Below are 46,701 nucleotides of genomic sequence, written 5' to 3'. Positions count from 1 at the left end.
AAGGCATCCATTGTCGCATCCAACTTTGCGGCTTGCGACTGGGACACCTTGAGCTTGCAGGAGACGGTCAGGACTTGGGTCATGGTTCTATCATACATAACTTCCGCATTCCTCCCGACACTGACCCTACGGGTACAGTGCGGGGCTCCTGCGATTTCTAGCTGAAGATATCCCTTCAATTCTAGTCAGTTGGGGATGGGATCCCGTTGAGCTGCCAAGAGAAGGGCATTGACAATGGCAGCAGCAACTGGGGATCCGCCTTTGCGGCCCTCCACGCGAATCTGGGGAACATCCGTTTGCGCCAACGCCTGCTTGGCCTCTTCCACCGCCACAAATCCCACCGGCACTCCGATCACCAAGGCCGGCTTGACCCGCTGCGCCCGAATCTCCTCCACCAAAGCCAGCAGTGCAGTGGGGGCATTGCCGATGACAAACAGGGCTTCCGGATGGCGGCGTGCTAAGTTCACCATCCCATTAGCGGCACGGGTTTGGCCGGGCCAACGAGGCTCCTCCACCCAGTCCAAAGCGCAATGGAGCGGGATCCCTTGGGCTTTCAGACCTGACTGGATCCCAGCTGCCACCATCCTGACATCGACAATGACAGGCTGCTTTTGCCGTAGGGCTGCCAGGGCGTGTTCAACGGCGTTGGGGCCGAAGAAAAAGCGATCCCGCAGCTCAAAGTCGGCAGTGGCATGAATGGCACGGCGCACCACCTCATAAGGGATCCCTTGCCAGGGGTGGGGGCCGATCTCCTGATCGATCTGGCGAAAGCTGGCAGCGGTAATCGGGTCTATCCCGAAGGCTTCATCCATTGGGTCTGGGGTTATGGACACAGTCATGCTGGCATGTCCTGGAAGATATAGAAGAACCGGTGGCAAAGTACGTCCTATTAAATGATGAGCCGAGGAAACCACTAAGATTGGTCTAGCCTAAATTGGAGATGAGCCTATTGTTGTCACCCACTCCTCCCTTGCACAGACTCAACTCCCATCCTTCCCCTTCTGCTCGGGTCAGCGCCAATTCCGTCGGCAATCCCGGTTTCTCCTCTGTTGATGCGCCCTCCCCTTCCCCAACGGGCAGCGACAGGGATCCCTTGTCGGCTTTGCCTCGCTACGGCTACTCCCAAACCTGGCATTGGCGGGGCTGGCCCATCCATTTCACCTACACCCCTAGTCGCGCCCAAACCCTTGCCGGTGTCGTCAACTTGACGGCAGCTCCGGCCCTTTTAATCCATGGATTTGGAGCGTCAGTGGGTCATTGGCGCCACAACATTCTCCCTCTGGGATCCCAGCGCTCCGTCTATGCCCTCGACCTGCTGGGATTTGGCAAGAGTGCCAAGCCGGAGATCGCCTACAGCGTTGATCTGTGGGTGGAGCAGGTGTACGAGTTTTGGCAAACTCACATTCAGCAGCCCAGCATCCTGGTAGGCCATTCCATCGGGGGCTTGGTGGGGGTAATTGCCGCCGCCCGCTATCCCCAGATGGTGAAGGGCCTGTGCTTGATTAGCTGCGCCGATGGGCCCCATCCGGAAGAATTGCCCTCTCCCTGGGATGCTCTGGTGCGAGCCCTATGCGAAGGGATTCTGTCGTTGCTGGGGTGCCCCCTCACTTATCCCCACCTCTTCAACTGGCTGCGACAAACCGAGGTGCTACGAGCTTGGATCAAGAATGTCTACAAGCGGGATGAGCAGGTGGATGACGAGCTGGTGCAGATCTTCCAGAGGCCGGCCTTTGAGCCAGGGGCAGCCCACGTGTTTTTGGACGGTCTGAGGGCCATTCTCTGCCGCCGCTTCGACAGCCCCAAACGCCTGCTGCCCACCCTAAAAATGCCTATCTTGCTACTTTGGGGCCGAGAAGATCCGGCAGTGCCCAGTTTTTTGGCAGACCAATTTAAGCGCTGGCAACCTGCCCTCGCCTTGGTGAAGCTGCCGGGAGTAGGCCACTGTGCCCACGACGAGTTGCCCCACTGGGTCAACACCCTCATCGGGGAATGGGCGGCCAGTCTGGAGACCTGCCCTGACTTGCCCACCCACCTTCGGCGGGATCCCCGAGTCGGCTAGCTCAGCAAGTGATCTGAGCTATTCCCGGCAAGGTGCCACAAGTGAGGGCTATCGGCACAGGGCCCCCCCAGCTTGGAACACCCCCAAGCCAAATCCCAGCCTGCTGCCGGGAAAAGGGATCCCGCTCAGAGATCAGGGGGCAGCTTGAGGATCTGATGCTGGCGCATCCCCTGCCAGCGGCGAATGAGATCGCCATCAATACCGAACTGATCCAACGCCTTCACCACCACAAAATCCACCAAATCTAGGATGGTACGCGGCTGGTGGTACCAAGCTGGAATGGCCGGAACAATGCGCGCCCCCGCTTCTGCCAGAGTGGTCAAGTTGCGCAGGTGGATCAGGCTAAAGGGGGTTTCCCGCGGCACCACCACCAAGCGTCGTCCCTCCTTGAGCTGCACATCGGCAGCCCGCTCCAGCAGATCCGAACTCAAGCCGGCAGCCAACTTGGCAACTGTACCCATGCTGCATGGGATCACCAACATCCCCTGCGTGCGATAGGAGCCACTGGCAATGGTTGCCCCCACATCCTGCCAGCGATGACAAACCAGGGATCCACCGCTGCTCTCGGCTTGTTGTCGCCAAAAGTGGGCCTGCTTGCGGGGGTCTGTCGGCAGCAGCACCCCGTGTTCTCCCTGCCACACCTGATAGGCCGCTTTGGAGACCACCACTTCGACACAGTAGTCCAGGCTGAGCAGAACATGCAGAGCACGCACAGCATAGAGCATCCCTGAAGCGCCAGATACGCCAAGGATGATAGGCAGAGAGGATGTCAAGGGCCGCCGGGGAACGTCTTCTGCTCAAGTCTAGCGAGGGGAGCTGTCCCTCGCCTGCTCAGGGGATCCCTAACCCACTGCTCCCAAAGACTTGCACAACGCGGGATAAAAATGCTCCTGGCACAGGTTGAAGGCAGCGCTCAAGTCGCAGTCTGGCTCTTTGCTGTTAGGTTTGCAGATTTTGTCGCCCGTTGCGGATCACCCGCAAGGATTCCAACAACCGCAACTCCAGGTCTTGCAAAACCTGATCCACGTAACGGTGGGCCTCCCGCTGCAGGCGCTCCGATTCCTGAAGCGTCTGTCGCCGCACTTCCTCACTCTGTTGATAGGTTTGTTGCAACAACTGCTCCGCTTGAGCTTGGGCCTGTCGCAGAATGGTCGATTCGTTGAGGAGCTGCTCGGCCCTGCGCTGGGCCGTGGCCACAATTTCTTGGGCGTAGCGATTGGCCTCCGCCAAGATCCGATCCCGCTGGCGCAGCAATTCTTCCGCTTCCTCCAGGGCTGTCGGCAGGTTCAGGCGGATAAAGTCTAACTGCTCCAGAATCTTTTCTTCTTCAATGAGGGTGCGAGACCAGAACAGACGAGGGCTGCTGAGAATGGCTGCCTCCAGTTGATCTAGGGCCTCCTGGACGCGCATCAGCGCCAGGGTCTGATCCCCAAACGGTACGCCGGCACGATTGGAAGCATCAGAGGGCAATTCTCGCATCAGTCCAGAAGAAAGTGGCCGCGCCAAGCAAACGGGCAAAGCAGGCAAGATAACGCCTACCATATCAGGTTCTCGGTTTCCTGAATCTGCGCAGTCTCCCCTTCGCTCCAACCCCTCTTTGGTCAAGGAGATGTTCTTTCTGATACTCAAATATGGCAGATTTTCCCCCTTGCAGAGGCTATGAGCCAAGCGGCAGAGGCCGGCGCCGGTCAGTTGGTGCCACAGCCGTTGTTTTATCCATTGGAGCTGAAGTTGCCCGGCTGCAAAAAGAGCGCCAACGGAAGTTCGTTTTTTGAGTTGCTGCCAATTCCCTGAAGATGGCCAAGCTCCGGGTGGTTGACAGCAACCTGTGGCACACTGAGGAGAAAGGAGTTAGAGCCCGAGCTGCTCATGCCACAACCGCAGCCCCCCCGCAGACTGGAAGACCAATTTGTGGAGAATGTCTCCCGTTACCCCACCTACTTTATTACCGTTTTGCTGGGGGGGATCTGGGCCGGCCTCCAGCCTTTTGTTAGCCTGTATCGCAAAAGTCCAACAGCGGCGGCCATGGTGACGCTGGGATCCCTGCTGTTGCTGCTGTTTGTTTATTTCACCCTGCGAGCCATGACAGGGAATACCTTTTTGCCAGAATGGCTGCTGGGTTAGCCGTACAGTGGACGCCGGAAGCAGAGGCACGCCTCAAGGAGATTCCTTTTTTCGCCCCGCCGCCCGCAAGAAAAGCGAAAAGCTCGCCCGGAAATTGGGGATCCAGCAGATACGGTGGACACCTCTGAGCAGGCCACGCAACAATTGGGCTCTTGAGGGATCCCGGCTGCAAGTCGTAGCGAGGGGATTGGATTTGCCGCTAGCTTGGTAGAGGTGTTCTCCTCTGTTCCCTCGTTTATTTTTGCAACTCATGGCAGATTGGATCCTGTTGGCGCTGGTGGGTTCTGCAACCTACCTGCTGCTGCAAAAAAGTGTGGCCCGCCTCTCAAAGGTGCCGTGGCGGATCCTGTGGCTGGTGATGATGCTGCCCCCTTTGGTTTGGGTGCTGGGGCGTCAGGTGTTCCAGTACGAGGTGCCCCCCTTGCTGATGCTGCTGCTGTTTCTCACCTCTTACTTTACCAGCATGACCTTGGTGAGACGAGGGGGCATTCGACCCCCAACCGTAGACCCTCGGCCCGAAGTGGAAAACGCATCCCCAGAAGCGGATCCCTCGCCGGCTGCAGAACCTGAGCCGGAGGAAGAGGAAGAAGACAGCGCCGCAGATCCGGTCTCGGTGGCTCTTGCCCACACCCCCATCTCCGAAGTGCCGCGGGAAAAGCTGAGCCACTGCTTCCCCTGGAGCGTCTTTTATTTGCAAAACGTGGAGTACCGTCCCCAGGCGATCATCTGCCGGGGCAACTTGCGGGCGGATCCCAGTGAAGCCTATGAGCGGGTGCAGCAGAATGTGGAAACCACCTTCGGCAAACGCTTTTTGGTGGTGCTGCAGGAGGGGTTTGCCGGCAAGCCCTTTTTTGCCCTGGTGCCCAACCCGGCGGCGCGGCGCTCCCCGGCGGACAGTCGAGAGTTCCCGCTGCTGGCTCTGGGGTTATTGCTGTTCACCTTCTGGACCACCCTCAGTGCTGGGGCCCAAGCGGCTGGGGTCAGCCCTGACCGGCTACTGCATTTGCCCTCTCTGATGCAAGGGTTGCCTTATGCTCTAGGGATCCTTGCCATTTTGGGATCCCATGAGTGGACTCGCTACTGGGTGGCCCGCCGCCACCACATCAAAACCTCGCTGCCCTATTTCATTCCGGTGCCTTTTGTTCTGGGAACCTTTGGGGCGTTTATCCAGTTGAAAGAGCCGGTGCCCAACCGCAAGGTGTTGTTTGATATCGCCGTCGCCGGGCCGCTGGCAGGGAGCCTTGTTGCTTTGGGCATGTTGTTGCTGGGGCTGGTGTTTTCGGCGCCTGTAGATCCTCCCGCGGTGCCGGAGGGGCAGCCGACCCCGATTAGTTTTCATCGCCTTGACCCGCGCCTATCGGTGCTGCTGGCAATTCTGGCCCGCATGGTGCTGGGGGATCAGTTGCAGCCGGGGCAGGTGATCGATCTGCACCCGCTGGCCTTTGCCGGCTGGCTGGGGCTGGTGGTGATCGCGTTTAACCTGATGCCGGTGGGCCAACTGGATGGGGGGCACATTGTCCACGCGGTGTATGGACAGCAGATGGGAGCGAATGTGGGCCGGGTAGCCCGCTGGTTGGTGCTGCTGCTGGCTTTGACGGTGCAGCCTTGGCTGTTGCTCTGGGCGCTGCTGCTGTTTGTGATTTCCAGTGCCGACGAGCCGGCCCTCAACGATGTGACGGAACTGGACGAGGCCCGGGATCTGCTGGGGCTGGGGATGCTCACGCTGCTGGTGCTGATCCTGCTGCCGGTGCCGCCGTTTTTGCAAAATGGGCTGGGCTTGGCCTAGATCCGGGGTAGGATCCAAACCGCCCCTGACCTCGTTCTTCTCTCATGGAACGCAGCTTAATCGTTCAAAAGTACGGCGGTACCTCTGTCGGCTCTGTCGAGCGTATCCAAGCCGTGGCCCAACGGGTGGCCCACACGGTGGAGCGGGGACATCGGGTGGTGGTGGTGGTCTCGGCGATGGGGGATGAAACCGATCGCCTTGTGGATCTGGGGGAACAGATATTGCAGGGATCCCCGACCACGCCGGCTCAGTTGCGGGAATGGGATATGCTCCTTTCCACCGGTGAGCAGGTGAGCATTGCCCTGGTGGCTTTGGCGCTGCAACGCCTGGGGTGTCCTGCCCTTTCCATGACGGCAGCCCAGGTGGGCATTGTCACCACTCGGGATCACAGCCGGGCCCGCATTTTGCACATCCACACCGACCGCCTGTGGCAGCACCTGGAGCGGGAAGAGGTGGTGGTGGTGGCCGGGTTTCAGGGCATCACCAGCCTGGCGGAGCTGGAGATCACCACCCTGGGTCGGGGGGGATCCGACACCACGGCGGTGGCCTTGGCAGTGGCTTTGGGAGCAGAGCTGTGTGAGATCTACACCGATGTGCCGGGGATCTTCACCACGGATCCGCGTAAGGTGCCTGAGGCCAGGCTGTTGCCGGAGATCACCAGTGATGAAATGTTGGAGCTGGCCAGCTTGGGGGCCCAGGTGCTGCATCCCCGCTCGGTGGAAATTGCCCGCAACTACGGTGTGAAGCTGCGGGTGCGCTCCAGCTTGGAGCCGTTGCAGGCGGGATGCGAGGGCACTCTCATTCTTTCTCCTCCCCCCCGTCCTCGTGCTGCCGACAGCAGTATCGAGCTGGGCCTGGCGGTGGATACGGTGGAGCTGGATCGGGATCAGGCCAAGTTGGTGTTGGTGGGGGTGCCGGATCGCCCTGGCATTGCCGCCCAGCTCTTTCAGGGGATCGCGGCGGCAGGGGTGAATGTGGATTTGATTTTGCAGTCGCTCCAGTTCACAGCCGCTCACGCCAGCGGGACGGACTCCTTGCCGCAGGGATCCGTGCCCCAGCCCACCAATGACATTGCCTTTACGGTCAGTCGGTCGCAGGTGACCGAGGCTGCAGCCGTTGCCCGGCGAATTGGCCAAGAGCTGCAGTGTGCAGCGGTGATTGTGGATGAGGCGGTGGCCAAAGTCAGCATTGCCGGGGTGGGGATGATGGGCCGACCTGGGATCGCGGCGCAAATGTTCCAGGTGCTGGCCGAGGCCGGGATCAATTTGCAGATGATCTCCATGTCCGAGATCAAGGTGAGCTGTGTGGTGGCTGCGGAGCGGGCCGGGGATGCCGCCTTGGCTCTGGGAGAATCGTTCCAGGTGATCCCCCACTTGCATCGGGCAAAGATGCCGGCTGCCCCTCAAGACAGCCACCCGGTACGCGGTGTTGCCTTGGATTTGAAGCAATCGCGGCTGGGCCTTCGCAAAGTGCCGGATCGTCCGGGAACTGCCGCCCATTTGTTTGGGCGCTTGGCGGCTGCCGGGATCATCGTGGACACCATCATCCAGAGCCAGCGGGGCTACCACAACGGGATCCCCAGCACCGACATTGCCTTCACCGTGCCTCAGGATCAAGCGATGGCTGCTGAGGCGGTCTGTCGGCAGGTGGCCGAAGAACTCCAGGCGGCAGGCGTTGACGCAGATCACGACATTGCCAAGGTCAGCATTGTCGGCGCTGAGATGGAAACCTATCCCGGCGTCGCTGCCCGTCTGTTTGCAGCTCTGGCCGAGGCGGGAATCAACATCGAGATGATCGCCACCTCGGAGATCAAGGTGAGCTGTGTAGTGCGCCGGGATCGAGGGATCCCGGCCTTGCAAGCTATTCACCGCGCTTTCCGGCTGGACTGCCCCTAGCCTGCCTCAGGGTCTGGCCGCCAGCAGCAGGGGGAAATGGTGGGCGTTGGGGGCGTGCATCACCTGGATCCCCAGATTGGCGCGGTTGAGGAGATCGGCGTAGGTGGGAATGAACCGGCCCTGGCTGTCCAGGATGGACTGGTTGAAGTTCAAGCCGTTCAAGTTAAAGGCCATTATGCCGATACCTATTGCCGCCGCCCAAATCCCCACTGTGGGCAGGGCCGCCATCCAGAAGTGGACGGAACGGCTGTTTCTCAGGCCCAGGCTGGGGAACCCCAGCCGCCCCAAGAACGCGTAGTGCCCGGCCAGGAAGTTGTAGGTGACTTCCTCCTGCCCGAAGCGGTAGCCGGCATTTTGTGACTCTTCTTCCGAGGTCTCGCGGATTAGGCTGGAGATCACCAGGGAGCCGTGCAGGGAGGCCAGCAGAGCGCCGCCAAAGACGCCGGCCACCCCCAGCCAGCTAGCAGGGTGCATGAGGATGTTGTGCTCCGCCTGGAAAGCCAGCATGAAGTAGAAGGTGCCGGCGATCCCCAGGGGCAAGCCCTCCGAGAAACTGCCCTGGCCGATGGGGTAGACCAAGAGCACCGCCGTAGCCGCCGCCGCCGGAGCGGAAAACGCCACCGCAATCCAGGGACGCATGCCCAAGCGATAGCTCAGCTCCCATTGCCGGCCCAGATAGCACCACACCCCAATCAAAAAATGGAGCACGATCAGTTGGTAGGGGCCGCCGTTGTAGAGCCATTCATCCAAAGAAGCGGCTTCCCAAATGGGATAAAAGTGCAGGCCAATGGCCGCTGAGGTGGGCACCACCGCCGCCGAGATGAGATTGTTCCCCCCTATCAAAGAGCCGATCACCGGCTCGCGGATCCCATCCACATCCACCGGCGGAGCAGCAACAAAAGCGATTACAAAACAAAAGGCAGCCGCCAACAGCGTCGGGATCATCAACACGCCAAACCAGCCGATGTACAGCCGGTTTTCGGTGCTGGTTATCCATTGACAAAAGCCATTCCAACTCCAGAGCTGCCGTACAGCCGAGGAGCGGCGAATTACCGTACTCATAGGCCAACTCCTAAAGAGACAAAACCATTCTTTGCTTTGTCGGCTTCCTTGAACGGGGCAAAACTCTTCCCGCGCCGACCGCCAAAAGCGTCTCCTTCTTTCAGGCTAGACAGTTTTAGGGACGCCGACAGGGATCCCTAACTTTCGCAACGGGACTGTGAAAAAAATGGATTTGTCGATACAAATCAGCACCGATATGTTGCAATTTGGAGGTCTTTGAGAGCTTCCCGGCGAAGGTCGGTCACTGGCAGTTGATGGCAGCCAAGCTTGAGCAGACGTTTCTTAAGGATAGGTTTAGGAAAGAGGTGCCGTCCGGGACCTGCTTTTTTTCCTCCAGAATCCTAGACAGAGAAAAAATCCTGCAAGCACTTCACCTGCAGGGATCCCGACTGCAAAGCACGGATGGCAGCCGCGGTGGCTTTGGCCCCTGCCAAGGTGGTCACCAGAGGGATCTTGTAAGCCAGGGCAGTGCGGCGGATCTTTTGGCCATCTTGCTGCGCCTCGACACCGGAAGGAGTGTTGATAATGAGCTGAATCTGATGGTTTTTGATGGCGTCGATGACGTGGGGCCGCCCCTCGTGCAGCTTGAGGACTTTATCCACCGGGATCCCGTGCTCGGCCAAAACCTTTTGGGTTCCTTCGGTGGCCAATAGGCGAAAGCCCAGCTCCACAAACTCGCGGGCTACCGGGATGACCGCCTGTTTATCCCGGTCGCTGACGCTGATGAACACCGTCCCCTGAAGAGGCAGATTCTGCCCCGCCGCCAGTTGCGCTTTGGCGTAAGCGCGGCCAAAGTCCGTGTCAATGCCCATCACCTCGCCGGTGGAGCGCATCTCCGGCCCCAGCAGCGTGTCGGTGCCGGGAAACTTGTGGAAGGGCAAAACCGCTTCCTTGACGGCAATGTGAGAGGGGATCACCTCCTGGGTAAAGCCCAGCTCGGCTAGGGTTTTGCCGCTCATCACTTGAGCGGCGTAGTCTGCCAGCGGATGGCCGATGGCCTTGCTAACAAAGGGGACGGTGCGAGAGGCGCGCGGGTTGGCCTCCAGGATATAGACCTGGCCTTTTTGGACAGCGTATTGCACGTTGATCAGCCCCACCACCTTCAGGGCTTGGGCCAACTTCACCGTCCATTGGCGAATCACCTGCAGCACCTCGGGGCTGAGGGTGCGGCTGGGCAATACACAGGCCGAATCGCCCGAGTGGATCCCGGCCTGCTCGATGTGCTCCAGAATGCCGCCGATGGTTACGGCGCCGGTGCGGTCGGCAATGGCATCCACATCCACCTCCACCGCCTCTTCCAGAAACTGATCCACCAGCACCGGACGATCCGGATCCACCGCCACCGCCAGTTGCATGTAGCGCTGCAAGTCTTGGTCGGAATAGACGATCTCCATAGCCCGTCCCCCCAAGACGTAGCTGGGCCGCACCACCACCGGATAGCCGATGCGGCGGGCAATTTCCAAGCTTTCTTCCACGCTGCGGGCAATGCCGTTGGCCGGTTGGCGAATATCCAACTCCCGCAAGATGCGCTCGAAGCGCCCCCGATCCTCAGCAATGTCGATGGAGTCGGGGGAAGTTCCCCAGATGGGAGCCTGGGCTGCCGCCAGCCCCTGCGCCAGCTTGAGCGGGGTTTGGCCGCCAAATTGCACGATCAGGCCGACCGGCTGTTCCGCATCCACCAAGTTCATCACCTCTTCATGGGTGAGAGGCTCGAAATAGAGGCGATCGGCGGTGTCGTAGTCGGTGGAAACGGTTTCCGGGTTGGAGTTGACCATGATCGCTTCGTAACCCAGGCGGCTGAGGGCAAAGGCAGCATGACAACAGCAGTAGTCGAATTCGATCCCCTGGCCGATGCGGTTGGGGCCACCTCCCAAGATCATCACCTTCTCTTTGCGGGCCGGGAAAATCTCCGACTCGCTCTCGTAGGTAGAGTACTGGTAGGGGGTAGCAGCCTCAAATTCGGCGGCGCAGGTATCTACAGTTTTGTAGGTGGGGATCACCCCCAGGCTTTTGCGGCAGGCCCGCACCTGATGTTCCGTGGATCCAGTGAGGTGGGCAATTTGTCGGTCGCTGAAGCCCATTTGCTTGAGATGCCGCAGATCCTCAGCACTCAGGGATCCCAGCTCCCGCCCCTTGAGGGCCTGCTCCACCTCCACCAACTCCTGCAGCTTGTCGATAAACCAGGGATCGATGTGGGTGAGCTGGGCAATTTCCTGGGCAGAAAAGCCCATGAGCAGAGCGGTGCGGATGGTGAGCAAGCGGAAGGGGTTGGGGGTGCGCAGGTTGGCCCGCACTTCCTCTGGCTTGGGGAAAACCTCCGGCCTATCGCTGCCAAAGCCGGGACGGTCGATTTCCAGGGAACGCAATGCCTTCTGGATGGATTCTTGAAAAGTGCGGCCAATGGCCATCGCCTCCCCCACCGATTTCATCTGGGTGGTGAGAACCGGCTCTGCGCCGGGAAACTTTTCAAAGGCAAAGCGGGGGATCTTGGTGACCACATAGTCGATGGTGGGCTCGAAGCTGGCCGGGGTTTTGCGGGTGATGTCGTTGGGGATCTCCGGCAGCGTGTAGCCCACTGCCAGTTTGGCGGCAATTTTGGCGATGGGAAAGCCGGTGGCCTTGCTGGCCAAAGCAGAAGAGCGGGAGACCCGCGGGTTCATCTCGATCACCCGCACCTCACCGTTGGCAGGGTTGACGGCAAATTGCACGTTGGATCCCCCCGTTTCCACCCCAATTTCCCGCATGATGGCGATGGCGTAGTCCCGCAGCCGCTGGTATTCTTTGTCGGTGAGGGTTTGGGCTGGGGCCACGGTGATGGAGTCGCCAGTGTGCACCCCCATTGGGTCGATGTTTTCTATGGAGCAGATGATCACCACGTTATCCGCCAGATCCCGCATCACCTCCAGCTCAAACTCCTTCCAGCCGATGACCGATTCTTCCACCAAGATTTGGGAAACGGGGCTGGCCTCCAAGCCGGCAGCGCAGATCTCTTCAAACTCCTCCTGGTTGTAAGCCACCCCACCACCGGTGCCCCCCAGGGTATAGGCCGGGCGGATGATGAGGGGATAGCCGATCTCCTGGGCAATCTGCTTGGCTTCTTCCAGGGTGTGGGCCAGGCCAGAGCGGGGCACGGCCAAGCCAATCCGCTGCATGGCTTGCTTGAAGAGATCCCGGTCTTCGGCTTTTTCAATGGCCTCCCGCTTGGCCCCAATCAACTCCACCCCGTACTGCTCCAGGATCCCTTGCTGGGCCAGTTGCACCGCCACGTTGAGGGCCGTCTGGCCGCCCATGGTGGGCAGCAAAGCATCAGGGCGTTCCCGCTCGATAATTTTGGCCACAAAGTCCGCCGTCACCGGCTCGATGTAGGTGCGCTCCGCCATACTGGGATCCGTCATGATGGTGGCGGGGTTAGAGTTGACCAAGACGACCTCATAGCCTTCTTCCCGCAGGGCTTTGCAGGCTTGGGTGCCCGAGTAGTCGAACTCACAGGCTTGGCCAATGACGATCGGCCCCGCTCCAATGAGCAAGATTTTGTGGATATCGGTGCGGCGCGGCATAGGGATCCCAGAGGTGGCAGGGTCAGCCTTCTATTGTAGAGGTCACCTGCAGGTCAAGTTGCTCATCGGGATCCCTCTTTTTTGAGTGTTGCGCTTTCAAAGGCTATGCACAGCAGGCAGAGCTTGGATCCCTGGCAGGCAGGAGTTCTCTGGGGCAACCCGCAAAAGGGCAGCTTCTTCATCAGTATCAATAGACGGGAAAACTTGAACTTTAGATGATATCAATGCTATCGTCGCAGCAAAGCCGCCCAGGGATCTGCCGATCGAGGAAACGCTCTATGGCCACGTTAATTGTTCGCAATGTTGACGAAGCCATTGTCAAAGCTCTCAAACAAAGGGCTAGTCGTCACGGCGTTAGTGCAGAGGCCGAACACCGCAAAATCCTAGAGCAAGTCTTACTCCAGCCTGCGAAACAGTCCTTTGCCGAAGTGCTCAGATCGATACCTAACGTTGGCAACGATTCAGACTTTGAGCGGGTGCAAGATAACACTGCCCATGACGTATTTGCTTGACACTAACGTCATCAGTGAGCTGCGCAAACACAGTCAAGCCAACTCCGGGGTTCAAGAATTTCTTCAAACTGCCATTGAGCAAGAGGCCCGCATCTACATCAGCGTGATCACGCTGGGCGAACTCCGCCGAGGCGTTGAACTCATGCGCCATCGCGGCGATCATCTGCAAGCCAACCTTCTGGAGAGGTGGCTGCAAACGGTTGTCGATGACTATGCCGATCACATTCTTGATTTCACAATTACCGAAGCCCAGGTATGGGGAAGCCTGTGCATACCTCACTCTCAAAATGCGATTGACAAACAACTGGCTGCTACAGCCTTGGTTTACGGACTTACCCTGGTTACTCGCAATGTCCGTGATTTTGCCGGGACAGGGGTACCTCTCAGTGACATCCTCCCGACGCTGACCCTACGGGTACAGTGCGGGCTTCCTAACCTCGCGGTTAGGCATTCCTGCCCCACGCCACTTATCTAGGTCATAGACCCCCGACAGACCGACTTGGCAGGCGGTTTCCGTTCCCCAGAGTCCCTGGGTACTATACTGCATTGTTGCACAGGCCATGGCTGATGGTAAATACTTGTCTTATCCCATCGAGAGAATCGACAAGTGCGGGGAGTCCATGTATCCCGACGCTGATGCTTTGCATACAGCGCGGGACTTATAGCTCCCCGCGCCCCTCCTTTGTTAACCCATTTAGACCCTCATAACAAGCCGCGGTAGCGAATAAAGATCAAAACTGCCGCCCAGGATCCCAGCGCCACCTTGATGGCTACCAAAATGTTAAGAATCGGGATCCAGCCGCCGCTAAACAGATCCCCCAACTCCCCTCTAGGCAATTCCCAGCCGGCCAGAGCCATCACAGCCACCCCGATAAACGCCACCACCGACAGCTTCTCCCACATCGCAGCCCGCCACCGTTTGTAGATGGCCTCCATCCAGGCGGAAGAGGCGGTGATCGCCACCAAGCCAATGGCTGTCCCCCCCGCCACCCCGGCAGCAAAGCCCCCGCCCGGCGTCAGGTGCCCTCGAATGGCAAGCTCCACCGCGATCAAAGCCGAAATGGTGGCCCCCACTCGCGCCAACACAATCGAGGGAATATCGGTAAATTGAGCTACATTGGCCGTCGGCTGCTCATCCGCCAGCAGATATTGGGCGCCCAAAATTGCCGTGGAAAACACCACCACTTCAAAGACCGTATCGTAGAGGCGGTTGCGCAGAATGAGACCCGTCACCGTGTTGGGCACACCGCTTTCGCTGGCCAGAATCTCCACTGCCTCGACTAAAGCTACGCCCGCTGCGCGATTGGGGGAAACGGATCCCGCCTCGCCCACAATGAGCTGTAGGGCTGCCAGCAGCACCGCTATCCCGTACACCCACTTCATGTCGCCATCACCTCAGCGGCCAGAGCTTGCTGCGCCAAAATGGCCTGCAGGCGGGGTACGCGTGTAACCAGGCGATACTCTGCTGCTTCTCCACCGGGCTCAAGGGCAATGGTGTGTACCTCTCGGCTGCGAAGAGCAGCCACCAACGCCTCCGAACTCCCATAGGCGGCCAACTCCAAGCGCATGTGATACCGCTGTAGCCCTTGGCGCATCTGCTGTAACAACTGCCGTGCTGCTGAGGTACTGGCCTCCAGCACAGGGCTGCCTTCGAGAACGCCCAGGCGCATGCTCAGCGAAGAGCGCACCGCAATGGCGTAGAGGGTAATGGAAAGCATAGTGCCCACCAGCGCCTCGGTCAGGGCCACATCCGCCGCCCCAAACAGCGCATAGATCAGGGCGGCAATCGTCCCCAGGATCCCTCGCATTACCAAGGCGTGGTAGGGATTGGTCTGAGTCACCACCAAGCTTGCCGTCAGGGGCAGGAGTAACGCCATCACCAGCAACAGGGTCTCTTCCATCCTGCCCTCCTATAGGGACTTGCGCTGCGAGCAAAACGCCAGCACATAGCCCAGAATGGTGTTCCAAATAGCCAGGGAGATCAGTGCCAACACCAACAGGGGCCATTCCCGTGGGATCCGCAACAGCAGCCCCAGCATGATGCTCATCGAGCCCAGGGTGTCCGACACCGAAAGGCCGTGCAGCTTAAATAAAATCGAGCGATCCCCAAGGAGCGGCGCCGTTCCCCACAACCAAAACAGCACACCAATCCCAAACAACAGATAGCTCAGACCTTCCACCCAGACTTCCATACCTACCCCCAGGGCCTTTCTAAAGCATTTCCAGCCGTTTCAGTACATGAGCCAAGAGCATTAAGGCCGCATTGCCCACCGACAAAATCAAAACCCCCACAATCCCGATCATCCAATCATCCCGCACCACCGACACCACCAAAATCAGGATGGCCGTCTTTGTGGCCAAGCTGGCAAAGGCGAGCATCGTCTGCCAAATATCTTCCTTCAGCCAAGCGGCATACAGGGGCAAGCACAGCGTTAGGGTCAGGAGAAACAGCAGTAGGTTCACACGTCCTCCCGCGGCTTGAGCACATGGACTTCATAAGTGCCTTGGGCATTGCAATTGAGCACGATGGTTTTGGGCGTGAAGGTAATTAAAAAGATATCCAGAAACACCAGCCCTGCTGAACGGTTGGGCAGGGTTTGTTTGTATACAACTTCCTCAACAGTGTGGGGTTTGAGGATCATCTCGAAGGCTTCCCAGTAGGCTCTTGGGATGGCGAGAAGAATTTCCTGGAGCACCCGCCCCCAATCCCGCCATTGCACCGGTGCAGAAGCCTGGCGCGGCAGCAGCAGTGTTGCCGCTACCCCAATGGCCACATTGTCCCAGCTCAGATTGCCCGTCAGCAAAAACCAAATCAAGAGCCGCAGGCCGATTTCCAATAGACCCAGCTTAGGGTAGCGCTCCATGACTGACCTCACCAAACAGAACCCAAACCAGCACCAACACCACGCTCAGGCCACCCACCACGGCCTCCAGCCCCTCGTTCACCGACCCTTTCTTCAAAGGGATCCGCTCCCAAAACCAGCCCAGCGGGATCCCAACGCCTAGGCTCAGCAGGGCTTTGAGAAGATTGTCAGCGCCAAAGGCCGCCGGCAGCCAGCCCCAGAGCAAGCCCCCACCCCAGAGCACCAGTGCCACTTTATCTTGCCAAGGAGTTGCAGAGGTGGTTGCCCCCTTCATTGGAGAAACAGGTGCCCGCAGCACTCGCACGCCTAAACACGTGGTGCCGACGGTAACCCCCACCAGCAGCCACTCGTGCCAGGGATCCAGAGCAGACAAGCTGAGGGCCTTGGCCGCATACCCCAAACTGCCGGGTACCCCTGCCAGGGAAGCCGTCCCCAAGAGCAGCATCGGCCAACGCCAGGGATGGGTCACGCTTGTTCCAACAAACAGCAAGGGCTTTGCCAACCCATGGGCAAGACCGTACAAACCTGCCCACTGAGGGGCAGCAATCACAAATCCCATCTGCGATACCGAGCTCCAGGCGAGAAGGTGCTGGGGCGTGCTCGCCATCAGGGCCAGTAGGATCCCGAAAACGGCTGAACCAGCGCTCAAGTAGGGCAACCCCTGGGCCAAGACCGGCGAAGCCTCGCTGCAGCGCACCAAAGCCATGGCTCCTGCTTTGGTCGTAAAACCGCTGAGCACCGCCGCAACAACGGGATCCGCGGTAACGTAGGTGAGGGGCAGCCACAGGCCGGCAACGAAGATCGCCCCCTTGGCCAAAAGACCCACAGCAATCAGCGCCAAGGCCGTGGGGTCGGCCATAGCCAAACTGCTCATCGCCAGGGATCCCGTGCGCACATAGACCAGGATTGCGCCCATCAGGTAGAAGAGCATGGCCACATTGCTCATGAAAAGGTAGCGCAGCCCCACCCAGAGCTGGCGATCGCGGTGCGGAGCATTTTCTTCCACTGTGGGTTGGCCCTCAGCCCGCCGCCCATAGGTCAGCAGCAAAAACACGCCGATGCTGAGCACCTCCAGGGAAACGTAGACGCTGATCAGGTCGGCACTGATGACGACAGCATTGGCGCTACCGTGGACGATCAGCAACTGCATGGCCAGAAAGCGGCTGCCCGCAAAGCGTCTATCCAAATACAGGGCCACTCCTAGCGTGACCAGGCCGTGGGCCAAGAGCATCGCTGCTCCATTGGCATCGATCCGCAGCGTCACCCCGAAGTGATCCAAAAGCTGCAGCTCCAAGGGCGCAGCGGTTGTGCCGGGCAAGCCCCCCTGCTGCACCGCATAGGCCACCGTCAGCGCGGCCATCCCCACCAAGCTGGGACGGGTCAGGGCCGGCATCAAGTAGGTTGTGAAGGCCAGCAGAAAGGGCAATGCCACCCACACCAGCGTCAGCTCAGTCATCGGTAGAAGTGCTCTGCGCCCCTGACGCGACTGCCTGTTCGATGCTCTCGACTTCGAGGGTGGGATGATTGCGGGACAGCTTCATCACCCCCACCAACATCAAGGCTTGTACCGATAGGCCAATGACGATGGCCGTGAGGATGATCCCCTGAGGCACCGGGTCGGCATAGTCCAGCTCGCGCCAGGGTTTGTAGATGGGGGTGAACACACCGCTCCGGGCTGCCCAGATCACGAAGAAGGCGATGACCCCGGTGCTCATGACATCCATAGATAGGATCTTCATAATGAGGTTGCGCTTGACCACGACTCCCCAGAAGCCAAGGAAGATCGTGAGGATGACGGCGGCACTTAACATGGACACCTCGCTTGCTGCGCTCGAGCTATCTGGTCGCTCAGTCGTTCTAAGGCTACGCCCGCTACGCGACCAGTATCCAGCTTCCGCAGTCACAGCAGCCAGATAGCCTATGGCCGGTTGCAACGCTGCCGGGATCCCCATCTCCCCAACAAGGCCGGGATCCCGAAGTAGAAAGAGTTGCAGACTCCGAATGGGCAACTTGCTGCGACTTCTTGCCAGCTCTGGGGCTTGGTGGGATCCTGGTCATACACTTCTCATGCCAAGGTCGGAATTGATGGCCGCTGTTCGCAGTTTAAGTTGTTTTTAATAGCCTTGGCGGAACCGACTTCTGGATGCTGAAGATAAGGTGTTGGAGAAGGGGGTTGTAAAAGCCGTGATGCTGCCGGTGGCCGAAGCAGAAGCCCTGATTTTGCAGGCGGTTCAGCCGCTGGGCACAGAGTGGGTGGAGCTGGGATCCGCCCAAGGCCGCGTTCTCAGCCAAACTTTGTATAGCCCCCAAGATTTTCCGGCCCGGCCCACCTCCAGCATGGATGGCTATGCCGTGCGCCATGAAGATGTGCAAGCGGGGATCCCTTGTGAGCTACAGGTGATCGAGACTCTCCCCGCCGGGAAGGCACCCACCCGAGATCTCCAGCCCGGACAAGCGGTGCGTCTCTACACCGGCTCTATCTTGCCCGGCGGTGCGGACACCGTGGTGATGCAGGAAGACACGCAGCAACCTTCGCCGGGAACCGTCCGCCTCTTGCAGCGTCCGCAACGGGGCCAATTTGTCCGGCCCCAAGGAGACTTTGCCCGGCAGGGGGATCCCGTTCTGTTGACAGGGCAGGCTTTGGGTGGAGCGGAGCTGGCCGTTTTGGCTGCCATCCGACAGGCGATGGTGCCGGTGTTTCGTCAGCCTCGGGTGGCCCTGTTCTCGACAGGGGATGAGTTGGTGCCCATCCAGCAGGTGCCGGAGCCGGGGCAGGTTGTGGATTCCAACCAGTACGGCTTAGCGGCTCTGGTCAAGGCAGCGGGTGGGATCCCGATCCAGTTAGGCATCGTGCCGGATCGGCCCCAGGTGTTGCGGCAGGTCGTCCAGCAGGCCCTGGCCTCTGCCGATGGGGTGATCTCTTCTGGAGGGGTATCGGTGGGGGATTTTGACCTGGTGGAAAAGGTGCTGGAGGAGTTGGGAGGCGAGATTTTCATCCGCAGTGTGGCCATCAAGCCGGGCAAACCCCTGACGGTGGCTCGTTTTCCCAATCCCCACGGCCCCCCCAAGCTCTACTTTGGCCTGCCGGGCAACCCTGCCTCTGCCCTGGTGACCTTCTGGCGCTTTTTGCACCCGGCTCTGCGAAAAATGGGCGGATCCCTGCCCCCCTACTGGCAGATCCTCTCCGCCTTCAGCCCGGTGGATCTGCATGCCGACGGTCAGCGGGAACACTACCTCTGGGGACGGCTGCAGGTCAAGCCCGAAGGGATCCAATTTCAGCCCGCCGCCAACCTCAATTCCGGCAATCTCATCAGTCTGGCCAGCTGCAATGCCTTGGCTGTGCTGCCAGTAGGGACAACCCAGATCCCTGCTGGTTCGCCCGTTCAGGTGCTGCAACTGCCCTGAAGATCCCTAGCCCTTCTTTCGCTGCTGCCGGAATAACCGTCATAGTCGTTTCAGTTTAGGATGAGATACCCGAGTTACTGGTCGCGCCAGCGGGACGGAGTCCTTGAAAAGCCTTCTGGCCCAGTGCATTCAATGTTTTAGGGTTTTAGGCATAGGTGCAGTATCCTGGCTTGGATCGAAATGACCATAATTTGCGTTAGAACTGTACTACGGTGGGCTATCATAGAGCCGAGACTGTCCTTTGAGGTTGAGTTCCCTCAGGACTCTGTTCCACCAACGCGAACAGCGATCTTCAACCATGCCCACTCCCGCTAACTCTCCTCCTCTTCAAAGCGACGAGGTTCTCAACCCTGAGGACTCCGTTCCGGCGGCGGCCCGTGAGCCTTTTTTGGGGCTGTTGCGAGACCTGGCGCGGGCCTACCAAGCCTTTGAAAATTATGCCGGGGTTCATATTCGGCAAATGGGGCTGACCGCCCCCCAATTTGATGTGTTGGTGACCCTCGGCAATACCCCTGGGATGACCATGAATGTCCTGGCCCAAAAAACGCTGGTGACCAAAGGGACACTGACCGGCATTGTGGATCGCCTGGAACAAAAAGGGCTGGTGCGCCGGGAAGTGCCCCCGGAAAACCGACGCTGCTTTAAGGTCGTGCTGACAGAGGCGGGGGAAAAACTGTTTGAGGAAATTTTCCCGGCCCACATCGCCTACTTGAAAGAGCGTTTCCAAAAGCTGGATCCCTCGGAAATGGCGCAGATCCAGGCTTGCCTTAAAAAACTGCAGGCTATTTTCTAGCGCTTTCAGATTCCCCTCTCCGATCCGGCTGATCAGCGACCCCCAAGCCGCAGTGCCGGAAGCAACCTCTAGCCCGGTTCAAACGGCTGCCCCAGAGCTGCCGGCGGAGTGGCCTTCACCGCCTGCTGGATCCAGCGCCGCAGCCGAGGTGGGATCCCGCGCAAGCCGTACTCCCACCATTCCCCAGAAGTGAGCACCAACACCAAAATCATCAACACAAAGGGAGCCACCGTAAAAACTTGGGTGGGCACGGCGCGGATGGTAGTCTGGGCAACTCCGGCAAAGGACTGCAAAATGCCGAACAGGTAGGCCCCCAGGGCTACCCGCAAGGGGTTCCAGCCGCCGAAGATGACGATGGCCAAAGCAATCCAGCCATACCCTGCTGTATGTCGGTGGCTCCAGCCGGCCTTGAAATCCAGAGAAAAAGCAGCTCCCGCCAAGCCCAATAGGGATCCCCCCACAAGGGTATAGACATAGCGCCAGAAAATGACATCGGTGCCCCGGGCAAAGGCTGCTGCCGGCTGTTCTCCCATGGCCCGCAACATCAGGCCAGGCCGAGTGCGATAAAAAAAGAACCAAGTTCCCCCGATGAGCGCGTAGCTGGCGTACAGCAACAGATCCCCTCGGAACAGGAGCGGCCCCAGCAGTGGCACCTCTCTCAAGAAGGGGATCGGCAGGCTGGGCACCGTTGGCCCTGGGATCCGCACGAACGGATTGCCCAAAAAGGAAGACAAATCCGCCCCCAACAGGGCCAAGACAAAACCAATGGCAATTTGGGATCCCTTCAGGGTCAGCGAGCCGAAGGCCACAATCCCAGCAAACAGCACTCCCACCGCGGCGGCAGCCAAAAAGCCCAACGCCAGACTTCCCGTCAGCTTGGCCACGGCGAACCCAACCATGGCGGCCAGCATGATCGTCCCCTCTGCGGAGAGATTGATCACCCCCGCCCGCTCGGTAATGGTTTCCCCTATGCAGGCAAAGACCAACGGTGTGGCGGTGGCAATGGCAGTAGAGAGAATGGCGACCAGTTGAGCAGCGTTCATGATGGGCCTGTCGAGAACTCGGGTTGGGTTGATGCATTTGCAGTTGCTGCGCGAATGCGCCTGTTGATCTGGGCATCGCCTCAGCCCAACACCCAGAGCATGAAAGCCACCCCCAAGGTGACGGCGCCGAACAGAGCATAGCTGATCTGGCGCAGCGGCCTCAGTTGCATAGCATGGAGAGCTTTGAGCCAGTCTAACCCCAAGGATTCCACGAAGCGATCCAACACCGCTTGCATCGGATAGGCATAAACCGATCCCTGCTCTTTAAAGTTCACCAGCACGACCAGCAGCGTGGCGTAGCCCCAGAGGCCGCCCCAGAGCACAGCGCTCAACCCGATTAAAATTGGCTCGAGCATTGACCTTCCCTATGAGTGTGCCCACCGTTCGCGATGGCAGGACGGAGTTCTTCGAGCTTGGGGAGCTTCAGATCTCATTATTCCGGTTCTTTTCCCGTTGAGGCTGCCCTCCCTCAGGCAGTAGCCTAGAAGGGGTCCAAGCTCGCTTTTAGAGGTAAAGGGATTGGTTTTGCCGGTTCTCTTCTGCCCGTCCAGGCCAGGAGATGACAGACTTAGACTTGGAGTACCCGCTCGGAGTTATCTCGTCAAATCCCCATGAGTTCTCGCTACCTGCTGCCCCCCGCTGAACCCAAGTCTGTCGGTACTGCCTATATCCTCTGGGCGTTGGGCATATTCGGGATCTGTGGCGTCCATCGCCTCTACCTGGGCAAGACCGGCACAGGCGTTCTCTGGCTGTTCACCTTTGGCCTGTTGGGCATTGGGCAGTTGATCGACCTGTTTTTGATCCCAGGCATGGTGGAAAATCACAACCTCAAACTGGCAGTTCTACAGGGATCCCGACCCTCCCCATCCCCAGCTTCCTCAAAAACCACCTCAGCGCCTCCTCAGCCCCTCAAAGGTCAAGCTCTGATGCGGGAGATCCTGCGGCTAGCCCAACAGCGGCAAGGGATCCTCACCCTTGCGGAGATAGCTATCGACTTACCTGCCGACTTTGACGAAATTGAAAAGGCGCTGCAAGAGCTGAGCCGGCGGAGCATGGCTTTCCCCGAAAACAACCCGGTCACTGGAGCGGTAGAATACCACTTCCCTCACCTGCTGCACCGCTCCCCCGACCAACGTTCGCTCTAGATGCCCTCCTGCAGACCTCTACTGGGATCCCAGGATCCCTCGGCGCTTGGCTGCCCGAACCGCCCGGCGAAAGGTCAGCAGACCCAGGCCGAAGTAGAAAATGCCGCTGGTCAGAGCCATGATCAGCCGCACGGGATCCAGCCCTACCTCCCGCACCATTACGTCGCGTAACAGCCCCGCCCCCGCTGTCATGGGTAGCATCTGCTCCAGCCCCTTCAGGGATCCCGGCCATTCTTCCGTGGGAGCAGCCAACAGGAAAAGCAGGCCGAATTGGCTGATGATCAAAAGCTGCTGAATTCGCTTCCAAATTAGAGCAGCGGATCCCAGCAAAAACGAAAAACCGTAGGCCCCCAGCACCACGCTCACCAAAGGCAACACCAGAGCAGGGGGAAACCGCAACCGGCTGCCCGTCAGCAATAAGATGACGCCCAGAATGACGACGACAATGGAAAAGCGCAACACCAAGCTGGCACAAGCCCGTGCCAAGAAGAGAGTGGCTGCCGAAAATGGCGAGAGCAACACCTGCTCCAAGGTGCCTGTCTGGGCTTCCACCTGCAGGTTGAGGGCGATGTCGTTCACCACAAAAATGACCAGCGTCCAGAGCACATAGCCGATCACCACCGCATCCAACCGTTCGCCAAATTGGGAGGCAGGCCCTGCCACATATTGGGCGCCGGCAAAGAGGGCATAGAAGAAGAACGTGGTGATCAGGATCCCGCCCAGGGCCTCCGCCGGATAGCGAATGTACTGGATCCAGGCCCGCTTCAGTTCAGCCCAAAACAGGTGTATCACCGGCATCATCCTTGCCCCTCTCCCCTTTTCAACAACTCGAGGAAAATATGGGTGAGATCGGCTTCCTCTCGTTTGAGGCTGAGCAAGGGCAAAGGCTTCAAGATCTCCAGCACCTGATAGAGCATCTCTGGCGGGCCGCTGAACCGCACCCGATGGGATCCGAGAATCTCCACCCCTTGGCGGGCCAGTTGTTCAAACCTCCAGGGATCCAGCCCCTGTTCCAGCTCGATCCGGTAAGTACCGACGGCGCCGGCAAAGTGCCGGATCAACTCTCCCGTGGGGGCTTGGGCGATGATCACCCCTTGTCGAATAACGGCTACCTGATCCGAGAGCGCTTCCGCAATATCCAGTTGATGGGTGGTGAGCAAGATGGCTCGACCCGAAGCGGCAATTTGGCGGATCAGGGATTTCACCGCTTGCGCCGATTCCACATCCAACCCCAGGGTGGGCTCATCCAGCAGCAACAGGGCCGGTTGATGCAGGAGGGCGACGGCAATGGCCACCTTCTGCTGCATGCCCCGCGAAAGGGTTTGCACGGCCACATCTTGTTTCTCCTGCAGGCCAAAGGTCTCCAGGAGCTCTAGCCCCCGTTGCCGGGCGGTTCTGGGGGGTAGCCCCCGCAGCACGCCAAAGTACTCCAAGTTCTGGAGGGGGGTCAGCCGCCAGTAGAGGTTGCGGTTGCCTTCCAGCACTGCCCCCACCTGGGCCAGGGCCCCCGGATCGGTATGGGGATCCCGTCCGAGAACGCACACTGTGCCCGCGTCGGGTTGGATCAGGCCGGCAATCATCTTAATGGTGGTGGTCTTGCCGGCCCCGTTGGGCCCCAAAAAAGCCAGGATCTCCCCTGCTGCCAGCGTCAGGGAGACATCCACCACCGCCCGCACCTCCCTGCCTCCTTGCCGGTAGGTTTTTTGGAGGTGGTGAGCTTCTAGAACTTTCATGACGCGAACCCGATGCAAACGCGAAGCCGATGCAAAAAGGAGCGCTGAAGAGAGGAGGGCCGGCCATTCCACTCTCTCACACCAGAGCATGGGCCCGCCTCGAGAGGGATCCGGCAAGATCTAGGGGGTCATTGGGATCCCAGCCTCCATCCGGCTCAGGGCCAGGCTCATCTTGTCCAGCCACTGCAAAAGGTTCTCCAGTTGCTGCGCCGCCGGTACCATCCCCAGACCCCGCACCGTCACCTTGCCCGGTTGGTAGACAAAGCGAGGCTGCAGGTGAGTGGGCAGAGCCTCTTTCAGGCGATTCCAAGCCGGCTCCTCCATGGGGGTTTCCAAAAGGACATGCTCCTTGGCTGGCCTAATGCGGGAAAAGCCCAGCGTGCGGGCCAGGATCTTCAGCTCCATCACCCGCAGCAGCTCCTGGGTAGGCTTGGGCAGGGGGCCAAAGCGGTCTTGCCATTCCTGGGCAATTTGCAACAGCTCGACCCGAGAGCCGGCAGCGGCCAGTTGTCGATAAGCCTGCATCTTTTGATTTTCGTCGGGGATATAGCTTTGCGGGATCATGGCGGTTACATTGAGGTCAATTTGTGTGTCCTCCACCTGTGGGATCTCCTGGCCGCGAATTTCTCGAATGGCTTCTTGCAGCATTTCCAGGTAAAGATCGAAGCCCACCGCATTGACTTGCCCGGATTGTTCCGTTCCCAGCAGGTTGCCAATGCCACGAATTTCCATATCCCGCATTGCCAACTGATAGCCGGATCCCAGTTGGGTAAATTCCTGAATGGCCTGTAGGCGTTTGCGGGCCTCCTCGGTGAGGATCCCGTCTTCTCGGTAAAACAGCCAAGCATGGGCTTGGATCCCAGCCCGGCCCACCCGCCCCCGCAGCTGGTATAGCTGAGCCAATCCAAACTCCTGAGCATTTTCAATCAAAATGGTGTTGACGCGGGGAATATCCAAACCGGATTCGATAATCGTCGTGCAGACCAGGATATCGATTTCCCCATTGTTAAAAGCCAGCATCGTTGCCTCTAGCTCCCCTTCCGGCATCTGCCCGTGGGCAATGGCAATGCGAGCACCGGGCACCCACTCCCGCAATTTGGCACTGGTTTCTTCGATGCCTTCAATGCGGTTGACGACATAGAAGACTTGACCGCCGCGATCCAACTCTTGGCGGATAGCCGTGCGGATGACTTCGGGGTTGTAGGGAGAAAGGTGAGTTTTGATAGGCCGGCGGGAAGGAGGCGGAGTTTGGATCAAGCTCATTTCCCGCAAACCCGACAAGGCCATATACAGAGTGCGGGGAATAGGGGTGGCGGTGAGGGTGAGTACATCCACCTGGGTTTTGAGAAGTTTGATTTTCTCTTTTTGGTTGACGCCAAAGCGCTGCTCTTCGTCAATAACCAAAAGGCCTAAATCCCGAAATTGCACATCCTTGCCCAAAAGCTGGTGGGTGCCCACCACAACATCCAGTTCGCCACTCTTGAGACGGGATAGGATTTCTTTTTTCTCCTCCGAGGTGCGGAAGCGGTTGAGCAAGCCCACTTGAATAGGATAGGGAGCAAAGCGCTCTTTGAGGGTGTGGTAGTGCTGCTGGGTAAGAATGGTGGTTGGCGCCAGGAGAGCTACTTGCTTGCCGGCGGTTACGGCTTTGAAAATGGCACGGATTGCCACCTCTGTTTTGCCAAAGCCCACGTCCCCACACAGCAGCCGATCCATAGGGCGTGGAGATTCCATATCCCGCTTGATCTCCTGGACAGCTCGGAGTTGATCCGGCGTCAGGGGATAGGGGAAAGAATCTTCCAGCTCCTGTTGCCAAGGAGAATCGGGCGGGAAGGCATAGCCCTCCTGTTCGGCGCGTTTGGCATAGAGCTGCAGCAGGTCAAAGGCCACTTTTCGCAGGCTCTTTTTCACCTTCTGTTTGGTCTTTTCCCAGGTGCTGCCGGACATCTTGTGCAGGGCAGGTGGTCCATCCCCGCTGGCGCGGTAGCGGGAAAGGGAGTTGACCTGGTCGGCAGCCACCCGCAACAGGCCATCGCTGTATTGAATAACCAGGTACTCGCGGGTTTCGCCCCCAATGGTGAGGCTTTCTAAGCGCAGAAACTGGCCAATGCCATGGGCCTTGTGAACGACAAAATCCCCTGGCTTGAGCAGGTTGGGATCCACCTGGCGGGAGCTGGCTTGGCGGCGCTTGCGCACATAGGTCGGGGTGGCCAGGCTGTGTTGGCCGAAAAACTCGCGGTCGGTGAGCACCACCCATCCCAGCGTGGGCAGGAGAAACCCCTCCAGATCGGCCAAGCCGGAGTACTTCAGGGCCACCGGGGTGTAAGACTGTAGCTGCCGCTCGATGGCCGGGAAGTCTTTGGGGTTGGGCACATACTGGGCGGGGCAGTCGTGTTCCTGCAGCAGAGCCACGGTGCGGGAGGGCTGAGCAGAGAGGATCCACACCTGCAACTGCTGCTTGCGGTACTCGCGCAGGGCTTTGGCCAGGGATCCAAACTGGTGGGGGATGGCGGGAACGGCCCGGCTTTTCAGGTCGATGGCGGCGGATTCTCCCGGAGTGAGAGCGGCGTGGAGCGCTATGGCACGGGCCAACAGGCGGGGGAAGGGATCCCAGTCGGGAGCATGGAGATCGAAGGGGCGGTGAAAGGGCTGCAGAGCCGGCTCCGCAACCTGGGCCTGTTTCCACTGTTCTTGGGCGTGGTAGAGCCACTGCTGGCTGTGGGCCTGGCACTGCTCTGGCTCGTCGATCAGGATGAGGGTGGTGGGATCCAGATAGCTGAGCAGATTGGCGGGAGGGGTGTAGAGCAGGCCGAGAAAACGGCGCAAGCCCTCCGGGGGGGTGGGCGACTGCTCCAACTGCTGCCGTAGGCCCTGGGAGAGCTGATCGGCTTTTTCCTGCAGAGCCGGCCAGAGGATAGGCCCATAGCCGGTGGGAGTAAGCCAAACGTGGGGGATCCCATCTTGGGAGCGCTGGCTCACCGGGTCAAACTCCCGCAGCCTCTCCAGCTCGTTGCCGAACCACTCCAGCCGCACCGGCCATTCGCAGGCCACCGGGAAAACGTCGAGAATATCGCCCCGTCGGCTCCACTGCCCCTCACTTTCCACCAAATTCACCCGCCGGTAGCCCAGACGGGTCAACTGCTGCCCCAGTTGCTGGGGAGACATCTCCAGGCCAGGTTCCAGCTTGAGACAAAAGGCCCGAAACACCTCTGGGGGGGGAAGGTGGGGTTGGAGGGCCCGCTCTGTCGCCACAATGGCCATGCCCTTCTTCCCCTGGAGGCAATCGGCCAGCACCTGAAACTGGCCCCACACCAGCTCCGGTTCCAGGTCAAAAGGTTCGTAAGGGGAAGCCTCTGAAGTAGGGTAGAGCTGCACGCTCTCCCAGCCCATGCCTTCCAGTTGCGCTGTCCAGCGGCCTGCCTCCTCCAAGGTGGCGGTGACCACCAGCAGGGATCTTCCCTCCTGCTGGGCCAAAGCCGAGGCGATCAACCCCTTCGGGATCCGCCCTGCCCCCTGCAGATCTGCCTGTCGCCGTGATCTCAACCGGGCGGCCAACTCTTGCATCAAGCCAGATTGGGCCAGAAAGCGCACCAGCGGGATAAACGACATCTTCCACCCCACACTGCAAACTGCGATCCCAACAAGCAGGGATCCCAATTCTGGCAGGCTCCGGGGACAATCAGCAGCTGTCTGCTGGCGCTGTAGACGGGAAGTCGCCCCTTGCTGGGAATTGCTCCTCGATCTATTGGGACAACAGTTTTGTTGTTTAAAGACGAAGAAAACCAGAACCCTATGTCAATGGCCTGCCAGTTTTTGGCCGCTAGGTTCACAGAGGGCTTTTTGCTTTGTAGTCCAAATTACAAAAAAAGGTCTATATCTCACAGAATCCTAAAATTAACCTTTAGAGTCGGACGGCTTGTCGATTGTCTTAGCCAAGATTCGATGTTAGAAGGAACCACAAAGCGCGGCTTTCCCGGCCTCATCTGATGTCTGCCAGTCAGCAAGATGTTTTTCATGCAAGAGATGTAGCTGTATCAATTGCAGCAGATGTTGTCGGAAAAAGCTGCATGAATCAATCCACCTAAACTTGGTACAAATTATGTTTCTAGACACCGTCGCGCTTTCTCGGCTACAATTTGCCCTCACGGCCATTTTTCACATGTTGTGGCCGGTTTTAACAACGGGGATGGCCATTTACCTTGTTGTTATTGAGGGGCTTTGGCTAAAAACCCGCAACCTAGATTACTATCGTCACGCTCGTTTCTGGTCAAAACTCTATGTGTTGAACTTTGGCATTGGCGTGGCCTCAGGCTTGCCAATGGCCTTTCAATTTGGCATGAACTGGGCACCCTTTTCCGAAGCGGTGGGAGATTTTTTTGGAACCATCCTGGGCTTTGAGGGCACGATGGCCTTTATGCTGGAGGCCAGCTTTCTGGGGATCATGCTGTTCGGCTGGGAGCGCGTCCCGCCGGTGATTCACTGGATCTCGACGATCCTGGTGGCTTTTGGCGCCAACCTCTCCACCTTTTGGATCCTGACGGCCAACTCTTGGCTGCAGACGCCGGCAGGTGGCGTGTTCGTCGATGGGAAATTTGTGGTGCGGGACTACCTGCAAGCTATTGTCAACCCCTTCATGGTCAACAGCTTTCTGCACATGTTTTTTGCCACCTTGGAAACCTCTTTGTTTGTTATCGGTGGCATCAGTGCCTGGTACATTCTCAAGCGGCGGCACAGCGAGTTCTTCTCCCGCTCCCTCAAAGTGGTCTTGGCAATGACCCTGGTGGTCGCCCCTTTGCAGGTGTTCGTCGGCCATCTGAGCGCGGAGCAAGTCTATCGCTATCAGCCGGCCAAGCTGGCGGCCATGGAGGCCCAGTGGGAGACGATCCCTGCCGGCGAGCGGGCAGACTGGAGCCTGTTGGCTGTGCCCAACGACCGCGAAGAGCGCAACGAGTGGGAGGTGAAGATCCCTGGCGCGCTGGGCTATCTGCTGGAGTTCAAACCCAGGCTGGATCGACCCATTCAAGGGCTCAAAAGCTGGGATCCCCAAAATCGTCCCCACATGGTTGGCCTCATCTACTACTCCTTTAGGACAATGGTGGCCATTGGCCTCCTCCTAGCCGGGCTTGTCGGAGTTACCCTTGTGCAATGGCTGAGGGGCAAGCTCTCAGTGGAGGCCCTTTCTCAGCAAAAGTGGCTGATGAGAGCTTGGATCTTCGCAGCACCCCTAGGATACATCGCCGTTGAAACCGGTTGGATCGTCCGCTGTGTGGGTCGGCAGCCCTGGATTGTGTATGGACAACTGCGCACGGTGGAATCGGTTTCGCCCCTGCCGGCAGGAGAAGTGCTGTTTTCTCTGGTTGGCCTGACCGCGTTGTACACTGTGTTCTTCGTTGCCGCTCTCTACTTTGGCAGCCGCATCATCCGCGAAGGGCCAAACCTGGAGTTGCCCGCCCCTGTCCCGGCAACGCAGCCGGTGATCGTGGTCGAGCCTGCCCGCCACGAGCCAGATCGCCGTCCTGCAGAAGCTCGGTAGCAGCAGTTTGGTAGCCATCTAACTGGTGACTCCAAGTAGCAACAGGGCAACGTAGCAGGCCCATTCCCCACAGCAGTGAAACCCTTCGCTACGTCAACTCCCAACTTCCCTTCCCTAGAGGGAGAGGGACTGGGGATCGCCATCGGGAACTGTCTCGCACTGGTCAGAAATACTCAAAGCAGAGGGAACAGCGATGGAATCTTTTGAGCCTTTACAGCGGTTTCTGCCCCAGGTTTGGTTTTTTATCCTGGGCCTATTCCTATTTCTCTACGTTCTGCTGGACGGGTTTGATCTGGGAGTTGGTATCCTCTCCCTGACGGCCTCCAGCGAGACGCGGCGCAGCATCCTCATGACCAGCTTGGGCAATGTTTGGGATGCCAACGAGACGTGGCTGGTGTTGATGGGGGGATCCCTATTTGGATCTTTTCCTCTCGCCTACGCCACCATTCTCAATGCCCTCTACATACCCTTGGTGATCATGGTGGTGGGCCTGATCTTGCGGGCCGTTTCCTTCGAGTTTCGGGAAAACGCCGACAACAAGTTGGTGTGGAACCTGGCCTTTGGAGTGGGCAGCTTTTTGGCAGCCTTGGGCCAGGGATTTGCCTTGGGCAGCGTCTTCGAAGGGATCCGCGTGGACGAAGCCGGCCACTTTGCCGGCAGCCCCTGGGATTGGCTGACCTGGCGCTCCCTGCTGGTAGCTCTTACCCTCATCCAGGGGTATGTCTTGATCGGCTCGGCCTACTTGATTGTGAAAACCACCGGGGAACTCCAAAAAACCTACTACAGGACGGCAACCATCGCCACCTGGACAACTTTACTGGGGGCAGTGTTTATCACCATCAGCACTCCTATCATGTCCGAGCAGGCGCGTGCTCAGCTTTTCTCGCCCCCTCTTTTCTACATCTTTGCTGCCATCCCAGTTCTGGGACTTTTGTTGGTGGCGTTGTTGCTGCGCAGCCTGCGCCGGCGGGAAGAAAATAGCGTTTTGGTTTACACTTTTTTGATCTTTGCGCTTTCTTTTATCGGCTTGGGGTTCATGGTCTTCCCCAACATCATCCCCCCCAGCGTCACCATCTACGAAGCGGCAGCCTCCCCCAGCTCGCTGGTGTTTATGCTCACCTTTATTGGCTTCCTGATCCCGGTTATCTTGTCCTACAACATCTACAACTACGTGGTGTTCCGGGGCAAGATCGTGGTGCAGGAAGTGGCGGCGGAAGAGGCCAAAGTTCCAGAGGCAGTTTAAGCTGGCCTGAGGATGCAGCAATAACCCCGCCCGGTGATGGGCGGGGCAATTTTTTAGGTGCAATCGAACGTCTACAGAGAAAGGCTCTCACTCTCTCTTGAGCCATTGCCGGATCTGCTCGGCAGCTACATCGCGACCTCCCAACCCAAAAGCCAACGCCACCGCCACGGCAATCGCCCCCAGAACCAGACCAAAAGCCAACACCACAATGTCGGTGGCCACGCCCATCTGCTGCAGGGCCATGGCGCCAACAAAAACCAAGATAGCCACCCGCGCCGCCTGGGCCAGTACCCCTGAGGAAGGGCTACCCAAGCTCTTGATCATAGAGTGGGCCAAATTGGCCAAATAAAGACCGATCCCAAACACCAGGGCGCCGATGAGCACCCGACCGGAAATCAGCAACAGCCCCTGCACAATGTCGGTTAGGGCGGCAAACTGCAGCAACTCCACTGCCGGCACCGCCCCAAACAAGACCACGCCTACCCAGACCACCAAGCCGGCGATCTCGGAGGGAGTGCGACGTTTGGCAGCGGGATCCCCTTCAGGCTCAGGAGCAGCGGCCAGGGGCAAGCCCAGCCCCGCGACCAGACGGTCAAAACCCACCGCCTGCAGCAACTGGGTTACCAAGCTGGCCAAAAATTGCCCCAGCAAGTAAAAGACGGCCAGGATCAAAGCGGATCCCGCGATCAAGGGAATGGCCCGCAACACCTGCTCCAGCATCGCCACCGCCGGATCGGAGATGGCCCGAATTTCCAAGGCATTCAGCGCCGCAATCACCGCCGGGATCAACACCAAGACATACACCACCGTCCCGACGATCTGGGCCAACTGGGGAACGCCAAAGCGTGCCCCCAACCGATTTGCCCCTGCTGCCACCAACAAATTGGAGACGATCCCACGCACGATGCGGGCCAAAAACCAGCCCACCACACCGATGATCAGCGCCCCCAAAATCCGCGGCACCATCGACAGCAACTGATCCAGCAGGTTTTGCACCGGCTGCAGCGGCCCCTGCAGGTTCAGGGTATCCAGGATGATCGGCAAAAAGAACAGCAGAATCAGCCAGTAAAGGGCATTGCCCAAAGTTTCATTCAGCAGGAAAGGGGTGACCTCTGTACCTCCCTCTTGGCCGGTTGGGGTTCCTTCTGCACCTGCCTCACCGGCAGTGCTTTCCTGTTGCAGAGGCCGGGCCAACTGCTCATCGAGGTTGAAACGCCGCAGCCCCTGGATGACCGCCAGCCGAGCAACAGTGGCCACCACCCAGCCCACAGCCAGCAGCACCAGCGCCCCACCCACCCGTGGCAGATAAACGAAGATTTCCCCCAAAAACCTGTTGAGCGGATCGGAGACAGCTTGAAGCTGCAGGGCATTCAGTACCGCCACCAACACAAAAGCAAGAATCACCCAGTAGACGGCAGCGGCCACCCAGCGCTCCGTTTGGGGCAGCTTCTCGCCGGGCTTTTGGCCCAAAACCCAAGCAGCCAAGCGATTGTCCAGTTGCGTCCTTTTGAGCAGTCCTCTAACGCCGAAGGCTACTGCCGTGGCCACTATCCAACCCAGAATTAAGATGGCAATCGCCGCAAGGAGATTGGGCATAAAATCGATAAGCCTAGACCAAAGACTGACGACAAAAGAGATGGCCTCATCTCCAATGGTGTTTCCAGAGGTGTCCATAATGATCCTCACAGCTTGAAAATGCTCAGGATGGACAGATAACAAGTGTAGGTTAACCTGAAGTGTTTTTTCAGGCAAGTTGGCCAAAGGGGGAATATGATATGAGAAATATATATTGAGGCAGAAATGTCGGATCTCGAAATAAAACTTCACATTCTATTAACCCAAGGGCTCCAGCCATCAGTCAAAGCTCCGATGGGCCATCGAACGGCAAGGATCGAATTCAAGTTGTTGATACCGCAGATTATAGCTTTTCCCCACCGAGCAGGAGCTTTGTAGATTAAGTCAGGATCTCTGTTGTGCGATGGATGCGGCTGCATTGGCTAGAGTCAGTGTTGCTGGGAGGAACTGTAGCGGGCAGTTTGCATCCACAGAATGAGAGCATTTTGATGACCTATATAAAGAATCAAACGGGCAATCGACACTCGGTCAATGGGTTGGATCCCCTGTAGCCTTGATATGCTTAGCCTATTGGCTTGCTCACTGTCTGGCCTAAGGTGTATCCCGAAATACGTTTGCAGTTCTTCAATTTACAATTGACGCTTTTCTAAATCGGTTTCTTCCAATACACCAGCGCATCTTCTCCGTTGTAATACCCCTTGCGACGTCCCAGCCGTTGAAACCCTGCCGATTCGTACAGGCGGATTGCCGCTTGATTGGAAGCCTTTACCTCCAGAGTGGCCCAGCGGCAGCCTGCTGCTCTCGCTTGGTTCAGCAGTTCTTCCAGAATCCGCCGGCCCAAGCCCTGTTGCCGGTGCTCGGGATCCACCGCCAAGGAGATGATATGCGCTTCTTCTTCAATGCGCCAGAGAATGCCGAAGCCCACCAGCTCTTTTGTCGTCTGCGTCGGCGAAGTGGGGTTTGGAGAGGGAAGGGGAAACTCGGCTCGGCCCGAGCCACACGAAGCGCCAACGGCAGCGGGTTCCGCCACTACCCCAATCACCGTGCTTGTGGGTCGTTCCAGCTCCGCTCGATATCCCTGTTCTCCCCAGTATCCCCCATAGCACCGCCGATCCAGCTCCAGCAGTTGGGGCAGGGCAGTGATGTCCAACAGCTGCAGCCGATAACTCGTACCGCTCATGGTGGCCTAGTCCCGCAATTCGCAGAATTCCGCCAACAACAACTGCCCCAAGGGATCGTCATCGGGAGCCGCGTAGGGCAAGGCTCTGCGGCTGATGCTCAAGATGTTGCCCCCCGATTGGGGATGGTGCTCCGCACCGCTTTCGCGAACAGGCTTGAGTTCGTAGTCGATCCCTTCGGTGAAGCCGGCTTCCTGTAGGTAGTCTTGGGCGGCTTTGAGGATCCCTTCTCGCAGTTGCGCTTTGACCGCAGGGGCCATGAGGTGGCGAACAAACCACTGGGCGCTGGCGGGATCCACCCCGGCGAGGTATCGAAGGGCAGGGGTCAACACGGCGGGGCGCTCTTGGGGGGAGAGGCGGTTGACCTGCTGGGCTACCGCGGGCACATCCCGCCGTTGCATGGCCTGGATCAGGGCTTGAATGTCTGGGGAGAAGGAGGGATCCGACACTTGGCTCATGGCTGGGGGTACCAGAGGGATTCGAGGGTGCGGACAAGGGCTGCTGCTTCGAAAGGAGAGGGAGCAGTCGGCAGACAGACGGTTACATGGCCCAGTTTTCGCCCTGGGCGGGCAGGGGTTTTGTGGTACCAATGCACCGTGGCATTGGGGAGCTGGGCCAGGCACTGCCGCTTTTCTGGGTAATCGCCGGTGGAATGCTCATAGCCCAAGAGATTCACCATCACTGCCCCCCCACACTTGAGGGAGGGATCCCCCAAGGGCAGGCCGAGGATGGCCCGCAGGTGTTGCTCGAATTGTGAGGTGTGGCAGGCTTCCAGGGTGTAGTGGCCGGAATTGTGGACCCGCGGCGAGATTTCGTTGATCCAGATCCCGGCCTTGGGGTGGGGCGGCGGCACCCAGAACAGCTCAATGCCAAACACGCCAACTGCACCCAATTTTTCCATCAGATCGGCTGCCAAGCGCCGGATCTCGGCCTCGGTGGTTGGGGGGATGCGGGCAGGCACCAGGACATGGCGGCAGATTTGCTCAATCTGCACAGTTTCCACCACCGGATAAACCCGGATCTCTCCCTTCAGCCCCCGCGCTACCATCACCGCCAGCTCCCGCTCGAACGGGATCCATTCCTCCAGCAATAGCGGGATCCCCTCAGATTGGCTAAGGGCCTGCTGCAAAGCCGCTCGCTCGTGCAAGATGCGGGTGCCCTGCCCATCGTAGCCCTGCCGCCGTCGCTTGAGCACCACCGGAAAGCCCAGTCCAGCCAGGTCTGCCGAATCCAACACCGCCTCCAGCGGAAAAAAAGTCGGCACCGGCAACCCCAACCGCGCCAGGAACTGCCGTTGGTGCAACTTGTCCAGCAGCGGCTCTAGCGTGCTGAGGCTGGGACGAAAGCGGGATCCCTCCGGATCCAGTTTTTTCAGCTCCGGCAGAGGGATAAACTCGTTTTCAAAAGTAACCACCGGGCAGCGCTCCAACAACTGGGCCGTGGCCTGGCTGTCGGCTGTGGATCCCCAAACCACCCCATCGGCCACTGCCACCGCCGGATCGGTGGGAGCAGCAGCCTGCACCACCAGCGGGATCCCCATCTGGCGAGCTGCCAAGGCCAACATCTGCGCCAACTGCCCGCCGCCAATCACCCCCACAGGTTGGGATCTCTGGTCTTTTGAGGATACCTGGGTTTCCACAGCCGTACCGTTATACTGGGTGGTGGGCCGCTGTCCATTGCTTCTTGGATCCAGAACCCCATTATGGGACCCCTTGCCCTCCAGCGCTAGGAGAAAAACGGTGGAACCCTCTCAACCCTCTGAGCTGAGAGCTCTAATCAACCGGGCTTTGGCGGACAAAGTCTTGACTCGCGCCGAGCAACAGCAGATTCTCAGTGCCGTCATGGCCGATCAAGAAATTTCCCCAGAAGAGCACGACTCTAGTCAATAACAAGCTCAACTATACTGAAAATAATGTATAATATGTTCAGTACGGATTACTACCAGTTGATCTTTCTGTTTACTTTCGAGTCTGCCAACATGGTAGCCAAAGCAAAGCAGAAAATTGGTAGTAAGACGACACGGAAACTGCGCTTTGGGTATTCTACTCAAAGCTTTGCGGGATACCGCCATTCTGGTTGGAAACAAACAGAATGCTATCGCTGCATAGTTGAACAGTGATGTTCAGCAGTGTTCAGCGTAAATGTATCAGCACGAACTGCTGGAATCGATTGTGGAGCGCCTAAACAGTGGCGAGATCCGCGCCGTCGATTAAACCCTGTCTTCAGGTTGAGATTGCCCTCAAGACTTTGGAGAACTAGACTCCAGTCTGTCCTCGAACGCCGGGTATTCTGCTTGTATCCTTGGGCTCATCCCGTCGGGTGGATCGCCTAGAATAATCCACAACCCACCTCTTTCTGCTGCCATGAGTTCTCACTCTTCAGATTGGTTCACGCGGGCTCGCCACATTTTTTACGGCACGGCCACCGCTCTGGTGGAGATCCTGCAAGACCCGGAAAAGCGCACCGAAAACCTCAACCGCCTTTCGATGGACTTGGGCCAACTGGCGGCGGAGCTGGAGCAAAAGGGAGAGTTGATCGAGCAGGAGGCAGTTCGTTACGTTGAGAGTCTCAGGGATCCAGCCGCCAACGCCCCCTCGGCAAGTCCTGACTCTGAAGCGCCTGTCGAGAATGCTCCCCCGACACCAGCTTCCTCCCCCAACAAGCCGGCTATCTCCAGAGAAGAGATGGCTGAGTTGATGGAGCTGATCCATCAGATTGAGTCCTTGCGCCTAGACTTGGAGCGGTTGCGCACCTCGTCCTGAGTCCTGTGCGGTTCGATATCCTTACCCTTTTCCCCGAATTTTTTGAAACGCCGCTGCGCATTGGGCTGGTGGGCAAAGCCCTACAGCAGGGGATCGCCGAAGTCCACTGCACCAATCCACGCGACTTCGCCACCGATAAGCACCGCCGTGTCGATGATGAGCCCTACGGGGGTGGGGTGGGCATGGTGCTCAAGCCAGAGCCTTTCTTCGCTGCTGTCGCCTCCCTGCCCCGGTTGGATCCCTGCGAGATCATTCTGCTGACGCCCCAGGGGCAACCGCTGAACCAGGCGCTGCTGCAGGAGCTGGCCCAGAAGGCGCAACTGATCCTGCTGTGTGGCCAGTACGAAGGCTTTGACGAACGCATCCGCCAATACCTGGCCACCCGCGAGGTGTCGCTGGGGGATTTTGTCCTGACCGGGGGGGAAATTCCGGCGCTGGCCCTGATCAACGGCGTGGTGCGGCTCTTGCCGGGCACTGTGGGCAAGGTAGACTCGTTAAAGAGCGAAAGCTTCCAGGCGGGGCTGTTGGACTATCCTCAATACACCCGCCCGGCAGAGTTTCAGGGGCACAAGGTGCCGCCGGTACTCCTCTCAGGCGACCATCAAGCCATTGCCCGTTGGCGTCTGCAGCAGCAGCTGGTTCGAACTTGGCAAAGGCGGCCAGACCTGTTGGCCAAGCGCCCCTTGACCGCCGAAGAGCAGCAGTTGTTGGTAGAGGGGCTGGCGGAGCAGCACCCTCGTGTAAACGAAGCGGAGAAATAAAATGCTCGGCAAGCTTCTCAACCGTCTCCTGAATCCATCGCCCGTCTGCTGGCGTGGGATCCCCTCGCCCCCAGTGCTGCTTCTGGTGGGAATGGCCTTGAGCTCGGTTCTGAGCGGCTCTGGGGTGGCCCTGGCTCAAACTCAAAGTGGAAGTGTCAACGAGGCCATTCGCCGCGACAGCAATCCCTCTCTGTTTGATGGCACCAGCATCAACGTCAACGATCTCTTCCGGGCTGCCGACTTCCTCTCCCGCCAGAATGCTGCTTCCCGCTGGGACGGCAAGGCCAGCGTTGATGCTGCTGTGGAGCAATTTAACCAATCCCGCCGCCGCTCCCTCCCGCTTTCTCCCGGTTCCTTGGCACCTGAGCCCACCCCCACTCCCTAAGGTTGGATCCCATTCCCGGTAAATCTGTTAGGATCGCAAAGCCGATCCCGTGCCTGCTGAAATGCGGTACACCGTTTTCGGGATCCATTAGGAGAACACCGCCGTGGTTAAGAGCACCCCCTCCAGCAAAACCGATACGGAGCAGCGTTTGGATCCCGCCAGCCGGGGTCACTCCAAAGACAGTTCCACCGCACCCAAAGGGATCCCGGGTTTTATTCAAGAGACCCGCACAGAATTAAGCAAGATTGTTTGGCCGAGCCGCCGGCAATTGATCGGCGAGTCGGTAGGGGTCTTACTGATTGTGTTGGCTTTTGCTTCCTTCATCTACCTGGTCGATCAAGTGTTTGCTTGGGTAGCCACTCAGCTGTTCTTGTGATGTTCTGTCCTGAGGGGCAAGAGAGTCATGTTCAAGGATGGCTACAGGGAGGATGTGAGGTGATGAGGCCAGAGCAGCAGCGAAAACGTCGTGGGGGCCGTGTGGAGCACTTTGAGCCTGCAGACGCGATCCCGGAACCAGACGAGGGGGAAGGTCAAGAGCGTCGCAACCTGCGCTGGTACGCCGTGCAGGTGGCCTCAGGCTGCGAGAACAAAGTGAAGAGCACCCTGATGCAACGGGCGGCTGCTTTGGATGTGGCGGATCAAATTGTCGAGGTGGTGATCCCGAAGCGGACGGGCTTCAAGCTGGATCGATCCGGCAAGCGCCAGGAGCAAGAGGAGAAGATTTTTCCCGGCTATGTCCTGGTGCGCATGGACATGAACGACGACACTTGGATGGTGGTGAAAACAACCCCCAACGTGATCAACTTTGTCGGCACCGAAGAAAAGCGGGCCTACGGTCGCGGTCGGGGGCATGTTACACCGCGTCCCCTCAGCCAAAGCGAAGTCCAGCGCATCTTCAGCAGCGTCGAGGTGGAGGAAGTGCCCCTCAAAATCGACATGGCCCCTGGGGATCGCATCGAGGTGCTATCCGGCCCCTTCCAGGGTTTCTACGGCGAGGTGGTGGAGGTCAGCCCAGAACGGGGCAAGCTCAAGGCGTTGATCTCGATTTTCGGGCGCGATACCCCGGTAGAATTAGAGTTTGGTCAAGTGCGAAAAGAGGTGTAACTGCGTTTCATGGCTAAGAAGTTGGTGGCCGTGGTCAAGTTGGCCATTCAGGCGGGCAAGGCCACCCCCGCTCCCCCCATTGGCCCAGCCTTGGGTCAACACGGGGTCAACATCATGGCCTTTTGTAAGGAGTACAACGCCAAGACGGCGGATCAGGCCGGGATGGTGGTACCGGTTGAGATCTCCATCTTCGAGGATCGCAGCTTTACCTTCGTCCTCAAGACGCCACCGGCTTCGGTGTTGATCAAGAAGGCCCTGGGCATTGAGTCCGGCTCCAGCGAGCCCCACAAAACCAAGGTGGGATCCCTGACCCGAGCTCAACTGCGCCAGATCGCCGAGCAGAAGCTGCCGGATTTGAATGCCCACGATGTGGAGGCGGCCATGAAAATTATTGCCGGAACTGCTCGCAGCATGGGGGTGACGGTGGTGGATTGATGGAGGGATCCCTTGCCCAGTCTGAGGTGTTCACGGTCTTGAAAAAGTTGTTCTAGCAAACCACTGTGGGGGAGAGAAGTTCTCGTCAGTACCCCGAGGAGAAACGATGGCTCGAAAGCTTTCCAAACGTATGCAGGCTTTGCGGGAGAAGGTGAAGCCCATTGCCTATGCTCCCGAAGCGGCTTTGGCCCTGATGAAAGAGACGGCCACCGCCAAATTTGAAGAGGCGGCAGAGGTTCACATCCGCCTGGGGATCGACCCCAAGTACGCCGACCAACAACTGCGCACCACCGTGGTCTTGCCCAGGGGCACCGGCCAAGAGATCCGGGTGGCGGTGATTGCCCGTGGCGAGAAAGTGGTGGAGGCCCAAAATGCAGGGGCGGATCGGGTTGGCTATGAAGACCTGATCGAGGAAATCAGCAAGGGCATGATGGATTTTGACCTTCTGATCGCCACCCCCGATGTGATGCCCCAGGTGGCTAAGCTGGGGCGGCTGTTGGGGCCGCGCGGCCTCATGCCTTCTCCCAAGGGGGGAACGGTAACCATGGATCTGGCCCAGGCGATTAAGGAGTTCAAGGCCGGCAAGCTGGAGTATCGGGCAGATCGCACCGGCATTGTGCATTTGATCTTCGGCAAGTGCAAGTTCCCCGTCGAAGCTCTGCTGGAGAACCTAAAGGCAGTGCAGGAGTCCATCGATCGCAACCGTCCCTCTGGAGCCAAGGGCAAGTATTGGCGAACCCTACATGTTTCTGCTACAATGGGCCCCTCGATTGAGGTTGATATCAATGCCCTGCGGGAGCTGAAGTTGGCGACCTAAGCCTGGCTTCGGCGCTGCGATGGGTTGAAAAGGGTTTGAGTGAGTGTAATTTGGAGGAGGATCCCGGCAGAACATCTTTCCCCAGTCGAATAGCAAGCCGAAGACAGCAGGTGCCCGCGGGCTTAATGTCCTGCCGAGGTTTGAGCGAAGTTCAAAGGGATCCCTTCTTGGATCGCTTTTGAGGGTGCGCTTATCTCCATGCGTCTCGGCCACGGCTGGGACGCATTCTGTTTGGCAGAACCCAGATTCACCACCCGTTAACCCTGGGTGACCATTGACAACAAAGGAGGTGAGCGCATGGGCAAGCAACCTTTAGCGAAGAAAGCGGAGATCGTCGATAAAGTCCGATCCCTGCTGCAGGCCAGCCAAATGGTGCTGGTGATCGACTACAAGGGGCTGACCGTTGCGGAGATGGACCAACTGCGGGCAGAGCTGCGCAAGTCGGATTCGGTTTGCATGGTTGTTAAGAATACCCTGATGCGGCGAGCCATCGCCGACCAAAAAGCTTGGGCAGGGATCATTCCCTTTTTGGCGGGGCCGACGGCCTTTATCTTGATTCGGGGCGATATTTCAGCCGCCCTGAAGGCGTATCAAGATTTTGCCAAGCAAACCAAGAAAACCGAGTTCCGCGGTGCTGGCATTGAAGGGCTATCCCTGACCTTGGAGCAGGCCAAGGCCATCGCCGAGCTACCGCCCAAGGAAGTGCTCATGGCCCAAGTGGCGGGCAGCCTCAAGTCGGTGGCCACCGGCCTGGCGGTCGGGCTCAATGCTGTGCCCACGCAAGTGGCGCGCGGTATCCACGAGATCCCAGCCTCTCTGGGGCGGGCCATCCGGGCCATTGCCGACAAGGAGGCCGCATAAAGGGCTTCAGTTCATCAGCCCAAACCTGTGTATCGATTCTGTTACCCCCAAGGAGAAACCATCATGTCTTCAGAGCGCGTTGCAAAGATTTTGGAAGATTTGAAAGCTTTGAGCTTGCTGGAAGCTTCCGAGCTGGTGAAAGCCATCGAAGAAACCTTTGGCGTCAGTGCAGCAGCCCCAGCCGGCGGTATGGTTATGGCAGCTCCCGTGGCAGCAGCGGCGGCAGCTCCGGCGGCAGCCCCTGAGCCGGTGGAAGAGCAAACTGCCTTTGATGTCATCCTCGAGGCTGTGCCAGCCGACAAGAAGATCGCCATCCTCAAGGTGGTGCGCGAGTTGACCGGCTTGGGTCTGAAGGATGCCAAAGATCTGGTCGAGGCGGCTCCCAAGCCTGTCAAAGAAGGAGTTCCCAAGGAGGAAGCCAACGACATCAAGAAAAAGCTGGAAGAAGCCGGCGCCACCGTCAAGATCAAGTAGTTCAAGTTACGGGGAAAGCGCTTCTTTCTGGTCTAACGAGAAATCCAATCGAGACACTCAAACCCAAGAAGGGGGGCTGTTTCGGCCCCTCTTTTGGGATCACCCGGCCTGCTTCCATTGGCGTGAGTTCAGGATCCCTGTCCCCTGCTGCGTCGCACTTCCACCTCTCCGTGGGCTTTCAAAAGGGCAGCCAGCTTGCGACGCATGACAATGCCGGGTTTATCCGTGAACATGTGCTGCTCCGCCTTGATATCGAGGGGAACGTCATAGTCGGTGCTTTCCAGAACCCGTTGATCCTCAAGGGTCACCTGCCGATCGAAGGCGATGATACTCTCAGCACTCACCTCTGCTTCCGAATCGTTGCGTAAACAGAACTGCACCACCTGCGAGGTTTGGTCGTCGATGGGGGTAGCCGCTGTGAAAATGATGTGGATGAGGCCGTTGGGGTAGGTGATTTTGAGCTTGCGACCAAAAGGCATAAACCAGGTGCCCTCCAGGATACGCACTGTGCGATCCTCTGACATCCGCAAGTTTTGCTTCTGCAAGTCACTGTTGAACACCGGCAAAACAGAGGTGGCCCGAAGGCCATATTCCAGTTCTTCAAGGCTGTCCAGATCGGGGGGTACAGGCTCGGAGATCACCCCAAAGCTCTGGTGATGGACGAAGTGGGGATGGGCATTGTCAAAGGAGTTTTCCATCAGGCGCAGGCCGGCGCATTTCCAGACCTCATAGAACTGATGAATTTGGCGAAACCGGGGATCCGCCACCTCTGAGATCTCGGGAATATCGGTCAAGGGATCCGCCAATGCCACCCAAACATAGCCATAGCGCTCTTGGCAGCGAAACCCCTCCACCTTGTAGGTAGGGGGGATGAAGTTGTCTGTAAGTTGGGGCACCTTCACACAGGTGCCGGAGCCGTCAAACTCCCAGCCGTGATAGGGGCAGCGGATGTGGCCATTGCAAACAACCCCTTTGGAAAGTTGGGCCGAGCGATGGCAGCAACGATCCAAGACGGCGCAAGGCTGCCCTGACTCATTGAGCCAAAGCACCAGAGGAGTCTTCAGCAGCGTAAAAGCTTGTGGGCCGGTTTCCAGGGCCGACATCGGGATCACGGGGTACCAAAACCGCCTCAGGACAGGTTGCTGGGTAACAAGCATAAACCCGCTCCACAAGCTCTAGTTCGGAGAATCATGAGCTGGCTTTTCGTGAGCCTAGGTGGCTCAAAGCACCGCCCCCCGTGAAAAAGATAGGCGTTGAAATGGCAGAAGTCCGTATAAGCCAACACAGCTTTGCCCTGCCACAGCGGTCGCGTTTGGACATCGACAACTCCCCCTCTATCCAGAGATGGGCTATTGATTGAGGGAAGTAGAAAAGTGTCGGTGGGCTTCTGTTGGCATGTGGCTGTGGGGAGAGGTGGAAAGGTGCAAAACGAATTCAACCCCAACCGAGATCTCCGTAACACAGGGATCCCGGCCCAACCTACTGCAGAGTCCACCTCCCCCAAACCAGAACCGGCTGCTGAGAGCCAGGCAAATTGCTTGACAGACGGAGAGGTGGATCCAGAGCCCCGCCTCAGCCGTTCTCAACAAGAACGACAGCAGGAACGCCGCTCCTTACCTTGGCGCCTGGGGCTGGCCAACGTGCTCTCGGCAGGGTTGCATTTCATCGCGATGAGCTGGGTGGGTTGGCAGCCTAGGATCCGGGAAGAGGAGGAGATCCTCCCCTTTCAGTGGGTGGAGATGGCGGATGAGCCGCCCCCAGAGCCGCAGTGGATTGCGCCCGTCTCCGCCCGTGAGTCCGGTGTCTCTGAACCTCGGGATCACGTATCGGTGCGGCAGTCGCAAGTGGCCAATCCAGGTGAATGGGTAGAGGTCACTTCTGCAACGGCACAGCCTCTGCTCGCCTCAGCCGCAGGGAGTCCTGTCCCTGAGATCCTTTCTCCGCCGACAAGGGAGCTTGAGGTGCCCCAGCCCGCCCGGAACTCTGCCTCTCCTCAGCAGCAGCCAGAGGCCAGGTTAGAAAATCTGTCAGCGGGTTTAGCAGCTCTGGAGCAGGCAGTTGCCGATCACAATTGGGCGGAGGCGCTACATCTGACGGAAGAATGGCTGGATCACTGGCCTCTGTCCTCTCCACAGCGCCAGCAACTGCAGGACTATCGTCAGCATCTGCAAAGCCTACTGGCTACCTCCTCGGCAGCAGCAGTGGAGACCAAATCGGCTCAGATCTCTCCTGCTCAATCCCTCAAGCCTCAACCCGAAAGAGCAGCAAGTTCTCCTGAGGTTTTGCCACAACCCTACCTGTCGGCTCCAGCGGATCCGCATCCAACTTTGCCCTCTCCAGAGCCGATCGCAGCCCCGTTGGAAGAGCCTTCTCCCACCTTGCCCCCGACTTTTCCTACCGGATCCCACAACTCCGACTTCGGTCGCACCAGTGGGATCGAGTCCTCTCAGGCAGGCCCACCCAGCCTCAATGCCACCGCCGATCCGGATTGGGGAGACTACTTGGCTCAATTTCAAGAAAGGGTTCGCCAACACTGGATGGTACGGCGGGCATCCGGATCCTACGTAACAGTGGTGCAGGTGCGTCTGGATCGACAGGGATCCCTGCGGGAACTGCGCCTGCAAACCCCCTCAGAAGATCCCCTGTTGGATGCAGCCGTGCTCAGTGCCATCCAGCGCTCAGCCCCCTTTGCTCCTTTGCCCGAGAGCTATGTTGGCGAAGAACTGATGCTGGAAATTAACGTGTTGAGCGGATCCCTGCAGGCTGGCCCAACCCAGATTCCGAGAAACTAACGTCAGAACCTCAGGCAAGGCCACAAGCCCTGTTCAGAGGGGTTCAGATTTCCGAGTGTCGGCAGTAGCCTAGGCCATGGACTTGCGGCGGTTGCGCCGGACGGCCACCGCTTTGCGCTTGCGCTTTTCTAGGTTGGTTTCAAAGTGCCGATGGTTGCGCAAATCCCGCAAAATGCCCGCCTTAGAAACCTGACGCTTGAAGCGACGCAGCGCAGATTCGATCCCTTCGTTTTCGCCAATCGTCACTTGGGTCATAAGCAAGACATCTCCTCCGTCAATCAAATGGGTTTGGTTACAACAGGGATCCCTATCGTGACATACTCCCGACTCCGACTGCTGGCGGTACGGAGCGGGCTTCTCGCTTCAAAGTGCTACGCACCGCTGACGCGAATGGGGAGCTAGTGCAAGAACCCTCCACGAGCAGACACGGGATGCCCCACCGCGTAGCTGTACCAGATTCCGGCAATGCCGTTTTGCACAGCCAGGTTGATTATAGAACAGGGGATGTCCGCCTTTCATTCCGACCCAAGCGCTCCGCGCCGCTAGCGCGAACGTCCTACGGACAGAGGGCGGGGCTTCAAGGACTCCGTCCCGCTAGCGCGAACGGCGGCCTAGCTAAACGATCGCCACACCACTGCTTGCTGCCACAGTTCGTGTTCACTGCGCCCGGCTGCCAAAGTTGAGCCCCGCAACCACCTCACCTTCCCTCAAATTGACAACGAATGAAGCAGTTGTCCCGGTGGGGGGTGGAGGGGAGGGTGGTGCTGGAGTTGGGCTGGGGGCACTGCCGATTACCGATTGCACAAAACCGGCGAAGCTAGACACCCGCGTATACACCCCATAGAAATTGGGCTGGGCGCAGCCGATGCCAAAACTGGTGATCCCGGCCAGGGCAAAACCCGTGCCACTGGACACAATCAAAGGCCCACCGCTATCAGCCTGACACGTATCGACTCCTCCCTGGGGAAAGCCGGCGCAGAGCATAGTATCCAAAATGGTGCCATTGTAGGATTGGGGCGCATTGCACACCGCATTGGAGACGATGGGAACGGTGGCCTGCTGCAAATCTTGGGGAAAGCCGCTGGGTTCTTGATCCAGGGCGCGGGGGAAGGTGGCTCCCCAGCCGAGGATGGTGGCGGCAGTGCCGGGGGCTGTCAGGTTGGTTTGGTTGGGCTGCACCAGTGGCAGGGTGGCCAGAGCCACTGGCCGAGAAAGGCGCACCAGGGCAATGTCGTTCCCCCCAAGTTTCCCCACCTGGGGGTTGTAGCCGGGGTTGAGGACAATTTGCGCGGCGCGAATGCGTTGGCCGGCACCGATTTGCAAGCGGTTGGTACCCAACAGCAGATCCAGATTTTGGGCACTCACTACCTGCTTGCCTTGTTCGTCGAAAAAACAATGGGCAGCGGTAACTACCCACTCCGGTGCAATCAGGGATCCGCCGCAAAACTGCGCTTGAAAAGGATCTGGCTCAGCCGCCCTCAGCAAAGCCACCATCCAGGGAAAGGCTCCTTCGGGAGCAGGTCTGCCGCCCACAATCCGCTCCAGCCCCAAGCCTGAGCGCGGCGTGGTGAAGATTCGCCCTGGGGGCAAAAGGGCGGTGACGCGGTAGGTGCCAGGGGGCAAGTTGGAGAAGCGGAAGTTGCCGCCGCCGTCGCTGACGGTGCTGGGCTCCTCCGGGTCGAGGCGGCCATTGCCGTTTAAGTCCAAAAAGGTGGCGATGCCCGGCAGCCCCGGCTCCCCCGGATCCCGCAGCCCATTGCCGTTGAGATCGTCGAAATGGGATCCCTCAATTCGTCCTGTGGGAGGAGCTGAGACTGGGGGAAGCGGGCGACTGGAACCCCTGCCGCCACAGGCGCTCACACTCAAGGCCAGACACAACCCCAGCGGAATAGACCAAGAGCGAGCCAAGCCAAGGGGGGAATGGGATCGCGAGAGATGAGGCATGGTCAGATTCTGATACATTTACGCTGAACACTGCTGAACATCACTGTTCAACTATGCAGCGATAGCATTCTGTTTGTTTCCAACCAGAATGGCGGTATCCCGCAAAGCTTTGAGTAGAATACCCAAAGCGCAGTTTCCGTGTCGTCTTACTACCAATTTTCTGCTTTGCTCTGGCTACCATGTTGGCAGACTCGAAAGTAAACAGAAAAGTAAACAGAAAGATCAACTGGTAGTAATCCGTACTGAACATATTATACATTATTTTCAGTATAGTTGAGCTTATTATTGACTAGAGTCATGCTCCAAAGCCAGCCGGTTGTGCTAGCCAAGGATATCCTACCGGGGAAGCCTGAGGATTGAGCAACCGGGAACGCTTCCCCCCGCGGCCGGCTCTCCCGAGTTGCCCCAAGACCCCAATGCCCACTTTTGCCTCTTGCCGCCCGTGCACCTGGGCAGTAAAACCAGGGTGGGAGGGTGTGTGGCAGATGAATATCGCGGTCTTGGGGTTCAAAGGGGGCGTGGGCAAAACCACTACAGCGGTGCATTTGGCCCTCTACCTTCAGCAAAAACAAGGGGCAGCTCCTGCGGGTGGGTCGGGGATGGCCCTGTTGATCGACGCCGATCCCAATCGCTCGGCCTCTCGCTGGGCAGAACGGGGATCATCCTTTCCTATCAAGGTATTGGCCGGGGATCCCACCACTCCCACGCCCACAGGCTTTCAGCACACGGTGATTGACACCCCTGCCCGTCCCACCCCGGAACAGTTACCAAAAAACTGGGTCTAAAGCCCCGCCCTAAGGCCTACGGCCCGCTGACGCGACCAGGGCGGCTTTTATCTTGCTAACCTGCGCTAGAGTGG

The 46,701-nt window shown here is 58.6% G+C and carries 47 protein-coding genes, 1 pseudogene and 1 other annotated feature; of the genes and pseudogenes, 24 read left to right on the top strand and 24 right to left on the bottom strand.

The window, feature by feature from the left end:
• Window positions 1-185: 185 nt before the first annotated feature.
• Window positions 186-839, bottom strand: coding sequence for a cobalt-precorrin-8X methylmutase (locus ACVWZ1_RS09945; RefSeq protein ID WP_457466901.1), 654 nt, complete (start codon window positions 837-839; stop codon window positions 186-188).
• A gap of 101 nt (window positions 840-940) precedes the next feature.
• Here ACVWZ1_RS09945 and ACVWZ1_RS09940 point away from each other — a divergent pair, with 101 nt between their 5' ends.
• Window positions 941-2,059 (top strand): alpha/beta fold hydrolase, encoded by a 1,119-nt coding sequence (locus tag ACVWZ1_RS09940; RefSeq protein WP_457466900.1) that lies wholly within the window; start codon window positions 941-943, stop codon window positions 2,057-2,059.
• A 125-nt stretch (window positions 2,060-2,184) separates the two neighbouring features.
• Here the strand turns inward: ACVWZ1_RS09940 and ACVWZ1_RS09935 are convergent, their stop codons facing one another.
• Together ACVWZ1_RS09935 and ACVWZ1_RS09930 are read right to left on the bottom strand one after the other, a co-directional pair.
• Window positions 2,185-2,832, bottom strand: coding sequence for a flavin prenyltransferase UbiX (locus ACVWZ1_RS09935; RefSeq protein WP_414356563.1), 648 nt, complete (start codon window positions 2,830-2,832; stop codon window positions 2,185-2,187).
• A 166-nt stretch (window positions 2,833-2,998) separates the two neighbouring features.
• Window positions 2,999-3,601, bottom strand: coding sequence for an ATP synthase subunit B family protein (locus tag ACVWZ1_RS09930; protein WP_414375148.1), 603 nt, complete (start codon window positions 3,599-3,601; stop codon window positions 2,999-3,001).
• 327 nt (window positions 3,602-3,928) lie between these two features.
• Here ACVWZ1_RS09930 and ACVWZ1_RS09925 point away from each other — a divergent pair, with 327 nt between their 5' ends.
• The 3 genes from ACVWZ1_RS09925 to ACVWZ1_RS09915 all read left to right on the top strand — a co-directional run bounded on the left by ACVWZ1_RS09925 (window position 3,929) and on the right by ACVWZ1_RS09915 (window position 7,864).
• Window positions 3,929-4,183 carry a DUF751 family protein gene (locus ACVWZ1_RS09925; protein WP_457466899.1) on the top strand — a complete coding sequence of 85 codons (255 nt, stop codon included), beginning with the start codon at window positions 3,929-3,931 and terminating at the stop codon, window positions 4,181-4,183.
• A 250-nt stretch (window positions 4,184-4,433) separates the two neighbouring features.
• The gene (locus ACVWZ1_RS09920; protein ID WP_457466898.1) at window positions 4,434-5,969 is read left to right on the top strand and encodes a site-2 protease family protein; all 1,536 of its coding nucleotides are present in this window, start codon (window positions 4,434-4,436) and stop codon (window positions 5,967-5,969) included.
• 44 nt (window positions 5,970-6,013) lie between these two features.
• On the top strand, window positions 6,014-7,864 hold the full coding sequence (locus tag ACVWZ1_RS09915) for an aspartate kinase (RefSeq protein ID WP_457503280.1): 1,851 nt from the start codon (window positions 6,014-6,016) through the stop codon (window positions 7,862-7,864).
• 6 nt (window positions 7,865-7,870) lie between these two features.
• Here ACVWZ1_RS09915 and psbA read toward each other — a convergent pair whose 3' ends face one another.
• Window positions 7,871-8,926 (bottom strand): photosystem II q(b) protein, encoded by a 1,056-nt coding sequence (gene psbA / locus ACVWZ1_RS09910; RefSeq protein ID WP_457503279.1) that lies wholly within the window; start codon window positions 8,924-8,926, stop codon window positions 7,871-7,873.
• 341 nt (window positions 8,927-9,267) lie between these two features.
• Window positions 9,268-12,483 carry a carbamoyl-phosphate synthase large subunit gene (carB, locus tag ACVWZ1_RS09905; RefSeq protein ID WP_457503278.1) on the bottom strand — a complete coding sequence of 1,072 codons (3,216 nt, stop codon included), beginning with the start codon at window positions 12,481-12,483 and terminating at the stop codon, window positions 9,268-9,270.
• A gap of 278 nt (window positions 12,484-12,761) precedes the next feature.
• Here carB and ACVWZ1_RS09900 point away from each other — a divergent pair, with 278 nt between their 5' ends.
• Together ACVWZ1_RS09900 and ACVWZ1_RS09895 are read left to right on the top strand one after the other, a co-directional pair.
• A complete protein-coding gene (locus ACVWZ1_RS09900; RefSeq protein WP_071818136.1) occupies window positions 12,762-12,995 on the top strand; it encodes a FitA-like ribbon-helix-helix domain-containing protein in 234 nt (77 codons plus the stop codon).
• Window positions 12,967-13,470 carry a PIN domain-containing protein gene (locus tag ACVWZ1_RS09895; RefSeq protein WP_457503281.1) on the top strand — a complete coding sequence of 168 codons (504 nt, stop codon included), beginning with the start codon at window positions 12,967-12,969 and terminating at the stop codon, window positions 13,468-13,470. The genes ACVWZ1_RS09900 and ACVWZ1_RS09895 overlap by 29 nt, the downstream gene beginning before the upstream one ends.
• 227 nt (window positions 13,471-13,697) lie before the next feature.
• Here the strand turns inward: ACVWZ1_RS09895 and ACVWZ1_RS09890 are convergent, their stop codons facing one another.
• The 7 genes from ACVWZ1_RS09890 to ACVWZ1_RS09860 are packed head-to-tail and all read right to left on the bottom strand — an operon-like array spanning window position 13,698 to window position 17,670.
• Window positions 13,698-14,378, bottom strand: coding sequence for a Na(+)/H(+) antiporter subunit B (locus tag ACVWZ1_RS09890; protein ID WP_457393234.1), 681 nt, complete (start codon window positions 14,376-14,378; stop codon window positions 13,698-13,700).
• Complete coding sequence (locus ACVWZ1_RS09885) at window positions 14,375-14,896, bottom strand: DUF4040 domain-containing protein (RefSeq protein ID WP_414357736.1); 522 nt, start codon at window positions 14,894-14,896, stop codon at window positions 14,375-14,377. The genes ACVWZ1_RS09890 and ACVWZ1_RS09885 overlap by 4 nt, the downstream gene beginning before the upstream one ends.
• 9 nt (window positions 14,897-14,905) lie before the next feature.
• The gene (locus ACVWZ1_RS09880; RefSeq protein WP_011431879.1) at window positions 14,906-15,187 is read right to left on the bottom strand and encodes a monovalent cation/H(+) antiporter subunit G; all 282 of its coding nucleotides are present in this window, start codon (window positions 15,185-15,187) and stop codon (window positions 14,906-14,908) included.
• A gap of 19 nt (window positions 15,188-15,206) precedes the next feature.
• Complete coding sequence (locus tag ACVWZ1_RS09875) at window positions 15,207-15,458, bottom strand: hypothetical protein (RefSeq protein ID WP_011431878.1); 252 nt, start codon at window positions 15,456-15,458, stop codon at window positions 15,207-15,209.
• Complete coding sequence (locus tag ACVWZ1_RS09870) at window positions 15,455-15,859, bottom strand: cation:proton antiporter (RefSeq protein ID WP_414357737.1); 405 nt, start codon at window positions 15,857-15,859, stop codon at window positions 15,455-15,457. Before ACVWZ1_RS09870 ends, ACVWZ1_RS09875 begins: the two co-directional genes overlap by 4 nt.
• Window positions 15,843-17,315 carry a cation:proton antiporter gene (locus ACVWZ1_RS09865; RefSeq protein ID WP_414357738.1) on the bottom strand — a complete coding sequence of 491 codons (1,473 nt, stop codon included), beginning with the start codon at window positions 17,313-17,315 and terminating at the stop codon, window positions 15,843-15,845. Before ACVWZ1_RS09865 ends, ACVWZ1_RS09870 begins: the two co-directional genes overlap by 17 nt.
• Window positions 17,308-17,670 carry a cation:proton antiporter subunit C gene (locus ACVWZ1_RS09860; protein WP_414357739.1) on the bottom strand — a complete coding sequence of 121 codons (363 nt, stop codon included), beginning with the start codon at window positions 17,668-17,670 and terminating at the stop codon, window positions 17,308-17,310. Before ACVWZ1_RS09860 ends, ACVWZ1_RS09865 begins: the two co-directional genes overlap by 8 nt.
• Window positions 17,671-18,016: 346 nt before the next feature.
• Here ACVWZ1_RS09860 and ACVWZ1_RS09855 point away from each other — a divergent pair, with 346 nt between their 5' ends.
• Together ACVWZ1_RS09855 and ACVWZ1_RS09850 are read left to right on the top strand one after the other, a co-directional pair.
• Entirely contained in the window at window positions 18,017-19,264 is a 1,248-nt protein-coding gene (locus ACVWZ1_RS09855) for a molybdopterin molybdotransferase MoeA (RefSeq protein ID WP_457503277.1), read from the top strand.
• Window positions 19,265-19,562: 298 nt separating this feature from the next.
• The gene (locus ACVWZ1_RS09850; RefSeq protein ID WP_414355800.1) at window positions 19,563-20,057 is read left to right on the top strand and encodes a MarR family winged helix-turn-helix transcriptional regulator; all 495 of its coding nucleotides are present in this window, start codon (window positions 19,563-19,565) and stop codon (window positions 20,055-20,057) included.
• Window positions 20,058-20,125: 68 nt separating this feature from the next.
• Here ACVWZ1_RS09850 and ACVWZ1_RS09845 read toward each other — a convergent pair whose 3' ends face one another.
• Window positions 20,126-21,100 (bottom strand): ABC transporter permease, encoded by a 975-nt coding sequence (locus ACVWZ1_RS09845; RefSeq protein ID WP_414355801.1) that lies wholly within the window; start codon window positions 21,098-21,100, stop codon window positions 20,126-20,128.
• An 80-nt stretch (window positions 21,101-21,180) separates the two neighbouring features.
• On the bottom strand, window positions 21,181-21,456 hold the full coding sequence (locus ACVWZ1_RS09840) for a hypothetical protein (protein ID WP_414375133.1): 276 nt from the start codon (window positions 21,454-21,456) through the stop codon (window positions 21,181-21,183).
• 255 nt (window positions 21,457-21,711) lie between these two features.
• On the opposite strand from ACVWZ1_RS09840, the gene ACVWZ1_RS09835 reads away from it, so the two are divergent.
• The gene (locus ACVWZ1_RS09835; RefSeq protein ID WP_457503275.1) at window positions 21,712-22,245 is read left to right on the top strand and encodes a TM2 domain-containing protein; all 534 of its coding nucleotides are present in this window, start codon (window positions 21,712-21,714) and stop codon (window positions 22,243-22,245) included.
• Window positions 22,246-22,263: 18 nt separating this feature from the next.
• Here the strand turns inward: ACVWZ1_RS09835 and ACVWZ1_RS09830 are convergent, their stop codons facing one another.
• The 3 genes from ACVWZ1_RS09830 to mfd form a co-directional block, all read right to left on the bottom strand.
• Window positions 22,264-23,046 carry an ABC transporter permease gene (locus tag ACVWZ1_RS09830; RefSeq protein WP_457503274.1) on the bottom strand — a complete coding sequence of 261 codons (783 nt, stop codon included), beginning with the start codon at window positions 23,044-23,046 and terminating at the stop codon, window positions 22,264-22,266.
• Window positions 23,043-23,978 carry an ABC transporter ATP-binding protein gene (locus ACVWZ1_RS09825; RefSeq protein ID WP_457503273.1) on the bottom strand — a complete coding sequence of 312 codons (936 nt, stop codon included), beginning with the start codon at window positions 23,976-23,978 and terminating at the stop codon, window positions 23,043-23,045. The genes ACVWZ1_RS09830 and ACVWZ1_RS09825 overlap by 4 nt, the downstream gene beginning before the upstream one ends.
• A gap of 120 nt (window positions 23,979-24,098) precedes the next feature.
• Window positions 24,099-27,587 (bottom strand): transcription-repair coupling factor, encoded by a 3,489-nt coding sequence (gene mfd, locus ACVWZ1_RS09820; protein ID WP_457503271.1) that lies wholly within the window; start codon window positions 27,585-27,587, stop codon window positions 24,099-24,101.
• A gap of 490 nt (window positions 27,588-28,077) precedes the next feature.
• Here mfd and ACVWZ1_RS09815 point away from each other — a divergent pair, with 490 nt between their 5' ends.
• Both ACVWZ1_RS09815 and cydB read left to right on the top strand, forming a co-directional pair.
• Window positions 28,078-29,511, top strand: coding sequence for a cytochrome ubiquinol oxidase subunit I (locus ACVWZ1_RS09815; RefSeq protein WP_457403576.1), 1,434 nt, complete (start codon window positions 28,078-28,080; stop codon window positions 29,509-29,511).
• A gap of 193 nt (window positions 29,512-29,704) precedes the next feature.
• Window positions 29,705-30,754 carry a cytochrome d ubiquinol oxidase subunit II gene (cydB, locus tag ACVWZ1_RS09810; RefSeq protein ID WP_457503270.1) on the top strand — a complete coding sequence of 350 codons (1,050 nt, stop codon included), beginning with the start codon at window positions 29,705-29,707 and terminating at the stop codon, window positions 30,752-30,754.
• A gap of 87 nt (window positions 30,755-30,841) precedes the next feature.
• Here the strand turns inward: cydB and ACVWZ1_RS09805 are convergent, their stop codons facing one another.
• The 4 genes from ACVWZ1_RS09805 to ACVWZ1_RS09790 form a co-directional block, all read right to left on the bottom strand.
• The gene (locus ACVWZ1_RS09805) at window positions 30,842-32,428 is read right to left on the bottom strand and encodes a mechanosensitive ion channel (protein ID WP_457503269.1); all 1,587 of its coding nucleotides are present in this window, start codon (window positions 32,426-32,428) and stop codon (window positions 30,842-30,844) included.
• Between the two features lie 547 nt (window positions 32,429-32,975).
• Window positions 32,976-33,509 carry a ribosomal protein S18-alanine N-acetyltransferase gene (rimI, locus tag ACVWZ1_RS09800; protein WP_414351014.1) on the bottom strand — a complete coding sequence of 178 codons (534 nt, stop codon included), beginning with the start codon at window positions 33,507-33,509 and terminating at the stop codon, window positions 32,976-32,978.
• A 6-nt stretch (window positions 33,510-33,515) separates the two neighbouring features.
• Window positions 33,516-33,965 carry a hypothetical protein gene (locus ACVWZ1_RS09795; protein WP_457503268.1) on the bottom strand — a complete coding sequence of 150 codons (450 nt, stop codon included), beginning with the start codon at window positions 33,963-33,965 and terminating at the stop codon, window positions 33,516-33,518.
• A complete protein-coding gene (locus ACVWZ1_RS09790) occupies window positions 33,962-35,146 on the bottom strand; it encodes a 5-(carboxyamino)imidazole ribonucleotide synthase (RefSeq protein ID WP_457503267.1) in 1,185 nt (394 codons plus the stop codon). Before ACVWZ1_RS09790 ends, ACVWZ1_RS09795 begins: the two co-directional genes overlap by 4 nt.
• A 100-nt stretch (window positions 35,147-35,246) precedes the next feature.
• Between ACVWZ1_RS09790 and ACVWZ1_RS09785 the strand changes: the two genes are divergently transcribed.
• From ACVWZ1_RS09785 to rplL, 11 genes and pseudogenes are all read left to right on the top strand, one after another.
• A complete protein-coding gene (locus ACVWZ1_RS09785; protein WP_457503266.1) occupies window positions 35,247-35,396 on the top strand; it encodes a hypothetical protein in 150 nt (49 codons plus the stop codon).
• Between the two features lie 35 nt (window positions 35,397-35,431).
• Window positions 35,432-35,615, top strand: a pseudogene (locus ACVWZ1_RS09780) (hypothetical protein); the annotation flags it as partial.
• 255 nt (window positions 35,616-35,870) lie between these two features.
• Window positions 35,871-36,269 (top strand): hypothetical protein, encoded by a 399-nt coding sequence (locus ACVWZ1_RS09775; protein ID WP_414329472.1) that lies wholly within the window; start codon window positions 35,871-35,873, stop codon window positions 36,267-36,269.
• A 5-nt stretch (window positions 36,270-36,274) separates the two neighbouring features.
• Window positions 36,275-37,030, top strand: a complete 756-nt coding sequence (gene trmD, locus ACVWZ1_RS09770) for a tRNA (guanosine(37)-N1)-methyltransferase TrmD (RefSeq protein ID WP_414424411.1) — start codon at window positions 36,275-36,277, stop codon at window positions 37,028-37,030.
• A 1-nt stretch (window position 37,031) separates the two neighbouring features.
• Window positions 37,032-37,415: a hypothetical protein gene (locus tag ACVWZ1_RS09765; RefSeq protein ID WP_457503264.1), complete on the top strand. Its 384-nt coding sequence runs from the start codon at window positions 37,032-37,034 to the stop codon at window positions 37,413-37,415.
• Window positions 37,416-37,518: 103 nt separating this feature from the next.
• Window positions 37,519-37,791: a preprotein translocase subunit SecE gene (gene secE / locus ACVWZ1_RS09760; RefSeq protein WP_457503263.1), complete on the top strand. Its 273-nt coding sequence runs from the start codon at window positions 37,519-37,521 to the stop codon at window positions 37,789-37,791.
• 62 nt (window positions 37,792-37,853) lie between these two features.
• Window positions 37,854-38,519 (top strand): transcription termination/antitermination protein NusG, encoded by a 666-nt coding sequence (gene nusG / locus ACVWZ1_RS09755; RefSeq protein WP_011432848.1) that lies wholly within the window; start codon window positions 37,854-37,856, stop codon window positions 38,517-38,519.
• Window positions 38,520-38,528: 9 nt separating this feature from the next.
• Entirely contained in the window at window positions 38,529-38,954 is a 426-nt protein-coding gene (gene rplK, locus ACVWZ1_RS09750) for a 50S ribosomal protein L11 (RefSeq protein WP_011432849.1), read from the top strand.
• Between the two features lie 106 nt (window positions 38,955-39,060).
• A complete protein-coding gene (rplA, locus tag ACVWZ1_RS09745; RefSeq protein ID WP_011432850.1) occupies window positions 39,061-39,771 on the top strand; it encodes a 50S ribosomal protein L1 in 711 nt (236 codons plus the stop codon).
• A 79-nt stretch (window positions 39,772-39,850) separates the two neighbouring features.
• Window positions 39,851-40,010: a sequence feature (ribosomal protein L10 leader region), on the top strand.
• Window positions 40,011-40,068: 58 nt separating this feature from the next.
• The gene (gene rplJ, locus ACVWZ1_RS09740; RefSeq protein ID WP_011432851.1) at window positions 40,069-40,632 is read left to right on the top strand and encodes a 50S ribosomal protein L10; all 564 of its coding nucleotides are present in this window, start codon (window positions 40,069-40,071) and stop codon (window positions 40,630-40,632) included.
• 63 nt (window positions 40,633-40,695) lie between these two features.
• Window positions 40,696-41,106 (top strand): 50S ribosomal protein L7/L12, encoded by a 411-nt coding sequence (gene rplL / locus ACVWZ1_RS09735; protein ID WP_457503262.1) that lies wholly within the window; start codon window positions 40,696-40,698, stop codon window positions 41,104-41,106.
• A 128-nt stretch (window positions 41,107-41,234) separates the two neighbouring features.
• Here the strand turns inward: rplL and ACVWZ1_RS09730 are convergent, their stop codons facing one another.
• Entirely contained in the window at window positions 41,235-42,263 is a 1,029-nt protein-coding gene (locus ACVWZ1_RS09730) for an aromatic ring-hydroxylating dioxygenase subunit alpha (protein ID WP_457503261.1), read from the bottom strand.
• 264 nt (window positions 42,264-42,527) lie between these two features.
• Between ACVWZ1_RS09730 and ACVWZ1_RS09725 the strand changes: the two genes are divergently transcribed.
• Window positions 42,528-43,898 (top strand): TonB family protein, encoded by a 1,371-nt coding sequence (locus tag ACVWZ1_RS09725; protein WP_457503260.1) that lies wholly within the window; start codon window positions 42,528-42,530, stop codon window positions 43,896-43,898.
• A gap of 69 nt (window positions 43,899-43,967) precedes the next feature.
• On the opposite strand, the gene rpsU is transcribed toward ACVWZ1_RS09725, so the two are convergent.
• On the bottom strand, window positions 43,968-44,153 hold the full coding sequence (gene rpsU / locus ACVWZ1_RS09720) for a 30S ribosomal protein S21 (RefSeq protein WP_011432857.1): 186 nt from the start codon (window positions 44,151-44,153) through the stop codon (window positions 43,968-43,970).
• A 402-nt stretch (window positions 44,154-44,555) separates the two neighbouring features.
• On the bottom strand, window positions 44,556-45,860 hold the full coding sequence (locus ACVWZ1_RS09715) for a trypsin-like serine protease (RefSeq protein WP_457503258.1): 1,305 nt from the start codon (window positions 45,858-45,860) through the stop codon (window positions 44,556-44,558).
• A 467-nt stretch (window positions 45,861-46,327) separates the two neighbouring features.
• On the opposite strand from ACVWZ1_RS09715, the gene ACVWZ1_RS09710 reads away from it, so the two are divergent.
• Complete coding sequence (locus ACVWZ1_RS09710) at window positions 46,328-46,627, top strand: nucleotide-binding protein (RefSeq protein ID WP_414350991.1); 300 nt, start codon at window positions 46,328-46,330, stop codon at window positions 46,625-46,627.
• Window positions 46,628-46,701: the final 74 nt, after the last annotated feature.

Source organism: Thermostichus sp. MS-CIW-25 (assembly GCF_054060015.1).
Note: the sequence above shows the minus strand (reverse complement) of the source record. Positions and strands in the feature narration are given on the sequence as shown.

Bases quoted from the DNA above. Each gene is read 5' to 3' on its own strand.
- ACVWZ1_RS09825 (WP_457503273.1), bottom strand. From the start codon at position 23,978: ATGAAAGTTCTAGAAGCTCACCACCTCCAAAAAACCTACCGGCAAGGA.
- ACVWZ1_RS09890 (WP_457393234.1), bottom strand. From the start codon at position 14,378: ATGAAGTGGGTGTACGGGATAGCGGTGCTGCTGGCAGCCCTACAGCTC.
- cydB (WP_457503270.1), top strand. From the start codon at position 29,705: ATGGAATCTTTTGAGCCTTTACAGCGGTTTCTGCCCCAGGTTTGGTTT.
- ACVWZ1_RS09865 (WP_414357738.1), bottom strand. From the start codon at position 17,315: ATGACTGAGCTGACGCTGGTGTGGGTGGCATTGCCCTTTCTGCTGGCC.
- rimI (WP_414351014.1), bottom strand. From the start codon at position 33,509: ATGAGCGGTACGAGTTATCGGCTGCAGCTGTTGGACATCACTGCCCTG.
- ACVWZ1_RS09940 (WP_457466900.1), top strand. From the start codon at position 941: ATGAGCCTATTGTTGTCACCCACTCCTCCCTTGCACAGACTCAACTCC.
- ACVWZ1_RS09930 (WP_414375148.1), bottom strand. From the start codon at position 3,601: ATGGTAGGCGTTATCTTGCCTGCTTTGCCCGTTTGCTTGGCGCGGCCA.
- ACVWZ1_RS09710 (WP_414350991.1), top strand. From the start codon at position 46,328: ATGAATATCGCGGTCTTGGGGTTCAAAGGGGGCGTGGGCAAAACCACT.
- ACVWZ1_RS09830 (WP_457503274.1), bottom strand. From the start codon at position 23,046: ATGATGCCGGTGATACACCTGTTTTGGGCTGAACTGAAGCGGGCCTGG.
- rpsU (WP_011432857.1), bottom strand. From the start codon at position 44,153: ATGACCCAAGTGACGATTGGCGAAAACGAAGGGATCGAATCTGCGCTG.
- ACVWZ1_RS09765 (WP_457503264.1), top strand. From the start codon at position 37,032: ATGCTCGGCAAGCTTCTCAACCGTCTCCTGAATCCATCGCCCGTCTGC.
- ACVWZ1_RS09795 (WP_457503268.1), bottom strand. From the start codon at position 33,965: ATGAGCCAAGTGTCGGATCCCTCCTTCTCCCCAGACATTCAAGCCCTG.
- ACVWZ1_RS09880 (WP_011431879.1), bottom strand. From the start codon at position 15,187: ATGGAAGTCTGGGTGGAAGGTCTGAGCTATCTGTTGTTTGGGATTGGT.
- rplA (WP_011432850.1), top strand. From the start codon at position 39,061: ATGGCTCGAAAGCTTTCCAAACGTATGCAGGCTTTGCGGGAGAAGGTG.
- rplK (WP_011432849.1), top strand. From the start codon at position 38,529: ATGGCTAAGAAGTTGGTGGCCGTGGTCAAGTTGGCCATTCAGGCGGGC.
- ACVWZ1_RS09715 (WP_457503258.1), bottom strand. From the start codon at position 45,860: ATGTATCAGAATCTGACCATGCCTCATCTCTCGCGATCCCATTCCCCC.
- ACVWZ1_RS09845 (WP_414355801.1), bottom strand. From the start codon at position 21,100: ATGAACGCTGCTCAACTGGTCGCCATTCTCTCTACTGCCATTGCCACC.
- rplJ (WP_011432851.1), top strand. From the start codon at position 40,069: ATGGGCAAGCAACCTTTAGCGAAGAAAGCGGAGATCGTCGATAAAGTC.
- nusG (WP_011432848.1), top strand. From the start codon at position 37,854: ATGAGGCCAGAGCAGCAGCGAAAACGTCGTGGGGGCCGTGTGGAGCAC.
- ACVWZ1_RS09730 (WP_457503261.1), bottom strand. From the start codon at position 42,263: ATGCTTGTTACCCAGCAACCTGTCCTGAGGCGGTTTTGGTACCCCGTG.
- ACVWZ1_RS09805 (WP_457503269.1), bottom strand. From the start codon at position 32,428: ATGGACACCTCTGGAAACACCATTGGAGATGAGGCCATCTCTTTTGTC.
- ACVWZ1_RS09835 (WP_457503275.1), top strand. From the start codon at position 21,712: ATGAGTTCTCGCTACCTGCTGCCCCCCGCTGAACCCAAGTCTGTCGGT.
- psbA (WP_457503279.1), bottom strand. From the start codon at position 8,926: ATGAGTACGGTAATTCGCCGCTCCTCGGCTGTACGGCAGCTCTGGAGT.
- carB (WP_457503278.1), bottom strand. From the start codon at position 12,483: ATGCCGCGCCGCACCGATATCCACAAAATCTTGCTCATTGGAGCGGGG.
- ACVWZ1_RS09915 (WP_457503280.1), top strand. From the start codon at position 6,014: ATGGAACGCAGCTTAATCGTTCAAAAGTACGGCGGTACCTCTGTCGGC.
- ACVWZ1_RS09925 (WP_457466899.1), top strand. From the start codon at position 3,929: ATGCCACAACCGCAGCCCCCCCGCAGACTGGAAGACCAATTTGTGGAG.
- ACVWZ1_RS09775 (WP_414329472.1), top strand. From the start codon at position 35,871: ATGAGTTCTCACTCTTCAGATTGGTTCACGCGGGCTCGCCACATTTTT.
- ACVWZ1_RS09815 (WP_457403576.1), top strand. From the start codon at position 28,078: ATGTTTCTAGACACCGTCGCGCTTTCTCGGCTACAATTTGCCCTCACG.
- ACVWZ1_RS09860 (WP_414357739.1), bottom strand. From the start codon at position 17,670: ATGTTAAGTGCCGCCGTCATCCTCACGATCTTCCTTGGCTTCTGGGGA.
- mfd (WP_457503271.1), bottom strand. From the start codon at position 27,587: ATGTCGTTTATCCCGCTGGTGCGCTTTCTGGCCCAATCTGGCTTGATG.
- rplL (WP_457503262.1), top strand. From the start codon at position 40,696: ATGTCTTCAGAGCGCGTTGCAAAGATTTTGGAAGATTTGAAAGCTTTG.
- ACVWZ1_RS09850 (WP_414355800.1), top strand. From the start codon at position 19,563: ATGCCCACTCCCGCTAACTCTCCTCCTCTTCAAAGCGACGAGGTTCTC.
- ACVWZ1_RS09870 (WP_414357737.1), bottom strand. From the start codon at position 15,859: ATGGAGCGCTACCCTAAGCTGGGTCTATTGGAAATCGGCCTGCGGCTC.
- ACVWZ1_RS09945 (WP_457466901.1), bottom strand. From the start codon at position 839: ATGACTGTGTCCATAACCCCAGACCCAATGGATGAAGCCTTCGGGATA.
- ACVWZ1_RS09920 (WP_457466898.1), top strand. From the start codon at position 4,434: ATGGCAGATTGGATCCTGTTGGCGCTGGTGGGTTCTGCAACCTACCTG.
- ACVWZ1_RS09900 (WP_071818136.1), top strand. From the start codon at position 12,762: ATGGCCACGTTAATTGTTCGCAATGTTGACGAAGCCATTGTCAAAGCT.
- ACVWZ1_RS09885 (WP_414357736.1), bottom strand. From the start codon at position 14,896: ATGGAAGAGACCCTGTTGCTGGTGATGGCGTTACTCCTGCCCCTGACG.
- ACVWZ1_RS09840 (WP_414375133.1), bottom strand. From the start codon at position 21,456: ATGCTCGAGCCAATTTTAATCGGGTTGAGCGCTGTGCTCTGGGGCGGC.